We start from the raw sequence: 45,621 nt of genomic DNA on the forward strand, positions 1-45,621 counted from the left end.
CAAAAGCGCAGAATCGATTATGACTTCAGTGGCGCGAGCAAAGTTGAGTGTCATTAATGATAAATAAACGAATTACCCAGACGGGACACTAGGAGATCCACAAAAGCCGATATACCTGGTTACGCCATCGTAAGAGCCTTGAGGGGCAGAAGATTCTGCAAGTCCGGGCCTTGTTGGATGCTCTCAAAGACACCGGCCTGGTGTGGTACTTAAAGGCGCGCGCGGCCTGACAGAAATGGATTCACATGACCCGGCTGACAGAAGTTCGAGGTTTAGCCTCAGGGGCCATTCAGATCGAAACCAAGCTGTTTGGCATTCTCAACGCCATGCGATTTCGGGCCTCCGGTGGACTAGCGGAGGCAATCAACGGTCAGGTTCGAGCTTTAAAGATGCGGTCCTGGGGGTTCCGGCGCAAGGAAAGATTTAAACGGGCAATCCTGTTCCATTATGGCGGGCTGCCTATGGCTCCTGACCCGCACGGATAAGTGAAGATCCTCATCCGTACACTGTTGGTCGGGGCTATGTTGAGAAAGAAGCCAGTAAAGCTCACTCTCTACACCGCATTCACCCTAGACCTTTTTCAGTGTGGGTGACCTGTGGAGACTTTGATTGGGTCGATCCGGCTGCAGACAAGTGACGAATTGTAACCCAGTTGGCGATATGGGGTCATCAACCGGACCCCGGACGTATGAATTCAGCTACAATCCCCTGTGCCTTCTCCGGCGACGTGACCCCTTGGCCGGGGGAGATGACTGAAGTCGATGTAGTCAACAAGGATCCCGATGCCGACACCACCAAAGACAACCCTGGGACTCTGGTCCGGACGGAGCACCTTCTTCTGGGCGGCTGCGGCCGCGACGATCGGGCTGGGTAACCTCTGGCACTTCCCGTGGCTGGCGAGTCAGTTTGGCGGTGGTTACTTCGTCCTGCTTTACCTTTTCTTCCTGTTGGTTATCACCCTGCCGTTGCTGATGGCCGAAGCCGCACTGGGGCGCCGGCACCGGCATAACCTGGTACTGGCCATGCGCAGTGAGACCCGGGATCGCTACCAGTCCCCCCGCTGGCGCTGGCTGGGCCGGGTGAGTGTGCTGTCCGGCTTCCTGGTGTTGTCGATCACACTGGTGATTGGCTCTATCTGCCTTGCCTATGTCTTCTATGGTGCCTTTGGCCGGTTCGGCGATGCCACGCCCCTGTCGATGACGGGAATGCTGGCGGAGCTGGTGGAGAGCCCCTATGACTATCGCGAATTTATGGCGTGGCATGCGTTCTTTATTTTGCTGGTGGGCGCGGTGGCTTTCCGGCAGGAGCTGGTAGAGCGGGCATTCCGGTTGGTGATGCCGGTATTCCTCGCCCTGCTCCTCGGCCTGGTCTGGTGGAGCTGGGAGCAAGGTGTCGGGCCAGGTGCGCTGGAATCTGTAGCCGGGCTCCGGTGGCAGGACGTCAACGGTGGCACGGTCTGGTTTGCCTTGTCCCATGCGTTTTACACCCTGGGTATCGGGCTTGGTATCTGGGCCGTTCTGGGCGCCCTGATGGCCCCGGGGTCTCCGTTCAAGCGTGCTGTATTCGGCGTTGCCCTGCTGGACACGCTGGTGGGTGTGCTGGCCGGGGTGGTGATTTATGGAATTGCCGAATCGTTTGACGGTTACGGTGATGTGCGGGGGTTTGGGTTGGTGTTCGTCGCCCTTCCGGTGGGTCTTGGTGGCCTGGAGTATCATCAATTACTGGCGACGGCGGTGTTTACGCTCATTGTGCTGGTGGCGTGGAGTTCAGCGCTGGTACTGACGGAATCCGTTGTCAGCTGGTTGCGGGAATGGGTGATTGCTCCGCGCCCCGTTTCAGTATTGCTGGTACTGGTGTGCGCCTGGCTGATGGGGCTCGTGACGCTGTATTCCTTCAATATCTGGGCGGATGTCCAGGTGGCAGGGCTGACACCATTCCGCTGGATCGAGCTGTTGACCAGTGGCCTGCTGATACCCGCCGTAGCGGCCGCCCTGGCGGTGTTCCTGGGGTGGTTGGCGCCGGTTGGCTACCTGAATACCCTGCTTGGCAACACGCAGGAGTGGCTGGTCAGGGTATGGCGCTTTGCGCTGCGTTACCTGTTGCCGGTAACCGTCATTGTGGTGGGCGCAGGTTACTCGATGATGTCCCTGAAATTGCTGTGCGACAATGGCGAGCTCATTTGGTGTACACCTTCAGCACATGAACTGTCTGGTGAGCCGCCGGCTGGCGATGGGGAAAGACGCAGAGGGCCGGGGAAGGCGGCAGAATTCTGAGTTTTCTCCCTGGCGTCAGGATGTGCCACGACTGCCGCAACAGGCACGAAATCAGATATCATGGGCGCAGTGTTTACAGAAAGAAGTCATCGCAAGGTTCCGAGGTTTCATGGCCCATCAGATCGATAAAAGTGCGCTGGTAATGCATTCCGCCGAGCGTATGTTTGCCCTGGTTGACGATATTGCCCGCTATCCGGACTTCCTGCCCTGGTGCGCCGGTGCCGAGGTGCACGAACGGACCGGCGCCCAGGTCGTGGCATCCCTGGAAGTTGCCAAGGGGGGCATGCGGCACCGTCTGACGACCCGGAACGAGTTACTGTCTCCGCAACGTATCGATATGAAGCTGGTTGATGGGCCGTTCCGGGACCTCGAGGGTCGATGGCATTTCAATCCGCTTGATGAAAACGCCTGCAAGGTCACTCTGCAATTGAGTTTCGAGTTCTCTGGTACGCTCTCAAGAATGACCTTTGGGCCAGTGTTCAGCCAGGCCGCCAATACCATGGTTGAGGCGTTTTGTCGCCGGGCCAACGAAATCTACACGGATGCACTGGTGAGTCGCTGATGCGGGTAGAAGTGGCATACGCAACACCGGAGCGCCAGGAAATTGTCCCGGTTGAAGTAGAAGAGGGCGCCACCATGCTGAAGGCCGTTCGTCGCTCCGGTATCGCCGAATTGTTCCCGGGGCTGGATCCGGAGCAGGCGGATATGGGGATATTCGGGAAGGTGGTCAAGTCACCGCAAACCCATGTGCTTCGGGCGGGAGACCGGGTAGAGCTGTACCGGCCGTTGAAGATTGATCCAAAGCAGGCCCGTATGAACCGGGCCCGCAAGAAAAAGGATGAAGGTTAGCGGCGGGTCATCAGTACGCCGGGAGTTCGTCCAGCAGGTCTTTTTCCATGTGGGTGAAAGTGTCACCATCGTAGTGCACAACGATCCTTTGCTCGCGAATCTCGCCGCCGGCCTCCTGGAAGGTGTAGATGTAATATTCCACCGAGGTGTCCGCCGGGTTCAGCATGATGGGCGTGCCGAGTACCGAGTGGACCTGGGAACGGCTCATGCCCTCTTCGAGCTGGCTTATTTCTTCCTCGGTGATGATATTGCCCTGCTGCACGTTGATCTTGTAGACGCCGGGAAACACGCAGCCGGCAAGCAGGGACAGCAGGAGTACAGGGGCAAGTCTGGTAAGCAGGTGCATCAGGGACAGATGTCCTTATTGGCTGTAAATGAAACGGTTTATGAGTCGCAATATGGCGCTATAATACCGGAAGCACTGAACACACCAAAGAGCGAACAGCATTATGTCATCTGAAAACGCCGAACTGCGCAAAGTGGGTCTGAAAGTCACGCTGCCCCGGGTGAAGATCTTCAATATCCTGGAAAATGCGGAAGAACACCACCTCAGCGCTGAAGACGTGTACAAGAAGCTGCTGGAGCAGGGTGATGATGTGGGGTTGGCCACCGTCTACCGGGTGCTGACCCAATTTGAAGCGGCCGGACTGGTACTTCGCCACAATTTTGAGGGGGGCCATGCGGTATTCGAGATGGCGGGCGATGACCACCATGACCATATGGTGTGTACCCAGACTGGTGATGTGATCGAGTTCGTCGATGAAGTCATCGAGGAGCGTCAGCAGAAGATCGCAGCAGAGCACGGCTACGAAATCGTGGACCACAGCCTGATTCTTTACGTGAAGCCGCTGCAGAAATCCTGACCGCTTACCCTCACTGCTTTTCCAGGCATGCGGCCGTCTGTTGGCGGTCTCGTGTGCCTGTGTTACCTGCCAATACCAATTCGCTTTAAAAAACGGTCTAAAAAAAGAGCGCCGGGGCGGCGCTCGAAAAGCTCTCAGGTGAGAAGGGAGTCTGTGAGAGCCGAAGGAAGATACTTCGACCGCCCCGCAGGCTTTATTGCGAGGCGCGTAATCCGCTTAAGGGTTCAGTGATGGGTCGCCTGACCCTTGGTGTACATTTCCCGGGCGTGTGCCAACGTTTGCTCGGTCATGTCCACGCCGCCCAGCATCCGGGCCACTTCGCTGATTCGTCCCTGATCGTTAAGGGTTTCGATTTTCGAGAAGGTGGCGTCTGCTTCTGTAAACTTGCTGACAAACAGGTGCTGGTGACTCTGGGCCGCCACCTGGGGCAGGTGGGTGACGCAGATGATCTGACCGCTTTCGCCCAGGGATCGCAGCAGGCGACCGACCACTTCCGCAGTACCCCCGCCAATGCCCACATCCACCTCGTCGAACACCAAAGTGAGGGTCGTTGACGTCTGGGCCACGACCACCTGGATAGCCAGGCTGATCCTCGACAGTTCGCCGCCAGAGGCCACCTTGGCGAGCGGTCGTGCCGGCTGGCCGGGGTTGGCGCTGATCAGGAACTCGATCTCCTCGTTGCCGGTAGCGCTCGGTTCGTTATCGCTGGTGTCCAGTTGGGTAATGAACTGCGTGGTGGGCATGCCCAGTTCGGTCAGCTCAGCGGCGACTCGCTGGTCGAGGGTAACCGCACCTTCGCGGCGGGTGTCGGAAAGCTTGTCCGCAACGGCCTGGTAGGCCTTGCGGTAGTTCTCCACATCGGCTTCCAGCTGTTCCAGGCTGCCCTCGCTGTCATCCAGTTCGGCAAGTTCGTCGCCCAGGCGCTGGTGCAGCTCGGGAAGCTCTTCGGGCTGAACGCGGTGTTTACGGGCCAGCTGATAGATGGCGCTGAGCCGTTCTTCCACTTCCTGCAGGCGCTGCGGATCCGCATCGTAGTCTTCCACGAAGTGCACCAGGTTGCTGCCGGCTTCCGTTAACTGGATCTGCGCCTCGTTCAGCATCTGCAAGGTATCCGCCAGGGCAGGGACTTCCACCGGCAGTTGTTCCAGCTGGGACAGGGCCTGGCGCACCAGGTCTGCGGCGCTGGTTTCGTCCTCGGAGCAGAGCATGGCCGCCTGGTGGCTGGCCTGGCGTACTGTCTCCGCGTGGCTGAGCTGTTCCTGTTCCTGTTCGAGGCGAGCTTGCTCTCCGTCCTCAAGGGCAAGGCGGTCCAGTTCTTCCACCTGGTAACGCAGTAACTGCAGGCGCGCTTCGGTTTCATCGGCATTCTGCTGGCGGCTCAACAGCCGGTCCCGGGCCTGGTGCCATTGTTTCCAGGCCAGGCGAGTCTTGATCGCCAGGTCTTCCGCGCCGGAGAATTCATCCAGCAGCCGGCGATGGGTGTCCTTTTTCAGCAACGACTGGTGCTGGTGCTGGCTGTGGATGTCCATCAGGGTGGCACCCAGCTCCTTGAGCTGGTTCAGGGGGCAGGGCTGGCCGTTGATATAGGCCCGTGAGCGGCCGTCACGGCCGATGACCCGTCTGAGGATGCAATCGTTGCCGTCGTCCAGGTCCTGCTCTTCCAGCCATTCCCGGGCTTCAACGATACGGCTGATATCAAAGGTGGCGGTAATGTCGGCACGCTTGGCGCCATGGCGCACAGCGCTGGCATCGCCACGGCCTCCCATGGCCAGCCCGAGTGCATCCAGCACGATGGACTTGCCAGCACCGGTCTCACCGGTCAGGGCGGTCATACCCTTCTGGAATTGAAGTTCCACCCGTTCCGCGATGGCGTAATTGGAAACCGTGAGTTGAGTCAGCATGCGGTGTCTCCCTGAGTCACGAATACTGTTGGCGTATACAGTATCTGTGAATATATACAGGTTAAAAGCTGTATGCAAACCCAGTGGTGCAATTTCTGTGAAACAGCAATGGTTGAAAGCGTTGGTTTGGGCCCCATATCCGTTGGCAAGTTTTCACCATCATTGGTTATTGGCGCGGCCAGCCGCGCACTCAGACACAAGCGGGAGTAGCAGATGAGCGCTGACGAGAATCGCAACGAGAATGTCGATGAAGAGCTGAAGGCGGAAGAGCGCGCCGGTGAGCCGGTTTCCGAGCAGCAGGAAGGGGAAACCCCGGATCCGGAGAATGACGTGGATTCCATGGAAGCCCGCATGCAGGAGCTTCAGGACCAGATGCTCAGAACCCAGGCGGAGATGCAGAATGTCCGTCGTCGTGCGGAAATTGACGTCGAGAAAGCCCACAAGTTTGCGCTGGAGAAGTTCGTCAAGGAGCTGCTGCCGGTGGCTGACAGCCTCGAAAAGGCCGTGGAGAGTACTGAAAACCAGCAGAGCACTGATGAGCTGGTGGTGTCCATCCGCGAAGGGGTTGAAATGACCCTGGACCTGTTTATGAAGAGCCTGGGCAAGTTCAACGTCAAGCAGCTCAATCCGGTGGGCGAGCCATTTGACCCGCAGGTTCACGAAGCCATGTCCATGGTGCCGGCGCCGGATGCCGAGCCCAACTCGGTAGTGGCAGTGGTGCAGAAGGGTTACACCCTGAATGAGCGCCTGGTTCGCCCGGCCATGGTGGTGGTTGCCAAGGCCGAAGGTGCGCCAAAAATCGACGAGCAGGCTTGAAAAGTCGTCGTCGGAGCCAATATAGGCAGGTAACGGTCAACACGCCGGCAGTCGGGCCGGCAATGAATCAGAACAACCCGGATCTCAAGGCATTCGGACTGAACAGCTAACTGGAGTGATTTCATGAGCAAGATTATCGGTATCGACCTGGGTACGACCAACTCCTGTGTTGCCATCATGGATGGTGACAAGGTCAAGGTGATCGAGAACGCCGAAGGCGATCGCACCACGCCGTCCATTATCGCGTACACCGACGATGGCGAAACCCTGGTCGGTCAGTCCGCGAAGCGTCAGGCGGTCACCAACCCCCACAACACCCTATACGCCATCAAGCGCCTGATTGGCCGTCGTTTCGAAGACGACGTGGTCCAGAAGGACATCAAGATGGTGCCCTACAAGATTGCCAAGGCTGACAATGGTGATGCCTGGGTAGAGGTGAAGGGCGAGAAGATGGCACCGCCGCAGGTTTCCGCGGAAGTGCTCAAGAAGATGAAGAAGACTGCCGAGGACTATCTGGGCGAGAAGGTGACCGAGGCGGTAATCACCGTACCGGCCTACTTCAACGACAGCCAGCGCCAGGCCACCAAGGACGCGGGCAAGATCGCGGGCCTGGAAGTGAAGCGGATTATCAACGAGCCGACCGCTGCCGCCCTGGCCTACGGTATGGACAAGCAGAGCGGTGACCGCACCGTGGCTGTCTATGACCTGGGTGGCGGTACCTTTGACCTGTCCATCATCGAGATTGCCGATGTGGACGGTGAGCATCAGTTCGAAGTGCTGGCAACCAATGGTGACACCTTCCTGGGTGGTGAAGACTTTGACCTGAAGGTTATTGAATACCTGGCAGACCAGTTCAAGAAGGACAGCGGCATTGACCTGCGCGGCGACTCCCTGGCCATGCAGCGCCTGAAGGAAGCGGCGGAGAAAGCCAAGATCGAGCTGTCCAGCAGCCAGCAGACCGACGTCAACCTGCCGTACATCACGGCTGACCAGAGCGGTCCCAAGCATATGAACGTCAAGCTGACCCGGGCCAAGCTCGAGTCGCTCGTAGAAGAACTGGTCGAACGCAGCCTTGAGCCCTGTAAGGTGGCCCTGAAGGATGCTGGCCTGTCTGCTAACGAAGTGGACGAGGTTATCCTGGTGGGCGGGCAGACCCGTATGCCGCTGGTTCAGGAGAAGGTGAAGAACTTCTTTGGTAAGGAAGCCCGCAAGGACGTTAACCCGGACGAGGCAGTTGCTGTCGGTGCAGCTATCCAGGGTGCGGTACTTTCCGGTGATGTGAAAGACGTCCTGCTGCTGGATGTGACTCCGCTGACCCTGGGTATCGAAACCATGGGTGGTGTGGCCACGCCGCTGATCGACAAGAACACCACGATTCCGACCAAGAAGTCGCAGACATTCTCCACAGCGGAGGACAACCAGACTGCGGTAACCATCCACGTGGTTCAGGGCGAGCGCAAGCAGGCGTCCCAGAACAAGTCACTGGGCCGCTTCGACCTGGCGGATATCCCGCCGGCGCCCCGCGGTGTGCCGCAGATTGAGGTGACCTTCGATATCGACGCCAACGGTATCCTCAATGTGTCCGCCAAGGACAAGGCCACCGGCAAGGAGCAGTCCATCGTAATCAAGGCCTCTTCCGGTCTGAACGATGAAGAAATCGAGAAGATGGTGAACGACGCCGAGGCCAACGCCGAGGAAGATCGCAAGTTCGAGGAACTGGTCCAGGCCCGTAACCAGGGTGACGCCATGGTTCACACCGTGCGCAAGACCCTGAACGACGCCGGCGACAAGGTCACCGACAGCGAAAAGGAAAACATCGAAACGGCCATCAAGGAGCTTGAGGAAGCGCTGGAAGGCTCCAACAAGGAAGACATCGAGGCCAAGACCCAGAAGCTGACCGAGGTTTCCGGTGAGCTGGCCCAGAAGATGTATGCCGAGCAGGGCGAACAGGCCCAGCAGGCTGGCGGCGAAGAGCAGGCCAGTGGCAGCGCCGACGACGCGGTGGACGCAGAGTTCGAAGAAGTCAAAGACGACGACAAGCGATAAGCAACACCGCGATAGCAGGAATGACGCGGGGGTGAAGGCCCCCGCGTTTTCTGCGTTTGAGAGCATCGGGCCCTGGTACGACAGGGCCCGTATCCAGTGAGTACAGACAGGTTTTCAACAGGGTTTTTCCAGCATGGCCAAACGTGACTACTACGACGTCCTCGGCGTCACCCGGGAAACGGACGAGAAGGAGATCAAGCGGGCCTATCGCAAGCTCGCGATGAAGTACCATCCGGATCGTAACCCGGACGACGCTGACGCCGAAGCCAAGTTCAAGGAGGCCACGGAAGCCTACGACATCCTTATGGACCCGAACAAACGGGCCGCCTACGACCAGTTCGGCCACGCCGGTGTGGATGGCCAGGCCGGTGGCGGCGGTTTCGGAGGTGGCGGCGCCAGCTTCTCCGACATCTTCGGCGACGTGTTTGGCGACATTTTTGGTGGTGGCGGCCGCGGTCGCTCCAACCGGGGTGCCGACCTGCGCTACACCCTTGAGCTTGACCTGGAAGAAGCCGTTCATGGCACGACGGTGAAAATCCGTGTACCTGGCCATGTGGAGTGTGATGTCTGCGACGGCAGCGGCGCAGAGAAGGGCTCCCGCCCGGAAACCTGTGGCACCTGTAAGGGCATGGGCCAGGTTCGTATGCAGCAGGGCTTCTTTACCGTGCAGCAGGCCTGTCCCACCTGCCGTGGCAGCGGACAGATCATCAAGAACCCGTGCAAGAAGTGCCACGGTGCCGGCCGGCTGCAGGAGGAGAAAACCCTCTCGGTCAAGGTACCACCCGGCGTGGATACCGGTGACCGGATTCGTCTCTCTGGTGAAGGTGAGATGGGCGTCGAGGGTGGCCCGTCCGGTGACCTTTACGTGCAGATCTCCGTGCGCGAACACTCCATCTTTACCCGTGACGGCCGCAACCTCTACTGTGAAGTGCCCATCAGCATTGTCGATGCGGCCCTCGGCGGCGAACTGGAAGTGCCCACCCTGGATGGCCGCGTGAAGTTGAAGATTCCGCCGGAGACCCAGACCGGCAAGCTGTTCCGCCTGCGCAACAAGGGCGTGTCCCCGGTTCGCGGCGGCCCCGCCGGCGATCTGCTGTGTCGGGTGATCGTAGAGACTCCGGTCAACCTGACGAAGAAGCAGAAAGACCTGATGGAGCAGTTCCAGGAGACCCTGGACGGTAACAATGGTAACAACCATGGCCCCCGCAAGACCTCCTGGTTTGAGGGCGTGAAAAACTTCTTCGATGAAATGAAATTCTGAGGTCTGCCATGACACGGATAGCAGTAACCGGCGCCGCCGGACGTATGGGCAAGGTGCTGATCGAGGCCATCGATGAGGCGGACGACCTCACCCTGGGCGCTGCCATTGTCCACCCGGACAGCTCCCTGATCGGAGCCGATGCGGGTGAAATGGCTGGTATCGGCAAGAATGGCGTGGCCCTCGCCGGCAACGTGGCCGATGTGAAGGACGCCTTTGATATCCTGGTTGATTTCACCTTCCCGGACCTGACCCTGGAGAACCTGGAGTTCTGCAGCCAGAACCGCAAGGCGGTTATCATCGGTACCACCGGCATGACCGAGGCAGAGAAAGAGCAGGTGAAGGTGGCCGCCGAGAAAACCCCGGTGGTCTTCGCCCCGAATATGAGCGTTGGTATCAACGTGATGCTCGACCTGCTGCACAAGGCGGCCACGGTGCTGGGTGACGACTACGATGTGGAGATCATCGAAACCCACCACCGCCACAAGAAAGACGCGCCTTCCGGCACAGCGCTGCGCCTGGGTGAGGTAGTGGCCGATGCCCTCGGGCGTGATCTCAGGGAGTGCGCGGTCTACGGCCGCGAGGGCTTTACCGGAGAGCGTTCACAAAAGGAAATCGGCTTCGAGACCATCCGCGCCGGTGATGTGGTGGGCGATCACACCGTGCTGTTCGCAACAATGGGAGAGCGCATCGAGCTGACCCACAAGGCCAGCAGCCGCATGACCTTCGCCAAGGGCGCCGTACGCGCCGCCCGCTGGCTGCAGGGCAAGCCGGCCGGTTTGTACGATATGCAGGATGTTCTGGGTCTTAAAGACTGATTTTTTGCCACGGAATCCACTGCCCTTCGACAAGCTCAGGGCGAGCGGGGATAGAATGGTAGGGTACCTGTCGAAGAACCGGGTTCCACGATTCTGGCTGGATTCTGTATGACTGGTCAGACTACGAGTTTCTCCGTTCGCTCTGCAATTGTGGAAGTGTCAGGCCAGGCCCCTTCGCCCTGAGCTTGTCGAAGTGTCAGGCCAGGCCCGTTCGCCCTGAGCTTGTCGAAGGGCGTTGGACGGTGTGTTATGTAGACGTCTTTAACATGGACACAGATCGCCGAATTTCCTACAATAAGGCGATTTAACTGCACCAAGCGTAGCCAATGACAAAGCCCGCCCGGGGTCCGGACCAGTCCTGACGGCGGAATAAAAAAGCGGGACGGGGCAACACCCCCTCTCGCTTTTTTGCGACCTGAATTTGCGCTTGCGTTCCCGTTCGCCCACACGAACCCGATTGAGGATACAAGCCTTGAGTACACCTGCCATCCTTGCACTCGCAGACGGAAGCCTGTTCCACGGTGTCGCCATTGGCGCCGAGGGAGAAACCAGCGGTGAGGTGGTCTTCAATACCGCCATGACCGGCTACCAGGAAATCCTGACGGATCCGTCCTACGCCCGACAGATTGTCACTCTGACCTATCCTCACATTGGCAATACCGGTATTAACGACGAAGACGTGGAATCCGATCACATCCAGGCGGCCGGCCTGATCATCCGCGACCTGCCGCTGATGGCCAGCAACTGGCGTAGCCAGAAGACGCTCTCCGAGTACCTGAGCGAAAACGGCAAGATCGGTATTGCCGGTATCGACACCCGTCGCCTGACCCGCATCCTCCGGGACAAGGGCTCCCAGAATGGCGCCATCGTTGCGGGTGCCAGCGCCACTGATGACCGTGCACTGGAGCTGGCCAAGGCCTTTCCCGGCCTCAAGGGCATGGACCTGGCGAAGGAAGTCTGCCGCAAGGATACCTGGACCTGGGACGAGACCGAGTGGGCCCTGGGCGAGGGCTACGGCAAGCGTACCGAAAACCGCTTCAAGGTGGTGGCCTGGGATTACGGCGTCAAGAAGAACATCCTGCGCATGCTCGCCAGCCGCGGCTGTGAGCTGACCATCGTACCGGCAGAAACACCGGCCGCCGACGTGCTGGCCATGAATCCGGATGGCATCTTCCTGTCCAACGGCCCCGGCGACCCTGAGCCCTGCGACTACGCTATTACCGCCATCAGCGAAGTGCTGGAAACCGACATTCCGGTCTTCGGCATCTGCCTGGGCCACCAGTTGCTGGCCCTGGCCAGTGGCGCAAAGACCGTCAAGATGGGCCACGGCCACCACGGCGCCAACCACCCGGTGCAGAACCTGAAAGATGGCACGGTGATGATCACCAGCCAGAACCACGGCTTTGCCGTGGACGAAACAACGCTGCCGGACAACGTGGAGGCGACCCACAAGTCCCTGTTCGACGGCACGCTGCAGGGTATCCGACGCACCGACAAGCCGGCGTTCAGCTTCCAGGGCCACCCGGAAGCCAGCCCGGGCCCCCATGACGTGGCCCCGCTGTTTGACGAATTTATCCGGCTGATGGAAGCGCGTACCGCGTAAGCGGCGATACCCGACACAGCGTTGCCGAAAGGCCCGACTATTACGAATTTTTGCTGACAGGTTGACTGAGAAATGCCAAAGCGGACCGACATCAAGAGCATCCTGATCCTGGGCGCTGGCCCCATTGTGATTGGCCAGGCGTGTGAGTTTGACTATTCCGGAGCCCAGGCCTGCAAGGCCCTGCGTGAAGAGGGCTACCGGGTTATCCTGGTGAACTCCAACCCGGCAACCATCATGACCGACCCGGCCATGGCGGATGCCACCTACATCGAACCGATCACCTGGAAAACCGTCGAGAAGATCATCGAGAAGGAGCAGCCGGACGCACTGCTGCCCACCATGGGTGGCCAGACCGCGCTGAACTGTGCCCTTGACCTGGAAAAACACGGTATCCTCGAGAAGCACGGTGTCGAAATGATCGGCGCCAACGCCGACACCATCGACAAGGCCGAGGACCGGGACCGCTTTGACAAGGCCATGAAAAAGATTGGCCTGGAGTGCCCCAAGGCGACCATTGCCCACTCCATGGAAGAAGCCTGGAAAGTCGCTGACGAAATCGGCTTCCCGTGCATTATCCGCCCGTCCTTCACCATGGGTGGCTCCGGCGGCGGTATTGCCTACAACCGGGACGAGTTCGAGGAAATCTGCACCCGGGGGCTGGACCTGTCCCCCACCAACGAGCTGCTGATTGACGAGTCCCTGATCGGCTGGAAGGAATACGAGATGGAGGTCGTTCGGGACAAGAACGACAACTGCATCATTGTCTGCGCCATCGAGAACTTCGACGCCATGGGCGTGCACACCGGTGACTCCATTACCGTGGCGCCGGCCCAGACCCTCACCGACAAGGAATACCAGATCATGCGGAACGCCTCGCTGGCGGTGCTGCGTGAAATCGGTGTGGAAACCGGCGGTTCCAACGTGCAGTTCGGGGTTAACCCGGACAACGGCCGCATGGTGGTGATCGAGATGAACCCGCGGGTATCCCGTTCGTCGGCGCTGGCCTCCAAGGCCACCGGCTTCCCCATTGCCAAGGTGGCGGCCAAGCTGGCGGTGGGCTACACCCTGGACGAACTGCAGAATGACATCACCGGCGGTGTTACCCCGGCGTCCTTCGAGCCCAGTATCGACTATGTGGTCACCAAGATCCCCCGGTTTACCTTCGAGAAGTTTCCCCAGGCCGATGCCCGCCTGACCACCCAGATGAAATCCGTCGGTGAGGTGATGGCCATCGGCCGTACCTTCCAGGAGTCCGTCCAGAAAGCCATGCGCGGCCTGGAAGTGGGCTCTGAAGGCTTTGAGGAACAGGTCGACCTGGACACCACCGAAGGCCGCGAGACCCTGATCAAGGAGCTGAACGTGCCCGGCGCCGATCGTCTGTGGTTTATCGGCGAGGCTTTCCGTGCCGGCATGACCGTAGACGAGGTGTTTCGCCACACCAAGGTGGATCCCTGGTACCTGATCCAGATCGAAGACCTGATCCGCGAGGAAGCCGCGCTGAAAACCGCCGGCAAGTCCGACATTGACCGCGACACCCTGTTCCGGCTCAAGCGCAAGGGTTTCTCCGATGGCCGCCTGGCCAAGCTGCTGGGCATCTCCGAGGTGTCCCTGCGCAAGCTGCGCCATGACCTCGGCGTGCGCCCGGTGTACAAGCGGGTAGACACCTGCGCGGCCGAGTTCGCTTCCGACACGGCGTACATGTACTCAACCTATGAGGAAGAGTGCGAGGCAGAACCGTCCGACCGGGAGAAAATCGTTGTCATCGGTGGCGGTCCCAACCGGATCGGCCAGGGCATCGAGTTTGATTATTGCTGTGTGCACGCCGCCCTTGCCATGCGTGAGGACGGTTATGAAACCATCATGATCAACTGCAACCCGGAGACCGTCTCCACCGACTATGACACCAGTGACCGGCTTTACTTCGAGCCCATCACCCTGGAAGACGTGCTGGAGATCGTCTACAAGGAAAAGCCCAAGGGTGTGATTGTTCAGTACGGCGGCCAGACCCCGCTGAAACTGTCCCGTGGCCTGGAAGCCGCCGGAGTACCCATTATCGGTACCAGCCCGGACGCCATTGACCGTGCTGAAGACCGTGAGCGGTTCCAGCAGATGATTACCCGCCTGGGCCTGAAGCAGCCAGAGAACGCTACCGTGCGCAGTCACGAGGAAGGCATCCTGGCTGCACGGGACATCGGCTACCCGCTGGTGGTACGTCCGTCCTACGTATTGGGCGGCCGTGCCATGGAAATCGTCTATAACGAAGAAGAGCTGGTGCGCTACATGCGCGATGCGGTGCTGGTCTCCAATGACAGCCCGGTACTGCTGGACCACTTCCTGAACGCGGCTATCGAAATTGACATCGATGCCATCAGCGACGGCAAGGAAGTGGTGATCGGCGGCATCATGCAGCACATCGAGCAGGCCGGGGTGCACTCCGGTGACTCTGCCTGTTCACTGCCGCCCTACACCCTGCCCAAAGACGTGCAGGATGAAATGCGCGAAGCGGTCAAGAAAATGGCCCTCGAGCTGGACGTTATCGGCCTGATGAACGTGCAGCTGGCCTGGCAGGACGGTGAGATCTACGTAATCGAGGTGAACCCGCGTGCTTCCCGTACCGTGCCGTTTGTGTCCAAGGCGGTGGGTGTGTCCCTGGCCAAGGTGGCGGCCCGCTGCATGGCTGGCCGGAGTCTGAAGGAGCAGGGCTTTACCCAGGAAATCGTACCGACCCACTTCTCCGTGAAGGAATCGGTGTTCCCGTTCAACAAGTTCCCGGCAGTAGACCCCATCCTGGGGCCGGAAATGAAGTCCACCGGTGAGGTGATGGGCATTGGCGACAGCTTTGACGAAGCCTTCGCCAAGGCTGCCCTGGCAGCGGGTGAGCGCCTGCCGGCCAAGGGCACGGCGTTTATCTCCGTGCGGGAAGTGGACAAGTCCAGTGTGGTGAAGCTGGCCAGGGATCTGATTGAGTCCGGTTTCCGCCTGGTGGCCACGACCGGCACCGCGAAAGTCATCAGCGATGCGGGCCTCGAGGTTGACCGGGTGAACAAGGTGGGCGAAGGCCGTCCGCACATTGTTGATGCCATCAAGAACGGCAAGGTTCAGCTGATCATCAACACTACCGAGGGTCGCAAGGCCATTGCAGACTCTGCGCAGATTCGCCAGTCGGCGCTGCAGCACAAGGTAACCTACACAACCACGCTGGCGGGGGGCGAAGCCTTCTGTCGCGCGATCAAATTCGGACCCGAGCGGACGGTACGCCGTCTGCAGGAACTGCATTCAGGAAAGTAACTATGACGACTCGAGTACCCATGACCATCAATGGTGAAGCACGCCTTCGGGAAGAGCTTCAGCAGCTCAAGTCCGTCGAGCGCCCCAAGGTCATTGCAGCCATTGCCGAAGCCCGTGAACACGGCGATCTCAAGGAGAACGCCGAATACCACGCGGCCCGCGAGCAGCAGGGCTTTATCGAGGGGCGTATCCAGGAAATCGAGAGCAAGCTGTCCGCCGCCCAGGTGATTGATGTCACCACCATCGAGAACACCGGCAAGGTGATCTTCGGCACGACGGTACACCTGCTGAACGTGGAAACCGACGAGCAGGTAGTCTACAAGATCGTTGGTGAAGACGAAGCGGACATCAAGGCTGGCAAGATCTCCATCTCCTCACCCATCGCCCGCGCCCTGGTGGGCAAGAGCGAAGGCGAAGTGGTCGCCATCCGCGTGCCTTCGGGTACCGTGGAGTACGAAATTGAGGAAGTGGAACACATTTAAGGCGAAAAGCCCCTCTCCCTTGGAAGGGAGAGGGGTTGGGGAGAGGGGTTGGGGAGAGGGTGGAGACTTCGAACTCCTGGCCTGGCGCCACTCACCCTCTCCCGGGCCCTCTCCCTTCCAAGGGAGAGGGGATGCAAGACGTTAACTGTCTTTGAGCGTGATCAATTACTCCTGTGACGCCCCGGCGACAGGGGCTTCACATTGCCGGAATCCTGCGGTGGCGGGGTTCCGGTTTTTTCATGCAGCAACATCCCCAGCTTTTCATCGATGCCCTCCAGGGCAGCAGCCATTCGTGACAGGGTGTCACCCAGCTCACCGCTTGCGCTTACCGGCGCGGATTGAGAGGCAGGCGGCTCGAAATCCGCGGAGCTGGTGCTGGTGGGAATTTCCGGTGAATTCCCGATGGCCGGCTCGTCCCCCAGCAGGTCCTTGCGGATTTCCTTCAGGTCCCGGCGATCCAGCACCTGCCGCTCGTCGGAGAAGGCGCACATCATCAGGCCATCGCAGAGCTTGTTGATCACCCGGGGAATGCCGCCGCTCATGGCGAAGATGTCCTTGACCATGGCCTCGTCGAACAGGGGCGCGCCCTTGTGGCCGGCCACCAGCAACCGGTAGTCGATGTATTCGCCGGTTTCCTTCTCGGACAGGCCCTCCAGGTGGAAGAACAGTTTGACCCGCTGGGACAGCTGCTGGATCTTGCGGATATGGTCCTTCAGCTCCGGCTGGCCGAGCAGAATCACCCGCATGGCCGGGCCGCCGAGTCCCTCAAGGCCCGCGAGCATCCGAATGTCCTCAAGGTTTTCCTTGCTCAGGTTCTGGGCTTCATCCACCGCCAGTACAACCGGTGTGCCCCGGTCTGCCATCATCTGCAGGTAGTCCATGATGGCAAACAGCATGGTGACTTTGCTGTCGGTTTCGGCCTTGATGCCCGCCTGGTGAATCAGCAGCCGGAAGAAATCGTCGGATTTCAGGTTGGTATAGGAGACATGGAGCAGCTTGAGATTGCCGTCCAGGCTGCGGATGGTTTTCTTCAGCAGGGTGGTCTTGCCGGACCCGATTTCGCCACTGATTACCACGAAGCCCTCCGGGCTCCAGATGGCCGAATTCATGTACACGAACGCCCGCGAGTGCTGCTGGCTCATATAGACAAAGTCGTCTTCCGGCGTCATGCGGAAAGGATGTCGGCGTAGTCCGAAGTGCTCGAGATACATGGTGCGCGTCCGTGTTGGGTCAGGCCAGGCGAATCATTTCGTTCTGGTGGAGCTTGATACGGTCTGGCTGGTAGGCCTCATAGCTCTCGCTTACCGTGCCAAAGCTGAAATCGTTCAGCAAGCGTTCAAGCCGACCGTAACATTTGTCCAGGTTGGTGTAATGACGGAAGCGTGAGAACCAGCTGGCGTCATTGTAACGGGGCTGGTCCGGGTCAATCTCCCAGGGGTGCAGGTAGAACATCTGGGGCTGGGTGTCGTCTTTGCTGGCCAGGCGGAACAGGTGCCGGAACAACGGGTAGGGGAACTGCCGGAAGTAGCCGCCGCCCGCCGCTGGAATGGTCAGCCGGAACAGCCGGGCAGTAGTGAGCGGAAATTCGCGCAGGGCAACACCGTTACTGGTCTGGATGGTGTAGGGCGTTTTCGGTGAATCCGGAATGCCATAGCGGTCGTGGTGGATCGGGAAAATACTGGAATCCCAGGTGAAGCCCAGCTCCGCCAGTATGTCCAGGGCCCACAGCGACTCCCTGGTGATGGAGTAACTGGCGGCGCGGTAACCGGTCACTGGCCGCTGGATAATATCTTCCAGAATCATCTTGGATTTGCGGGTTTCCTCGGCAAACACCGCCGGGGTCTGGTCGTACACCAGTTGATGGCTGTATCCGTGGGACGCGATCTCGTGGCCATGGTCGGCCAGCTTGCGGATCAGCTGCGGGTAGCGCTCGGCCACCCAGCCCAGTACGAAGAACGTGCACTTCACCTGGTGCCGGTCAAACAGTTCCAGCAGGCGTTCGGTGTTTCGCTCCACGCGGGAGGGGAGGGAGCCCCAGTCATCCGGGGATATCACGCGGGACAGCGCTGCCACATGGAAGTAGTCTTCCACGTCTACACTCAGTGCGTGCAATGTGCCATTCCCGGGACTGCTCCCGTCAGGGCCCGACTGCTGTGATTCCGTCATAGGAGGCTCCGTTCTCCGTCTCCCTGAATGCCAATCATGAAATCTGTCCGGATTTCGTATTCGTTCAAATAGTAGCCTGAGCGTACCGCGATGTCATCGGAATTGCCCGAATCTTTGGAAGCATTCTCGCAGTGTGATGTAAAACGTTGTAAAATTCCGTTACAAATTGATACAGACCGCCTTGAGATTGTCACAGTGCCGGCGCAGAATGAGTGACAGGATATTAAGCTTTCAAGCGTCGTCTGACAGATTCGATTGATGGCAGGTTAACCCGGTTTTCTCCAGATCGGGTGCCACGAGTTTTATAGAGACGACAAGGATGTTCGGTGTGTCCTATATACGCATCAGAAAACACTATCTGCACCTTCCATACCTGGTCCTCGGGGCCTTGGAGTTTGCAGCGCTTTTTGGCACTTTCTACCTGCTGGGCTTTGTTCTGGACCAGCTGGGTGCAGCCGAAGCAAACCTCCATACCAGCGCTGGCGCTGCGTTCCTGTTTGCCCTTGTCATGAGTTGCGGCACCCTGGCCATGGGCGTCTATTTCGCCATGGTGCGTGAGGGGTTCGCCTCCATGTTCTTCCGTACCCTGGTGGCCTTCTGTTTTCTGGGTGGCCTGGCGCTGACTATTCTCTACATGCTGATCCCCAATGTCAGCCCGGGTAGTGACAAGCTGTTCTGGGCGGTTCTGCTCGCCATTTTCCTGGTCACCCTGATCCGGCAAATCTTCCTGAAGGTCGTCGACTCCGACCAGCTTGCCCGCCGGGTGGTCATTTTCGGTGGTGGCGAATTTGCCGAATCCCTGATGACCGACTATGAAAGAAACCTGAGGGCTTCGGGTATCCGCATTATGGGGTGTATTCCTGATTCGGCCACTCCGCGGGTCGACGCCAGGCATCACCTGCCAGCCCCGACAGATTTCTATCAATTCTGTCGCCAGAACCGGATATCCGAAATCGTGATTGCACAGCAGGAGCGCCGCAAGAGTGAGGGAGGGCAACTGCCTGTGGAAGCGTTGATGGAGTGCAAGCTGCGGGGTATCGATGTAACCGATGCGGTGGCTTTCTACGAACGCGAGCTTAAAAAGGCGCGGCTGGAACTGTTGCATCCCTCCTGGATCCTGTTTTCTGACGGCTTCAAGGCGTCCCGTTCCCGGGACCTGGCCAAGCGGGTGATGGACCTGGTGATCAGTCTGACCCTGGCAGTAGTGATGGCGCCGTTCATGCTGCTGACAGCGCTGGCCATCGTGCTGGAATCCGGGTTTCCGGTCCTTTACAGCCAGGACCGGGTCGGCGCCCGGGGGCAGGTGTTCCGCATCTACAAGTTCCGCAGCATGCGCCAGGATGCAGAGAAAGATGGCAAGGCCCGCTGGGCTTCGCAGAATGACAGCCGGGTGACCCGGGTGGGCGCGTTCATCCGCAATACCCGGCTCGATGAGCTGCCCCAGCTCTGGAATGTCATCAAAGGGGAAATGAGCTTCGTCGGTCCGCGTCCGGAGCGGCCCGAGTTTGTTGAACAGCTCAAGGACCAAGTGCCTTTCTACAACACCCGGCATTATGTGAAGCCGGGACTCATGGGGTGGGCTCAGCTGAATTACCCCTACGGGGCGTCCATCGAGGACGCCCGGGGCAAGCTGGAGTACGACCTGTACTACACTAAGAACCACAGCATCGTGATGGACTTCCTGATCATGATCCAGACCGTTGAGGTGGTGTTACTGGGCAAAGGGGTGCGATAAGCGATATGGACAGCAACAAGATAACAGCACTGAAAACTGCCATCCTGGTTCTGCTGGTCAGCGTGCTTGCTGCCTGTGCAGGTATACCGGAAGGCGGTAACAACCCGCCGGCGGTGACGGCTGAACCGGAGGACTACCGCATTGGCGTTGGCGACTCGATTTCCATCCACGTGTGGCGTAACCCGGAAGTCTCCAAGTCTGTGGTGGTTCGGCCCGACGGCAGGATATCCATGCCGCTGATGGGTGACGTGGACGCCGAGGGCATGCGCCCTGAAGAGTTGGCCGATGAAATCGCAGCCGGGCTCAGTGAGGACATTCGCAGCCCGGTAGTCACCGTGGTGGTGGATAGTCCGGTGAGCTCGGAATATCGCAACCGGGTGCGTATCACCGGCCAGGTGGGCCAACCAATCTCGGTCCCCTACCGGCAGGGCATGACGGTGCTGGACCTGGTGCTGGAAGCCGGCGGGTTGACGCCGTTCGCCGCTGGCGACCGGGCGGTGATGCACCGGCAAACTGGCGACGAGTACGAAAGCTTCGACCTGAACCTGGAAGCGATCCTGGAAGATGGCGACATGCGCACCAATTACACCGTGCAGCCGGGTGACGTAGTCAGCGTGCCTCGCAAGTCCCTGCTGCGTGGAGAACTCTGATGGACTGGCGGTACATTCTCGATATGATCAATGCGGTAAAGCTGGAGCTTTACCGCTATCGGGTGCTTGCCGCCATCATCTTCATGTGTGTGACGGCTGGTGTGCTCGGACTGGGGTATGTCACCCCCAAGACTTACACCTCTGAAGCGCTGCTGTACGCGGACTCTTCCAGTATCTTGCAGCCGCTGCTGCGAGGAAGTGCGGAGGTGACGCCCATCGACCGGATCAATGAGGCCCGGGAAATGCTGCAGAGCCGGTCCTATCTGGAGCAGGTCGCGTTTGATGCGGGCATGCTCAACGGTGGTGAAACGGACAGCCAGAAGAGCCAGGTGACCAGCGGATTGAGAAACGCCCTTAATATGCGAGTGTCCAACCGCAACTTTCTCGAGCTGAGTTATAGCAGCGACAGCCCGGACAAGTCATTCCGCGTACTGAGTGCGGCGCTGAATCGCTTCGTGGAGCGGACCTCCAGCAAGAAGCGTTCGGAAAGCCAGGGTGCCTACGAATTTATCGATGCACAGGTCAGTACCTATCGTCGCCAGCTTGAAGCGGCGGAAGAACGGCTGAAGCAATTCCGGCAGGAAAACCAGGATGGCACCACCTCCAATGTCCAGTCACGGATTGAGCGGCTGCGTGGCGACATTGAGAATCTGAAGCTGGCCATCCAGCAAACTGAGTCCGAGGTGGAGCTTACCTCGGAGCAGCTTACAGAAGAACAGCCCTATCGCACAGTCAGTCGTGGCGGGGGCGGTTCAGAAGTGGACCGCAAGATTTCCCAGCTCCAGAGTAACTTGTCTGACCTGCGCCTGAGTTATCACGACAGTCATCCTGATATCGTCTCTGTGCTCGGCCAGCTGGAGGATCTGCGTGAACGCAAGGCCCGTGGTGATGTAGGACAGCGCAGTGCCGGTTCCAGTGAGGTCATTGAGAACCCGGTTTACGAGCAGCTCAGGCTCAAACTGACAGATGCGCAAACCCGCTTGGAGGTTCAGCGCAATCGGCTGGCTTCCCTCGAAAGATTGCTGGATGGGGCCTTTGAACGAGCAGAAAGGGTGGCCGCGAACGAAGCGGAACTGGCGGAACTGACCCGGGACTATAACGTTACCAAGAATGTCTACGAAGACATGCTGGAGCGGCGGGAGAAAGCCCGCCTGTCCATGACCCTGGACGTGGAAGGCCAGGGCGTCAGTTACCGGATCCAGGAGCCGGCATCCTACCCGACTCGCTGGGACGGGTTGCAGTTACACCAGGTGGGCATGGCAGGACCCTTCCTCGGTGGCACCATGGTGCTGGGCCTGTTGGTGGCGCTGGTGATGTTCGACAACCGGGTTCGCTCAAGTCGCACCCTGTTGACTCAGTTGCCGGCTGATATCCCGGTCCTGGCCTCTATTCCTCACTATTCCAGTCGGTGGAAAGAGCGGTTTCTGCGCAAGGACACGCTTTTCATTCTGTTCCTGTTGGCGATCTTTATGGCGGGATACCTGGCCGTACTGGTATTCAGCGTCCTGGGTATTACGCCGCAACAGATCATCAACACACTCACCGGTATTTTTGCCGGTCAGGGCGGTTAGTCTTCATGGACAATAACAAACTCTATAACGCGCTGCTGAAAACCCAGGAACGCCAGAAAGCTGAGCAGGCTGCACACCCTCACTCGGTAGCGGAGGGCGATCATGCCGAGCAGGGCCCGGAGCAGACCGCCAATGGTTCGCGCCTGGAGTCAGCCTTCCTCAAGGAAGCCTGGAAGGAGCAGCAGCGACATTCAAGACAGGTGGAGTCCGAGGCGCAACCGGTTGCTGATGCTCATCCCAACTGGACCATGGTGGAGGAGTCGGCGAAAGAGCATCCGCCGTCAATCTACGATTCGTCCATCTCCCTGGACCTGATCAATAATCCGCGCCCATGGTCCGTTGAGGAGCTTCAGCAGCGAAAGATTATCTATCCCGGAATGTCGAACAAGGCCATCCTGGATGCCTTCCGGGAAGTGCGGATCAAGTTGCGGGACCGGGCCGGCGCAGTGAATTTCTCGGTACTGGTTTCTTCCCTCGGGAACGCCGACAACTCGGCACTGACCGCCTATAACCTGGCAGCCACCTTTGCCATGGACGCCCATAGTTCCGCCTTGCTGGTCGACTGCAACCCCTGGGACAGTGACCTCGACCACCTGGTCTCATCGTCTATGGCCCAGGGCGTCACCGACTATGTGGCAGACAAATCCGTCAAGGTGAAGGATATCATCTACCCCAGTGGTATCGACCGGCTCAGCGTGGTGCCGCCGGGCACCCTGGCCAGTTCGGCCGTGGAGTTGTTCTCGGCGGTGCGCATGCGGGACCTGATGGGTGAGCTGAAAAGCCGCTACCCGGACCGCTTCCTGATCATCAACGCACCGCCGCTCAAGGCCAGCACCGAAGCCCATATACTGGTGCGCTATGCCAATCAGGTGGTGCTGGGCGTACCGTTCGGCGAAGTGACTCCGGAAGAGATTGTCAGCTCGGTTGAAACCCTCGGGTCCGAGAAATTCTCTGGTCTGATTTTCCAGCAATGAGGTGGGCCATGGACGTAGCCTTTCGCAAGCCATCGGCCGGGGGCATCGTAATTCCACTGCTGGTGGCGGTTGTCACTTCTGGTCCGGCCCGGGCTGAGGAAATCAGTTACACCGCCACCACAACTGTATTTACTGATATAACCCACACTGAGCGGGATTCCCAAACGGATACCCGGGGAGGTGCCGGGGTCAGTGGGAACGTGGGTGCCAACTGGCTGTCTGGCCCCCACCGGTTAAATGCGCTCTACGGTGGAACCCTCGAAACGGAACGCAGCAGCCTGGCGACAGGTGACCGAGACAACCTGTCAGTCCGTGGTTCTTCCCGCTACAACTTCTACCAGCCTGGCGGTCGTTTTGACTTCAACGCCGGCCACACCATTCGCTCGGTTCGCAATGACACCGGCTTTACCCTGGATGACTCAGCCTATGACACCCAGAACGCCGTTAATGCAGGCGCCGGTGTCATGTTCTATCCCGGCGAGCTGACCACCCTTCGTCTGGGTGGCCAGGCCGCGAAAACCTGGGCCGAAGACGATGTTCAGGACGGTGAATCCCAGAGCGTTCAAGCCAACCTTTCGCGGCAAGTCTCTGAACGCAGCACCGTGTCCCTTACGGGCCGCAGGGCCTGGGAGCATGAGGAGGATCTGGACATCACCCTGGACTCCGCTTCGGTGGGCCTGGATACCCTTCTTGAGAACGGCAGCTTCTCTGCGAGCGTCGGAGTCTCCCGTGCCGAAAGTGACGACTTTGAAAACGATGCCGTCATTGGCTCCATTGCTCGCCAGTGGCAGACCTCCCTCACCAGCACGCGCGTCAGCTATGACCGCACCCAGAGCAGTACCCTGCTGGACCTGGCACTGGCGCCGATTCCGGAGCTGGGCATTGAAGACGAGTTTTCAGTCCGGGTCCAGGGGGTGACGCTGAATGACACCGTCACCCTGGCCCACAGTACCCAGCGCTTGTGCGACCTGTGTACCCTGAATTTTATCGTTCGGGGCAGTGAAGAAGAAAACGTGCAGACGGGCGAAGAGACCTGGGAATACCTGGCCGGCGCCGGCCTGAGGCTGGCGGTCACAGAAGACAAAAATGTTAGCTTTAATTACCGCTGGCAGGGCGATGCGCTCGAAGAGCGCAGCTCCATCGACGATGAAAGGCACCAGTTTACGGTGACCTACCGTCATCAACTGACGGACCTGGCCTCCTGGGGCGCGGCCTTCGACTCCGCCTTTACCCGGGGTCTGACCGACCAGGACCGCTACCAGGCCCGGGTGTTCTTCACCCTGGGCTGGGACGGCATGGAAAGGGCCTGGTAGCACCGCCACGCCACCGATAAGAACAGGGAAGACGCTGTGTTCGAAAACAGACAAACCATCCAGTTGCCGGCGGATACGCCGGCGCAGCTGATTGTGGTGATCGACACCGAAGAGGAGTTCGACTGGAATGCCGAGCCGGATCCCCAAGCTACTTCTGTCACCGCCATGGACCATATCAACCGTGCCCAGGATATTTTCAATGAGTACGGTATCGCGCCCTGCTATGTGGTGGACTATTCCATTGCCAGCCAGGCCCGCAGTGTTACGCCCCTGAAAGCATATCTTGATGCGGGGCAGTGTGAGATCGGTGCACACCTTCACCCTTGGGTGAACCCGCCTGTGGAAGAGACCCTGTCCCGTTCCAATATGTATCCCGGCAACCTGCCGGAACCCCTGGAGCGAGAGAAGCTCACGCGGCTTCGTGACACCATCGCCGAGAATTTCGGCGCAGCACCACGCATCTACAAGGCAGGCCGGTACGGTTACGGACCCAACACCACGGCCATCCTCAATGACCTGGGGTTCGACATTGACCTGTCGGTATGCCCACCGCTCGATGCCCGTGGTGACGGCGGGCCGGACTACCGCTACTACGACGCCGGGCCGTTCTGGTATGGCCCGTCGGACAAGCGCATCCTGGAGTTGCCGGTGACCGGTGGATTCGTGGGCTGGGCTGGCAAGCTGGCACCGCCGGTATTCGACCTGGCCATGGCCTTCCGCAAGCTGAAGGCACCGGGGGTGCTTTCACGGCTGGGCATGGTGGATCGGTTGATGCTCTCCCCGGAAGGATTCCCAACTGCAGAGCACATCAAGCTGACCCGGGACCTGTACCGCCGTGGCGTGCGCACCTTTACCTGGAGCTTCCACAGCCCCAGCGTCGTGCCCGGCCACACCAGTTATGTGCAGAACGAACAGCAGCTGTCGGACTTTCTCGATTCGTTCCGCCGGTTCTTTGATTTCTTTTTTAACGAACTGGGTGGGCAGGCTTCGACCCCCACCCGGCTCAAGTCGCATATGGAGAAGTTTGCATGAGAGTGCTTGGTATTTCGCCACTGGACAAGGACTCAACAGTCTCGATCGTGGAAGACGGTGAGATCCTGTTCGCCGCCGGCGAGGAGCGGTTTTCCCGGGTCAAACAGCAGGACGGCTTTCCGCAACTGGCGCTGGAAAAGGCGCTGGAATATACCGGCAGCAAGATGAGCGACTTTGACCAGGTCTGCTACCCGTTCCTGACCTGGGAGAACGAGGCCAAGCTCTTCAATCAGAACCTGGAGGACGAACGCCAGTTTATCCGCAACTTTGAGCCGGCGGACCTGAACCGGCAGATCAAGGAAGCCCTGACCAGGGTGCCGGATCGTAATGAGCCGATCCATGGCCTGGAACACCCCAACGCCATCATGGAGAAGGGCTTTCTGCACAGCTCTTACTATTCCATGGCAGGGGCCCAGCGACTGGCTTCCAATAATGCCGCAATTAAAGGCTCTCGCCATTGGGGCGAAGGCGCGACTGAATCCTTTCAGAGGTGGGAACAGTCACTGACTCAGGGCCTTCGCGCGATGGGCTGGGAAAAACCGGTGAAGCGCATGGACCACCACCTGTCCCATGCGGCGAACAGTTACCTGGCCAGCGGATTTGAGCGAGCCCTGTGTATCACCTTGGACGGCTATGGCTCAGGCCTTGCCGGCTCTGCCAGTGAAGCCCGGGATGGCAAGATCCACCGGTTACACGGCATCAGCTACCCCAACTCCCTGGGTACCCTGTATGAGCACGTCACCTCCAGCCTTGGTTTCAAACCGAGCCGGCATGAAGGCAAGATTGTCGGCCTGGCGTCCTACGGCGATCCATCGATCCTGGGCGACATCCTACTCAGCCGTATCCAGCAGGAACCGGGCGATTACCGGATCTATGAAGCCAACAACGTCTTCTTTTCCCGTTACCTGGCGTCCAAGTTCCCGAAGATCGACGTGGCTGCTGCCTATCAGCATGCCCTGGAGGTGGTGGCCACCAATTACGTACGTTACTGGGTCGAGAAAACCGGTATCGACACGGTTGTGCTTTCCGGTGGCGTCACGGCCAACGTCAAGCTGAACCAGCGTATCTTCGAGATTGAAGGCGTTAACCATATCTTCGTCTACCCAAACATGGGTGACGGCGGCTGCGGTACCGGCGCGGCCCTTTACCATTGTTGGCCCGGTGGCGTTAAGGACTCCATATCCAGCGCCTATTTTGGCCCGGACTACAGCGAAGCTGAGATCGCCGCTGAACTGGAAGCCGAGGGTCTTGAATACACCCGTCCCAACAACCTGGCGGCAGAAGTCGCGTCGCTGATCCATAGCGGAGAAGTGGTCGCCCGCTTTGACGGTCGTATGGAATACGGCCCCCGGGCCCTGGGCAACCGCTCGATCCTTTACCACGCCCGGGAGCCGGAGGTTAACCAGTGGCTGAACAAGCGCCTGGGTCGCACCGAGTTCATGCCGTTCGCACCGGTAACGCTCTATGAAGCCAGGGAGAAGTGCTACCACAATATCCGGGGTGCCGAGCACAGCGCCGAGTTCATGACCATTACCTTCGACTGCACCGAGTTCATGCGGGAGAACTGCCCGGCAGCGGTGCACGTGGACGGCACCGCACGGCCCCAGCTGGTCCAGCGTGAGGTCAACCCGGGTTATTACGACATCCTCAAGGAATACGAGAAGATCAGCGGTATTCCGAGCCTGATCAATACCAGCTTCAATATGCACGAGGAGCCCATCGTTAACACGCCGCACGATGCGGTGCGGGCATTCGTACAGGGGGCGTTGGATTACCTTGCCATTGGGCCCTTCCTGGTCAAGCAGCCGAACCCGGCCCACTGATCTTACACGGCGGGCGGAGCAGGACGCTGATGACGACAGGCAAGCTGGAAGTAAGCCAGCAGGCGGTAACCAAACCGGAGCAACTGCGGGCCGAGTGGGAGGACCTGGAAAGCCGGTCCGCGCCCACGGTATTCCTGTCCTGGCAGTGGCTAGGACACTGGCTGGAAGTGTACGAGCCGGATGTGCGGGTGCTGAGAGTGACCGAAAACGGCCGGTTGATTGGCCTTGGCATGGTGGTGGCGTCTGACGAGCGGCGCCACGGTTTACTTCGCTCCCGGTGTTTGCGTCTGCACCAGACCGGCAGCAGGGTGCTGGACCAGATCTGGATCGAGTACAACGGTTTTCTGGCGGAGCATGGCCGTGACCGGGACGTGTCCTCGGCCTGTCTGAAGTTCCTGGAGGCCCAGCGGGATAGCTGGGATGAGTTTGTGGTGGGCGCCATTGATGCAGACGAGGCGGACTTTTACGCCCGTACCATGGGCCTGTTCAAACACGTTCGCTGGGAGGCTCCCTGCTATGGCGTAGACCTGGACCAGTTACGGCGCAGTGGCCGGCATTACCTGGACACCCTGTCCCGCAATACCCGGTACCAGATCAACCGGGCTCATCGCCTCTACGAAGAGCGGGGGCCGGTGGAACTGATCCGGCCCGACAATGTGGACGAGGCGTTGGCGGTCTTTGACAGCATCGGGCCTCGTCACCTGGAGCGCTGGGGCAGTGGGCCCGACCAGAGTGGCTTTGCCAACCCGGACTTTGTCCGCTTTCACCGCAGCCTGATCCGCAGCCAGTGGCCGGAAGGTGGGGTAGACCTGGTATCAGTAAGGGCAGGGGACGATGTAATTGCCTCTTTTTACAACCTGCTGCACAACCAGGTGGTGTACTTCTATCTGGGTGGCATGATGACGGAAGCCGACAATAAGCTGAAACCGGGTTTGCTGGGGCACAGCCTGTGTATCGAAGACTACCGGCAGCATGGCTTTCACTATTATGACTTCATGGGCGGTGACGAACGTTACAAGTCCAACCTGGGTGAGTGTCACCGGCAACTGGTACAGGTTGCCCTGCAGCGGCCCCGTTTCAAACTGAAACTTGAGAACGCCCTGCGGGAAGCCAAGCACCACTGGCTGGGGGAGCCCGGAGCTGGTTATGGGCGCTGAGGAGAAGTTTGTGTCGAGTACAGACGATGTTGAAGTTGTCTCGACAGGCATTGAGGAAGCCCGGGCAGCGGGATGGGATGACTACGTTAGCCGGCACCCGGACGGCACCGGTTATCACTACCTGGCCTGGCTGCAGAGTATTTCCGAGGCCTATGGCCACCGGCCCTGGTGCCTGGTGGCCCTGTCGCCGGGTGGAGACCTGGCGGGAGTGCTGCCTTTGTGTGAATTTCGCATCCCGTTGCTGGGCGCCCACTGGGTATCCCTGCCTTTTTGCGATTTGGGCGGCCCCCTCGCCAGCAGCCATAAAGCGGCTGCCGCCCTGCGGGAAAAGGCCGTGGAACTGACCCGGCAACGGGGCGGAAAAGGAATCAATCTGCGCCTGCCCGGAGAACCAGTGGATGATCAGGAAGAAAAGACCCTGGCGAAGGTCAGCATGATCTGTGCACTGCCAGAGAGCAGCGACGCGCTCTTTAAAAGCTACAAACCCAAATTACGCAGCCAGATCCGCAAGGCAGAGAAAAACGGTTTGCGGGGGGAGGTCACTAGCCGGATAGATGCCATTGATGCTTTCTACCGGGTGTTTTCCGTCAACATGCACCGCCTGGGGTCGCCGGTGCACAGCCTGGGCTGGTTCCAGTCACTGCAGCGCAGTTATGGTGAGCGGATGCAAACAGGCCTGGTTTGGCATGGGGAAACGGTGGTGGGTGCCGGCATCGTTTTGATCAATGGCACCCGCGCAAGCATCCCATGGGCGTCCACCCTGGCGGAATTTAATCGACTGGCACCCAACATGCTGCTCTACTGGACCCTGCTGGCCCATGTCACCGATGGCGGATGCCACACCTTCGACTTCGGCCGGTCCACACCCGGTGAGGGGACCTACCGGTTCAAGAAGCAGTGGGGCGCCGAACCCCACGCACTGAACTGGCTGGACCTCAAACCCGATGGCGAACCCGAACCGGCCCGGAAGTCGCAACAAACCGGTGGCCTGCGTAACCTGCTGGAAGCCACCTGGCGACGGCTGCCCCTGCCTGTCGCCAACCTGATCGGCCCCGGGGTAAGGAAGTACGTCAGTCTATGAACACCTTGCTGTTGCTGATTACCCTGTTATGCCTGTTTATCCCGGTGTATGTCTACGCCGGTTACCCGCTAGCGTTGTGGCTGCTCACCCTGGGCCGGGACAAGGTGACCCACCGCGTCGCAGAAACACGTCCCTCCGTTGCGCTGATCATCTCCTGCTACAATGAGGCAGCGGTCATCCGGGACAAGCTGGAAAATGCCCTGGCCCTGGACTATCCCCGCGACAGACTAAGCATACTGGTGGTGTCTGACGGCTCCGATGACGGCACCGACGACATCGTCAAGCAATACACGGAGTCTGGCGTCGAACTGATCAGGCAGGAGGGCCGCTTGGGCAAAACCATGGGCCTGAACCTGGCCATGGAACAGGTGGACGCCGACGTTACCGTTTTCAGCGATGCTAACGCCATGTACGCCCCGGACGCCATCCATAAGCTGGTCCGCAACTTTGCCGACGAACGTGTGGGTTATGTGGTGGGCGCAGCGCTTTATACCGACGGCGACTCCGGTGCCAGCGCGAAAAACGAGAACCTTTACTGGCGCTATGAGCTGGCCATCAAGTCCATGGAATCCCGCCTGCACTCGGTAGTTGGCGGCGACGGCGCCATCTACGCCATCCGCAGCCACTTGTGGCAGCCACTGGAGCAGAAAGACATCAACGATTTCGTTAATCCCCTTCAGATCATCGCCCGGGGTTACCGAGGTATCTTTGAGCCGGAGGCAAAATGTTACGAAGAGACCGCGGGAGAATTTAATAAGGAGCTTGCGCGCAAGGAGCGTATTGTCAACCGCAGCATCCGGGGGTTGATGCGGGTCCGGGAGGTAATGAACCCGTTTCGCACCGGCATCTTCTCCTGGCAGGTGATTTCCCACAAGTTGTTACGCTGGCTTATTCCGTTCTTTCTGTTGGCGGGACTCTGTGGGAGCATGCTTCTGTCACTGCAGGGGCCGTCCCTGTACACCGGGATCGTGGCCGGCGCGCTCCTGGTCGTGGCGCTCGGGTTCGTAGGTGCGCTCATGCAGGGCGCGGGCAGGCAGCCAATGCTATTCGCCGTACCTTACTACTTCCTGTTGGTGAACCTTAATGCAATGACAGGAATTGTTATGGCGCTCTCCGGAAAGACCCAGATCACGTGGAGTAGTGCAAGGGCTCAAGGTGATAGCAGAGGCCCGGGACTGCGGTGGCAAACCGTTGGCCTGTTTGTGGCGACAATCGTGTTAGCGGCTGCGCTGCTTGGCAGCCTGGGAGTCTGAATAATGACGTATTCGCCCCTTTTCCTGGTCGGCACGCAACGTTCTGGAACCACGCTCCTTTGCCGGATGCTCACGGCTCACCGGGATATCTTTATCAAGAATGAGCTGCCGGTTCGCAGTGTATTCAAGCCCGGATTTTCGAAGGATGACATTCGCGCGAATATCAGCCGACATATCGAAAAACGTTATGGCCAGAATCTTGATGAACTGATGAGGGCGGAAGGCAAATCGGTCTGGGGGCTGAAGGACCCGGAATTGACCTACTACCTCGGGGAGCTCAGGGTATTCCTGCCACAGGCCCGGTTCATCGTGATTACCAGGGACCCGCGGGCTGTCGTTAATTCCTATATGGAGAACAAATGGGGTCTGGGTACCAATGCCTATACAGGCGCGCTTCGATGGCGAGATGAAGTACTGGCCCAGCTGGCTTTCGAGCGAGAGCTACCCGACAAGGTCTTGCGCATCCGCTATGAGGACCTCGTTATCGATCAGCAGGCAACGCTGGAGGCAGTTTGTCAGTTTATCGATGCTCCTTTTGACGACACCATGCTCTCCTTCGACCAGCAAAAGTCCTTTATCCGCGAGGGGCGGGAAAATGCCAACACCTCTCGCGCCCTGGATGAGAGTCTGACCCGTAAGTGGAAAGACAAACTCAGTGCACACGAGATTGCGGTTGTCGATTCCCTGTGTCGAGACGTCATGGCTATGACCGGCTATGAGCCAGAGGCAGCCCCCTACCAGGTTCCAGGCTGGCTGGCTGCGTTCTATCGGGTCCACCAGGCTGTGCTGGGTGAATTTCAGATCCAATACAGGTGGCGGGTCGGTAACTGGAAGAAGCGGCTGCAGCGCTCGGGGTCGGAGAGAGTCACATGAGTGGTTGTAGCTCCAAGGAGTGGTTGTAATGTCGAAGTTCGCCCTCCTGTTTCTGATGATCTTTTTTGGTGGCACTATCGCCACCTTCATGATCAGCGGCTCGGTTTCGTTCTTTCTTTATCAGGTCATTTATTTCCTCAACCCCGACAACCGCTGGTGGTCGGCTGACATTCCCGGCATCAGCTATTCCTTTATCGCTGCCTTCCTGATGATTTTGTCGCTGGCTGTGGGGTACCGAAAGTATACCGAGCAGGCTCCCTGGAGCGAGCAGCCCCTATTCAAGTGGCTACTGGCACTGCTGGCGGTTTATTACATTGTGGGATTCTGGGCAATCAATCCGGCTGTCCACGACCGCTTTGTTTACGACCTGACCAAACTGGTTGTGGTTGTTCTCGTTGCCTACAAGCTTGTGTATACGCCCCGCTTGCTGGACGGAGCGCTTTGGGCATACCTTGCTGGTGCCACTTACATTGGTTACCTAGCAACGATTACCGGCCGCAACTCCGGCAACCGGGTAGAAGGGATCGGATTGGTCGACGCGCCAGATGCCAATGGTGTCGCATCGGCCCTGGTGCCCAGTGGTGTTTTGCTTATGTATTACGCATGGATGGGCAGTTACAAGGTCAAAATGCTGTGTGCGCTTTGTGGTGGTTTGATTGCCAATGGACTGGTACTGATAAACAGTCGTGGATCCTTTGTGGGCGTCGTGGCGAGCGCCGGTCTGTTTCTGATGTATATGCTCTTTTCCCGCTATCAGAAAAAAGGGCAGCGGGGCATGGCGGTACTGATCATTATCTTTGGCATCAGCGGGGGGCTCTATGTCGCTGACGAGGGTTTCTGGGAGCGTATGCGCACGCTTCAGAATCCCAAAAGCGAAGCTAGTGGATCGGGTCGAATTGACTACTGGCTTGCTTCGATTGAAGTGGCTCGAGACAACCCGGTTGGGTTGGGGGTTCAGGGTTTCAACGCTGTCGCAACTGCTTATCTACCGCCGGAAGATCTTGGAGGGAACGAATACAAAAGCGTTCACTCGATGTGGTTCCAAGGACTGACGGAGGTGGGCTGGCTTGGACTCTGCCTGATGTTAATGGCATTGCTGTCACTCTATAGGATGTCGAGGAAGGCCAAACGGTGGGTCTTATCCATGGATGAGAATGTCTCCTACTTCAAGTTGCTGGCGCTGGAATGTTCCTTACTCGGCTATCTTGGAGCGGCGAGCTTTATTAACCAGTTCCGCGCTGAAATCCTCTACTGGATGATGTTGCTGCTGGCAGCCGGGATCAACGTGTATTACCTGCAGCGAGTGAAATCACAGGAGAAAGGTAAAAAACGTGTACCGGTCAAGTCGGGCACTCTAAAGCCACCACAGTACGCCAGGGAGAAGTCGGCCTGATGCATCAATTGAAAGTTCTCCAGTTCATAACACCCTCGGGCTTCTATGGTGCCGAGCGATGGGTCCTGGCGCTGGCCAATAATATTGATCGTCGCCGTGTGACATGCGACCTGGCCGTTACCCGGGAGAGCGATCAACAGGACCTGACCGTGGCTGAGGTATATCCCCAGGAGGCTGGAGCAGTTCACTATCTGGACATGTCGGGCCGGTTTGATTTTCGGGTGGTGCGCCAGCTTTGCCGGGTCATACGCGAGCGCCGGATCGACGTTATCCACACCCATGGTTATAAGTCCGATATTCTCGGCCTTCTGGCGGCAAAGAAAACGGGAATCGCCTGCGTAAGTACGCCTCATGGGTTTCCGGGCAAAGTAAAGCTGAAGCTTTCCGCGTTTATCAAAATCGGCACCCATATGCTCCGCTATTTTGATGCCGTTGCACCACTCTCGGAGGAGCTGGTGAGTGACGTGGCAAAAGCGGGTGTGGCCCGACATAAAACCCGTTTTATCCGAAATGGGGTGGACCTCACCGAGGTCGATGCCGTTCTGGCCAGCCTTCCCCGGCAAGGCCAGTCAGGGCAGGCGCAGAAAATCGGATACATCGGGCAAATGATTCCCCGCAAGGGATTAGCTGACCTGATATCGGCATTCGACACGTTATATCAGGAAAATCAGGCACTGACGCTGGAGCTGGTGGGCGACGGTAGCCAGCGAGGGGAGTTGGAAGCCCAGGCCCGGATGCTATCAAGTTCCGATGCCATACAGTTTCCCGGATTCCGTAATGATCGCCTGGAGCTGCTTCGCAGCTTCAGCCTGTTCGTGATGACCTCGTCACTGGAAGGGATTCCCCGTTGTCTGATGGAAGCCATGGCTGCGGGAGTGCCCGTGGTTGCCTACGACATTCCCGGTGTTGACCAGCTGGTCCAGCACGAGAAAACGGGTATGCTCGCCCCCCATGGCGACAAGCAGGCTCTGGCCGAGTGTTGCCGCCGAGTCCTGTACGACCCTGAGCTTGCTGCAACGCTCGCCACTGCTGCACGAAAGCATGTGGAGGAGACCTACTCGGGCGCACGAATGGCCCGCGAGTACGAGAGCCTGTTTTTCGAGCTTTCCGGCCTGGAACATGCCGACCAGGTCGCCTCCGGTAAGGCAGGTTAGGTATGTGTGGATTTGCCGGATTTCTGCGCACCTTATCCACACCCGATCGGGATGCCCATGAAGGTTGGCTCGCCGAGATGGGCCACGCAATACGGCATCGCGGGCCTGACGCCGGGTCCCGATGGTTTGATGACCACGTTGCGATGGTTCACCGGCGCCTGAGCATTCTCGATCTGACCAATGCGGGTATCCAGCCGATGACGTCGGCGTCTGGCCGCTATATCATTGCCTTTAACGGTGAGATTTATAACTACCGTGAGCTAAGGCAAGCGCTCATCGCCGATGGCGTTACGTTTCGTACCCGGACGGATACCGAAGTTCTGTTGGCATTGTTCGAGCAGCGGGGCGTTGATTGCCTGGACGCCCTGAATGGCATGTTTGCCATTGCCATCTGGGATACCTCGGCCAGGCAGCTGTTTCTGGCGAGGGACCGGCTGGGCAAAAAGCCACTCTACTACTATCGGGAAAATGGGCGCTTCGCCTTCGCCTCCGAGATCAAGGCGTTGCTCCCGGCACCGTTTGTCCGGACAGAGCTGCGCCCGGACGCAGTGAAGGACTTCTTTGCGTACCAATACGTGCCTGATCCGAAAAGCATCTATCGAAACATACACAAACTACGCCCCGGGCACTGGCTGATCACCAATGGTGACGAACTGCGCCAGCATCAGTACTGGAACGTCTCGTTTGCTTCCCCGAGTACCAGCAGCGAGGACGAGCTTAAGGCAGGCCTGTATGACCTGATTAATGATGCGGTTCGATTAAGGATGGTCAGCGAAGTACCGCTGGGTGCCTTCCTCAGTGGAGGAGTGGATTCGAGCGCCGTTGTAGGATTGATGGCGGGGCAGGGCACCCGACCGGTCACCACATGCTCGATAGGTTTCGACTCGAAGCGTTTTGACGAAGTGGAGTGGGCGCGTAAAGTCGCTGGCCAGTTCGGAACAGACCATCACGAGTTCACCGTGCGGGAAAATGTGGCGGCCAATATTGACGGTATTGCACGCTACTTTGACGAGCCGTTTGCCGACCCTTCCTTTGTGCCAACCTATTTCGTATCCCAGTTGGCCAGGCAGAAAGTTACGGTGGCTCTGGCGGGTGATGGAGGCGATGAGAACTTTGCCGGTTACAGCAAATACCGGATTGACCAGACCGAGAATCGCCTCAGAAGGCTGTTTCCCGGGCCTCTGCGCCGTGCGCTGTTTCCCGGCCTGGGGCGAATGGCTGGTCGAATTGGTAGTCCGGCAACGCGCAAGGCTGAGTCCTTGCTTGGCACTTTGGCCATGGATCCGGACCGTGCATTCTTTACAACCAATTGTTTCTTCCGGCAGAGCTTGTGGGACGAGTTGGTCAGGGATGATCTCAGGCGGGAGACGGCAGAATACGACCCTGCTGAGATTACCCGGGCTCATTACGCTGACGCGGATACCGACGACCATCTGGGCAAAATTCTCTATACCGACCTCAAAACCTATCTACCCGGCGACATCCTGGTGAAGGTAGACCGGATGAGCATGGCGCATTCCCTGGAAACACGCGCCCCGCTTTTGGATTACCGAGTGGTGGAATATGCCGCCAGCCTGCCATCGGCGCTCAAGCTGCACCGTGGTGAGAAGAAATACCTGCTCAAGAAATCCTTTGAAGGCATGCTGCCGGACGATGTGCTGTACCGTCAGAAAATGGGGTTTTCGGTACCGCTTGCTCACTGGTTGCGCCATGAAATCCGGGGGCTGGCCGATGGTGTTTTCAGTGACGACGGTGGCGGGCTTGCAGAATGTTTCGACATGAACAAGGTCCGTCAACTATGGCAGAGGCACTTGCAGGGCCAGGACCACCACACCCAGGAGCTCTGGAGCATGGTGGCATTTGAGCTTTGGTGGCGGGCTTATCAGAAGGGGGAGCGTCATGGAAAGGCGACATAGACCGTGGTGGACAAGCCGGTTTTTCCTGGTACTGGCCGCTATCAGCCTGATCATTGGCCTCGTGTTAATGGGGCTGAACTTGTATGGCCTTACCCAGCCCATTCGTAAGCCGGGCCTGGGTGTTACCGATGTTGATCAGCTGCGGTTTGTTCCGGACGAGGTCTGGAGTTACGAAAAAAGTATGGAGGCCATCGCCCGGCTTGATGGAGCAAGTCCAAACAGCGACTTAGCCAAGCAAGCGAACCGGGTCGTCAATCAAAGTCTGGTGCACGTGTCCTGGAAAGAAGTCGACCCGGTTGAATACCGGCAGTTGATACCGCCGTGGGAGAACTATTTCCTTTGGGGCATTGGAAAGTTCTCCGGTTTGCCACAGTTCGAACGCTATCACTACGCTAACTACCAACGAAACATAAAGCGGGGTATTGGTATCTGTGGTGATGCGTCGACCATTCTTTCCAGTATCATGGACAAGCATGAAATTCCGAATCGCATTATCTCGTTTCGGGGACATGTGATCGTCGAATACCAACGCGAGGACGGGCGTGCCGAACTGATCGATCCCGACTTTGGCGTCGAGCTGGAAATGACACTTGATCAATTACGGGCTGATCCCGAACAGGCCAAAGCAAAGTATCTAGCTGCCGGGTACAGTGAGAAGGAGTCGGAGACGTTGCGGAAGGCTTACCAGACAAGTTATGCGGTTTACGATAATACCTTTCACTTCATGAGTAATCGGTACCTTTTTGAAGAACTGAGTTATTGGCTGAAGTGGCTGCTACCAACCCTCCTGATCCTGCTTTCCGCTCTTTACTTTAGGCTTTGGGCAAAAGCGAACAAGCGTGACATCTATGGCATTTGAGCGTTCTGCAGAAATGTCCTGTTCCATCCGTGGCTGGCTGGAAGCTTCATGAAGAAGACCCGGATTATGCACCTGACCTTCAATATGGGTATTGGAGGTACAGAACAGGTTATTCGCCAACTGGTTACGAATCTGCCCATCGAGCAGTTCGACAACCAGGTGGTATGTATCGATGGCTTCGTGGGTGAGGTTGGTCGGCTGGTAGAGAAGTCCGGCATATCGGTATCCGCTCTCAAGCGTCGACCGGGGTTTGATTGGTCTCTGGTTCGCAGCATCCGAAAAAGAATAGTGTCCGGTCAGATAGACGTGGTTCATTGCCATCAGTACACGCCGTGGATTTATGGCGTCCTTGGCAGCCTGGGCACTGGCGCCAGGGTAATGCTGACGGAGCACGGCCGGTTCTACCCCGACCGGTATCGCTACAAAGCCGCCCTGGTCAACCCGCTGATTGCCTTGTTAACCCACCGTATCGTTGCGATATCAGCCGCCACCAGGAATGCCCTTGCCCGTTACGAATTCGTCCCGAAACCGATGATAAGCCTTGTTTACAACGGCATCACAGGGCTGGCGGTCAAGCCGGAGGAGGTTCAGCAACTCAAACAGAACCTAGGTATCCCCCAAGACCATTTTGTTATGGGGACCGTTGCACGACTGGATCCGGTAAAGAACCAGGTGATGATGCTGGAGGCGTTTGCTCAGGTGCGGAAGCGACATGCCAATAGCTGGTTACTGATGGTCGGCGACGGGCCGGATCGGGCAAAGCTTGAGGCGACGGCCAAGGATCTTGGTATCGATGACCGGGTGATTTTCGTGGGCTTCATTGATCACCCGGCGACCCACCATGCTGCCATGGATCTGTTTTTACTCACTTCAAATACTGAAGGTACCTCCATGACCCTGCTGGAAGCGATGAGTTTGGGAGTTCCCGCCATAGTGACCAATGTGGGCGGCAACCCTGAGATCGTTGAACACGCGAGAACTGGAATGTTAACCCCAATTGGTGATGTGGCCGCGTTTTCGTCAGCAATTTCAATTTTGTTGGAACAGCCGGAGATACGGTTGGAACTAGGAAGGTGCGCCCGAAAAGCTTTCTTCGAGCAATTCTCTGTGACCACTATGATTGAAAAGTATGCAGACCTTTATTATAAGGCCGCGTTGAAAAGGCCCACCGATGATTAATTCCCGACTTACCGTAAAAGGCGCAGCAGTTCATGTCTAAAGTGCGAAGAGCCGTTATCTTTTCATCGCTGGGGCAATACACGATGCGGCTGATTGGCCTAGCATCTACCATGATTGTTGCTAGGCTGCTGACCCCGGCTGAGATCGGGACTTTTGCCATTGCCAGCGCGATTATCATGATGCTCAGCGAGTTCAGGGTATTGGGGGCAGGTGCCTACCTTGTTCGTGAGAACGAGCTTACAGATGAGAAAATTCGTCGTGCACTAGGGCTGACTATTATCATTGCCTGGGGTATCGGCCTGATAGTGTTATTGTTGGGTCCAGTTGCAGCTTACTACTATGATATTCCCCCCCTAACTCTGATTTTCGCAATTTTGGCGGGCTCCTTCTTTTTGGCCCCTTTCCTCAGTATTACCATGGCGCTCCTGGCCCGAACGTTCAGTTTCAAGACTGTCCTTAAAGCGCAGCTTGTGGGTTCCTTCGTGAATCTGGTGGTTACGGTTTTTCTTATACAGGCGGGTTTCAGTTATTACTCCCTAGCTATCGGTCAGTTAACCCAAAGTGTTGCGCAGTTTGCAATGATTGCATTGCGAAGCGAGTTCCCAAATTTTTGGCGACCGGCTTTTTCCCGGCTCGGGGAAATCGCCAGTTTCGGCATATATAACTCGCTTACCAACTTTTTCAGAAAAACTGTCACTGTGGTGCCAGACTTGGTCATCGGCAAATTAGGTACCACCACACAGGTCGCCATGTTTTCTCGCGGGCTGGGGTTTGTTGGGTTCCTTGCAGGTACCCTGCAGATGGGCGTCTCGCCGGTCGTACTGCCCTATCTTTCTGAGACCCGCCGGGCGGACCAGGATATTACAAGGGCATATACCCGTGCGGTGGTACTGATCTGTGCCCTCGTGTGGCCTGTACTTGCCGTGGCTGCAATAGCAAGTCTTCCAGTAATCCGCCTTTTTTTTGGTGGTCAGTGGGATGCGGCCGCACCGCTGACATCTGTACTCGCGATCTGGCTGATACTCCGCGCCACCCATCGCTTCGCCAATAATCTGCTTGTGGCTACAGGAAACGAGCGTGTAATGACTGCGAAAGAAGCGTTTCTGTTCGTTGCCATATGTCTGCTTGTAGTGGTTGCCTTTCCACACGGATTGCAGGCGGTGGCAAATGGGTTCGTAGTCCTGGGTATTCTGGAAATCACATTGGTGACCTGGTTGCTGGCAAAGCGGGTCGGCCTTCAGGTTGGGGTTTTCTACAGAGCGTTGCTGCCAAATCTTCTGATCACCGTTATCTGTACGCTGACGACATTATTAATCTCCCGCTATGTGGACTTCGAATCCAGAGATCCGTGGAAGCCGGTTGCTGTGATTGCTGTTTGCTTGCCGCCAGTATGGCTATTATCACTTGCGCTTTTCCGGCACCCTCTGATGGCGGAGATCCTCAGGATGATCGGGGTCGGTCAGAAAGTGGTAAAAAAAATGTCGTGACGGCTCCATTGGGTCGCTGAAATACGTAGCCGTGAGACGCACGATAAATGGGCAAAGTTCAGAACAGGAAACCTTTTTGGTGCCAGCGAAGTGATAGCAAATAAAAAGTCCACACGAAGGATGAATATGTCATTAAAAGGACAGCTAAAGCGTCAGTTAATGGGATTTGTACAGCGCCTTCAGCAGTCGGAGGAACTTCGCCTGTATGCCAACAGGAAGGCCCACGACTATGACGTCATCCGAAAGGCTGGTCTCTATCAGCCATCGCCGTATGGTGAGGTTGAAACGCCGAGACGCGAAGGTGGCGGACAGGCTTCGCCGATATTTATTACCGGTCGGTTCCGTAGCGGGTCGACATTGCTCTGGAATCTGTTTCGAAACCTGCCAGGGCATAAGGCGTTCTACGAGCCTTTCAATGAGCGCCGCTGGTTCGATCCGATGAGGAGGGGGGAGCACACGGATACAACCCATCGTGGAGTGACGGACTACTGGGCGGAGTACCAGAATCTGGAATCATTAACTGCCCTCTACAATGAAGACTGGATCCGGTACCGGCTTTACATGTCTGAGACTTGCTTCGACTACAGGATGAAGCGCTTCGTCGATACGCTGGTTTCAAGCAGCGAGGAACGAGCTGTGCTGCAGTTCAATCGGGTAGACTTCCGGTTGCCCTGGTTACGAGCAAACTATCCTTACGCCCGGATTGTCCACGTCTATCGTAACCCTCGCGACCAGTGGTGCTCCTCGTTACGTAACGAGGGTGACTACCCCGCCTCCGCGATGTCGGGCAGTGGTTTCGTCGATCATTTCTACCTGGGTGTCTGGGCCCGGGACCTGGTGCGACAATTTCCGTTTCTTGCCGATTACGATAGCCACCATCGCTACTACCTATTCTATATGGTCTGGAAGCTTTCATACTGCTTTGGCGTCCATTACTCAGATATTAGCGTGGCTATGGAGTCCCTGACGGAGAACCCCTCGACCTGTATGGCTGACGTACTGGTTGCAATCGGGGCAGACCCTGCAATCCTCGGTGAAGCGGATCTGACGTTCGTGAAACCTGTGACGTCCCGCTGGCAGGATTATGCAGATGACGCCTGGTTTTCAAGGATTGAGCAGGAAGGTGAAGCTGTCATTCGGGAATTTTTTCAGGGAGTGGTCAGGTAATGAGGAAGATACTGCTGGTCAGTGAAATTTTTCCACCCCGCCATGGCGGAAGTGGGCGGTGGTTCTGGGAGATATATAGCCGCTTCCCAGAGCAATCGGTGGCGTGCCTGGTTGGCAATCACCCGGAAGCGGCCGTGGCCGACGCAGATTTCCCCCATCCGGTATACCGGGACGAGCTAGCAAGCTCGCAATGGGGTATCCGCTCACTGACCGGTATGAAGTATTACCTCAGAACCTGGCGGCGGTTAGCCCGGCTGGCCAAGCAAGAACAGATGAGGCAGGTGCACTGTGGTCGGGTACTGCCTGAGGGCTTGGCTGCACTGATGCTAAAGGCAACGCACCGAATCCCCTATTCCTGTTATGTGCATGGTGAAGATGTGGAAACGGCGCTAACCAGCAGAGAGTTGAGCTTTCTGACGCGTCGCGTGCTTAAGGGTGCGGAGCGAATTATCGCAAACAGCCAGAACAGCAAAAGAATTCTGCTGGAAAAGTGGGGGATGTCGGAACAACAGGTCGTCGTTATGACCCCCGGTGTCGATATCGAGAAATTTCACCCGGGTGACCACAGCTCCAGGCCTGCCCCATGGGTTGGTAGAACGGTGGTTCTGACTGTGGGACGATTGCAGAAGAGAAAGGGTCAGGACATGATGATTAGCGCACTCCCTGAGTTGAGACGGTCCTTTCCGGATATTCTGTACTCCATTGTCGGCGATGGTGAAGAGAAGGAACGCCTACAGGCGTTAGTGGAGGAACTTGGTGTCGCCGAGTACGTAGAGTTTGCCGGTGAAATCAACGATCAGGAACTGAGTGTTCGGTATCGGCATTGTGAGCTCTTTGCTCTGCCGAATCGGCGTGTAGGAAACGATGACGAAGGGTTCGGTATGGTGCTGCTAGAGGCTCAGGCTTGTGGCAAGCCTATTTTGGCTGGAAAGTCAGGTGGTACCCGGGAAGCGATGGAAGAGGGGCGCACAGGGTATTTGGCAGACTGTACCAGTCCAGACTCGCTGAAAGAAGCCGTCGCCAAGATTTTGAGCAACGACGATGAACGACAGTTAATGGGCGAGGCCGGACGGGAGCTGGTGGAGGAACATTTTTCATGGAAGGTACTTGCTGGGAAGGCAGCTGTTGAGTTCGAACTGGGAGAAGGTGTCAACTAGAATAATGATCATGCATGGTTGAAATTTTGGATTATCGGATTATTTTCTATCTAACTACTAATAATAAAAATTTCGGGGGGTGGTTTGTTGTGGAAAGCTTTTCAAGAGAGCGTGGGCCTAAAGTTTCTATAATCGTTCCTATATATAACAGGTGTGAGTTTGTTGCCCAGTTGATGAGTTCGATAAAATCTCAGACGTTTACAGATTATGAGTTGATAATTGTCGATGACGGAAGTACCGATGGTGTGAAAGAGAAGTTGGACGCTGCTGCTGGTTCGATCGACTATACTTATATATATCAAAAGAATAGGGGGCACTACGCTGCTAGAAATCTGGCGCTTTCAAGAACCAGAGGTAGGTACATAGCTTTCCACGATAGTGACGATGAGTGGCCCGATTATCATTTGGAAGAATTTGTGGAGATTCTCGATGAGCATAGTGACATCGACTGGGTTTTCGGGTCAATCAAGAGAATCGACCACAAGACAGGGGGCACTCTCGCCGAGAGCAATTATTACGAGAAAGGGGGGTTGCACCCCTTTTTTCAGCTCAAGACGGTCGACAGAGGTAGCGCTAAACTGGTCAAGGATGGCAATATTACCTGCATCTCGATTATGCACAACGTTCCAGGCAGCACCCAATGTGCCCTGATTAGGGCAAAGGTGTTCAAGGACAATTATTTTGATGAGTCCTTCAGAACAGCATACGATCGATTTTTCGCCATAAAATGCACTAAGTTAGGCTTTGGGTTTGCCTTCGTAGATAAAGTCCATCAAATATACCACGTTCACGATGGGCATATATCTCTCGTATCGGGTTATACACCAGAAAAACTGGAAGCCAGTGCGAAAACGATGCTGCGCGGGTATGATCAGATCGGCGAACTGAATTTGACGGATGATGAGCGTAAGAACCTCTCACATAAAATCGCTTCTATCTATGCGTGGCAGTTATCTATCTCCTATAGGAAAAGAACCATGTACCGGGAGGAGTTGTTGGCGATGATAGAGGCATTCAAGATAAGGCCGGCTAAATACCTAAAGCCTGTTTTGTCGTCGTTTATACGATATTCCGTGAGCATAGGTTCGGGGCGAAAAGGGTTAGACTCCAGGTAAAAAAGGAAAGCGCTCGCTCAGTCAAAGCGAAAGAGCTATTTGGTGGTCTCGGCCCCGGTCCGACGCAATGTGTTAAGGAGGGTGTCCTGATGAGCCGTGCTGACCAATAATTAGACGCTTATGACCTCACCTAAGCCGGTATAATGGCAGGCCACCCAGTCTGACAGGCGTCTCGACGACTGTTAGTTCCCAGAACTGGCATTCGCTCTGTCAAGCATGATGAACATACTGTGGCGGGGGCTGAGCATCACGCTCTCCATTAGTTTTATGCCGAAGATGCGGCTAATCTGGGTCGTTAATTCGGCGTGGATACTGCTGAGTGACTAACCCTACATTGAGCCAGCTCGCTGCCTGATCCAGTATTCGAACCATCCGCACACATTTGCGAACTGCCCCGCGAGTGCTATCTTAACTAGCAGCAATACAGCGTAACCAAATAAACAGTTCGTAACGCAACAGTGTGTCTCACCTCACTTCTTAGGGCGGGGTTCTTTGTAAAATAGTATCAAATGGCTCCAGAATGGGGCCTTTAACACACGAATCCTGTCGAGGGGGTCAGATGAGTGTAATTTCTCTTCTTTCAAAAGGCATAGCACTGACGGCTCTAACTCTGCCAGTCGCTACGGCAAACGAGACTTTGATCTTCGACGCTGAATTTGACAAGCAGGAGAACTGGGCACCTAAAGTTCGGTCCCAACGGTATCGCTTCGAAGGTGATACAGGCTGGGTGCCAGACATCCCTGAAAACAAGCCGGGGAAATTTGACTTTTATTATCTATCTGAATCTTGGCATCCGTCTGACTATCCCGAAAAAAAGCCTGTTGTACAGATAACCGACGATTTTCCAGGATATTCGGGCAGACGGGCTTTCGTAATGTGGGACGAGTCCTATGGTGGACCAGGGAGCTGGGGGGCTGATTCCGTGATGACGAAAGACTTAGGCCAAGAGTATGACGAGCTCTATTTGGAGTTGCGTATCAAATTTAGTCCAGACTGGATCTGGGAAGATATACAGCAAGGTTCGGGTCAGAGTGTAATGAAACTGCTGAGGTGTCGACGTTACAGTGGAATTACAACACAGAACCGGTTTTCCTTTTTTGGCGAGGATGCTCGATCGGGATCACCCGTAGCTATCTTTGACCTGAAGTCCTGGACTACTTCCACTGGCAACTGGCTGAGACCACTAATGCATATATACGGGTATTCTCATCCGGACTATTATAAGACAGAGCAAGATTATTTTGGGTTTGGTAGTGACTACAAAACGAAAATAGAAAATGGCGTTAAAGTTAATGGCCGCTCGCTTTCTTGGGCCGATGTTTTTTTAGATGGTAATTGGCATACCATCGGCATGTACTTGAAAATGGACTCGCAGGCTGGGGCTGGGGATGGCCAGGTTAAAGTGTTTATTGATGGTGACCCTGTTATAGACGCGAATGATGTTCCTTGGCGCCGGGTCGGAGATGAGTCAATCAAAGGCTGGAATGAATGCTCTCTTGGCGGAAACATAAATAATGTCCCTTTCGACTCCAGTGAACGTTACGAGCAGTGGTATGCGGTGGACACCTTTAAAATTCATAGGACGCTACCGAATAAGCCGAACCCGCCTTCAGACATAAAGATTCAAGAATAAAGTGATCACGGCAAGTTGTACCCACTTTGACGGCAATACTTGGTGTTCTGTCAGGTGGGTGTCTTTCTAACGCAAGGCAAGTTGATGCTTGTGTGGTATAAATATCGTAAGCGTCCGGTAATCCCATCTTGAGCCAGGCGCTGCCGCCGTCAGGATAGTGTCCACTTATTTTCTAGTGGACACTTAACATGAACGAATTAAGCGTAACCAAGCCCTACCAACGCCGTCGCCGTTTTTCCCGCGAATTCAAAGCGCAGATTGTCGCCAAATGCCTGGAACCCGGTGCTTCCGTTTCCCGGATCGCCCTGGATAACGGCCTCAACGCCAACATGGTCCGGCGCTGGATGAGTGAAGCGCAGCGAGCGGATAAAACACCGGGATTTGTACCGGTCAAACTGCCAGCGGCAACCTCAGCACCGAGCAACCCGTCGGTCTCGGACAAGCGTAGCACCATCCGCATCGAGATTCCCCGCCCCCGGCGGTGCGGTTGTAGTGGAGTGGCCTGCGGAGCAGGCCCATCAATGTGCTGCTTTGCTCCGGGACCTGTTGGGATGATCCGCATCGACGAGATCTGGCTGGCCACCGAACCTCTGGATATGCGGGCCGGGCCCGACAAAGCCCTGGCTCGGGTTATTCAGGTCTTTGGTTCGGCCAGGCCCCATTGCGCCTACCTTTTCGCCAACAAACGGGGCAACCGGATGAAGGTCTTGATCCATGATGGCTTGGGCATCTGGTT

Annotated in this window: 38 protein-coding genes; 34 read left to right on the forward strand and 4 right to left on the reverse strand. The window is 57.3% G+C overall.

What is annotated here, in order from left to right; translation table 11 throughout:
- Nucleotides 1-245 precede the first annotated feature (245 nt).
- The 4 genes from BM036_RS20555 (at nt 246) to BM036_RS15880 (ending at nt 3,122) form a co-directional block, all read left to right on the forward strand.
- Nucleotides 246-485, forward strand: a complete 240-nt coding sequence (locus tag BM036_RS20555) for a transposase (protein ID WP_091854178.1) — start codon at nt 246-248, stop codon at nt 483-485.
- A 297-nt stretch (nt 486-782) separates the two neighbouring features.
- Nucleotides 783-2,273 (forward strand): sodium-dependent transporter, encoded by a 1,491-nt coding sequence (locus BM036_RS15870; protein ID WP_091854180.1) that lies wholly within the window; start codon nt 783-785, stop codon nt 2,271-2,273.
- Nucleotides 2,274-2,382: 109 nt separating this feature from the next.
- On the forward strand, nt 2,383-2,835 hold the full coding sequence (locus tag BM036_RS15875) for a type II toxin-antitoxin system RatA family toxin (protein WP_091854182.1): 453 nt from the start codon (nt 2,383-2,385) through the stop codon (nt 2,833-2,835).
- Nucleotides 2,835-3,122: an RnfH family protein gene (locus BM036_RS15880; RefSeq protein WP_091854184.1), complete on the forward strand. Its 288-nt coding sequence runs from the start codon at nt 2,835-2,837 to the stop codon at nt 3,120-3,122. Before BM036_RS15875 ends, BM036_RS15880 begins: the two co-directional genes overlap by 1 nt.
- A 10-nt stretch (nt 3,123-3,132) precedes the next feature.
- On the opposite strand, the gene BM036_RS15885 is transcribed toward BM036_RS15880, so the two are convergent.
- Entirely contained in the window at nt 3,133-3,468 is a 336-nt protein-coding gene (locus BM036_RS15885; protein WP_091854186.1) for an outer membrane protein assembly factor BamE, read from the reverse strand.
- 103 nt (nt 3,469-3,571) lie between these two features.
- On the opposite strand from BM036_RS15885, the gene fur reads away from it, so the two are divergent.
- Nucleotides 3,572-3,985 carry a ferric iron uptake transcriptional regulator gene (fur, locus tag BM036_RS15890; protein ID WP_091854188.1) on the forward strand — a complete coding sequence of 138 codons (414 nt, stop codon included), beginning with the start codon at nt 3,572-3,574 and terminating at the stop codon, nt 3,983-3,985.
- Between the two features lie 224 nt (nt 3,986-4,209).
- Here the strand turns inward: fur and recN are convergent, their stop codons facing one another.
- Nucleotides 4,210-5,886: a DNA repair protein RecN gene (gene recN / locus BM036_RS15895; RefSeq protein ID WP_091854190.1), complete on the reverse strand. Its 1,677-nt coding sequence runs from the start codon at nt 5,884-5,886 to the stop codon at nt 4,210-4,212.
- A gap of 213 nt (nt 5,887-6,099) precedes the next feature.
- Here recN and grpE point away from each other — a divergent pair, with 213 nt between their 5' ends.
- From grpE to greA, 7 genes are all read left to right on the forward strand, one after another.
- Nucleotides 6,100-6,702: a nucleotide exchange factor GrpE gene (grpE, locus tag BM036_RS15900; RefSeq protein WP_091854192.1), complete on the forward strand. Its 603-nt coding sequence runs from the start codon at nt 6,100-6,102 to the stop codon at nt 6,700-6,702.
- A 123-nt stretch (nt 6,703-6,825) separates the two neighbouring features.
- The gene (gene dnaK, locus BM036_RS15905; RefSeq protein WP_091854193.1) at nt 6,826-8,748 is read left to right on the forward strand and encodes a molecular chaperone DnaK; all 1,923 of its coding nucleotides are present in this window, start codon (nt 6,826-6,828) and stop codon (nt 8,746-8,748) included.
- Nucleotides 8,749-8,881: 133 nt separating this feature from the next.
- The gene (gene dnaJ / locus BM036_RS15910) at nt 8,882-10,009 is read left to right on the forward strand and encodes a molecular chaperone DnaJ (protein ID WP_091854195.1); all 1,128 of its coding nucleotides are present in this window, start codon (nt 8,882-8,884) and stop codon (nt 10,007-10,009) included.
- Between the two features lie 8 nt (nt 10,010-10,017).
- Entirely contained in the window at nt 10,018-10,824 is an 807-nt protein-coding gene (dapB, locus tag BM036_RS15915) for a 4-hydroxy-tetrahydrodipicolinate reductase (RefSeq protein ID WP_091854197.1), read from the forward strand.
- Nucleotides 10,825-11,296: 472 nt separating this feature from the next.
- Nucleotides 11,297-12,427: a glutamine-hydrolyzing carbamoyl-phosphate synthase small subunit gene (carA, locus tag BM036_RS15920; RefSeq protein WP_091854198.1), complete on the forward strand. Its 1,131-nt coding sequence runs from the start codon at nt 11,297-11,299 to the stop codon at nt 12,425-12,427.
- A 72-nt stretch (nt 12,428-12,499) separates the two neighbouring features.
- Entirely contained in the window at nt 12,500-15,715 is a 3,216-nt protein-coding gene (gene carB / locus BM036_RS15925; protein WP_091854199.1) for a carbamoyl-phosphate synthase large subunit, read from the forward strand.
- A gap of 2 nt (nt 15,716-15,717) precedes the next feature.
- On the forward strand, nt 15,718-16,197 hold the full coding sequence (gene greA / locus BM036_RS15930; protein ID WP_091854200.1) for a transcription elongation factor GreA: 480 nt from the start codon (nt 15,718-15,720) through the stop codon (nt 16,195-16,197).
- A gap of 161 nt (nt 16,198-16,358) precedes the next feature.
- Here greA and BM036_RS15935 read toward each other — a convergent pair whose 3' ends face one another.
- Nucleotides 16,359-17,408: an ExeA family protein gene (locus tag BM036_RS15935; protein ID WP_091854201.1), complete on the reverse strand. Its 1,050-nt coding sequence runs from the start codon at nt 17,406-17,408 to the stop codon at nt 16,359-16,361.
- A gap of 19 nt (nt 17,409-17,427) precedes the next feature.
- A complete protein-coding gene (locus BM036_RS15940; protein WP_091854203.1) occupies nt 17,428-18,363 on the reverse strand; it encodes an XrtA system polysaccharide deacetylase in 936 nt (311 codons plus the stop codon).
- A 319-nt stretch (nt 18,364-18,682) separates the two neighbouring features.
- Here BM036_RS15940 and BM036_RS15945 point away from each other — a divergent pair, with 319 nt between their 5' ends.
- From BM036_RS15945 to tnpA, 22 genes are all read left to right on the forward strand, one after another.
- Nucleotides 18,683-20,098 (forward strand): TIGR03013 family XrtA/PEP-CTERM system glycosyltransferase, encoded by a 1,416-nt coding sequence (locus BM036_RS15945; RefSeq protein ID WP_091854205.1) that lies wholly within the window; start codon nt 18,683-18,685, stop codon nt 20,096-20,098.
- Between the two features lie 5 nt (nt 20,099-20,103).
- On the forward strand, nt 20,104-20,748 hold the full coding sequence (locus BM036_RS15950) for an XrtA/PEP-CTERM system exopolysaccharide export protein (protein ID WP_091854206.1): 645 nt from the start codon (nt 20,104-20,106) through the stop codon (nt 20,746-20,748).
- A complete protein-coding gene (locus tag BM036_RS15955) occupies nt 20,748-22,319 on the forward strand; it encodes an XrtA system polysaccharide chain length determinant (RefSeq protein WP_091854207.1) in 1,572 nt (523 codons plus the stop codon). Before BM036_RS15950 ends, BM036_RS15955 begins: the two co-directional genes overlap by 1 nt.
- Nucleotides 22,320-22,324: 5 nt before the next feature.
- Nucleotides 22,325-23,293: a P-loop NTPase family protein gene (locus BM036_RS15960; protein ID WP_091854209.1), complete on the forward strand. Its 969-nt coding sequence runs from the start codon at nt 22,325-22,327 to the stop codon at nt 23,291-23,293.
- A gap of 8 nt (nt 23,294-23,301) precedes the next feature.
- Nucleotides 23,302-24,606, forward strand: a complete 1,305-nt coding sequence (locus BM036_RS15965) for a hypothetical protein (RefSeq protein WP_091854210.1) — start codon at nt 23,302-23,304, stop codon at nt 24,604-24,606.
- 36 nt (nt 24,607-24,642) lie between these two features.
- Nucleotides 24,643-25,638, forward strand: coding sequence for a polysaccharide deacetylase family protein (locus BM036_RS15970; protein WP_091854212.1), 996 nt, complete (start codon nt 24,643-24,645; stop codon nt 25,636-25,638).
- Entirely contained in the window at nt 25,635-27,461 is a 1,827-nt protein-coding gene (locus BM036_RS15975) for a carbamoyltransferase family protein (RefSeq protein ID WP_091854213.1), read from the forward strand. The genes BM036_RS15970 and BM036_RS15975 overlap by 4 nt, the downstream gene beginning before the upstream one ends.
- Nucleotides 27,462-27,490: 29 nt before the next feature.
- Entirely contained in the window at nt 27,491-28,618 is a 1,128-nt protein-coding gene (locus BM036_RS15980) for a GNAT family N-acetyltransferase (protein WP_177186083.1), read from the forward strand.
- Nucleotides 28,619-28,628: 10 nt separating this feature from the next.
- Nucleotides 28,629-29,699, forward strand: a complete 1,071-nt coding sequence (locus BM036_RS15985) for a FemAB family XrtA/PEP-CTERM system-associated protein (protein WP_245742681.1) — start codon at nt 28,629-28,631, stop codon at nt 29,697-29,699.
- The gene (locus tag BM036_RS15990; protein WP_091854216.1) at nt 29,696-30,952 is read left to right on the forward strand and encodes a glycosyltransferase family 2 protein; all 1,257 of its coding nucleotides are present in this window, start codon (nt 29,696-29,698) and stop codon (nt 30,950-30,952) included. The genes BM036_RS15985 and BM036_RS15990 overlap by 4 nt, the downstream gene beginning before the upstream one ends.
- A 3-nt stretch (nt 30,953-30,955) precedes the next feature.
- The gene (locus BM036_RS15995; protein ID WP_091854217.1) at nt 30,956-31,825 is read left to right on the forward strand and encodes a sulfotransferase family protein; all 870 of its coding nucleotides are present in this window, start codon (nt 30,956-30,958) and stop codon (nt 31,823-31,825) included.
- A gap of 28 nt (nt 31,826-31,853) precedes the next feature.
- Nucleotides 31,854-33,218, forward strand: a complete 1,365-nt coding sequence (locus BM036_RS16000) for an O-antigen ligase family protein (protein WP_091854219.1) — start codon at nt 31,854-31,856, stop codon at nt 33,216-33,218.
- Entirely contained in the window at nt 33,218-34,372 is a 1,155-nt protein-coding gene (locus BM036_RS16005) for a glycosyltransferase (RefSeq protein WP_091854221.1), read from the forward strand. Before BM036_RS16000 ends, BM036_RS16005 begins: the two co-directional genes overlap by 1 nt.
- Nucleotides 34,373-34,374: 2 nt before the next feature.
- On the forward strand, nt 34,375-36,288 hold the full coding sequence (gene asnB / locus BM036_RS16010) for an asparagine synthase (glutamine-hydrolyzing) (protein ID WP_091854222.1): 1,914 nt from the start codon (nt 34,375-34,377) through the stop codon (nt 36,286-36,288).
- Nucleotides 36,272-37,147 carry a hypothetical protein gene (locus BM036_RS16015; protein ID WP_091854224.1) on the forward strand — a complete coding sequence of 292 codons (876 nt, stop codon included), beginning with the start codon at nt 36,272-36,274 and terminating at the stop codon, nt 37,145-37,147. Before asnB ends, BM036_RS16015 begins: the two co-directional genes overlap by 17 nt.
- Nucleotides 37,148-37,195: 48 nt before the next feature.
- Entirely contained in the window at nt 37,196-38,326 is a 1,131-nt protein-coding gene (locus BM036_RS16020; protein ID WP_091854225.1) for a glycosyltransferase family 4 protein, read from the forward strand.
- 32 nt (nt 38,327-38,358) lie between these two features.
- Nucleotides 38,359-39,813: an oligosaccharide flippase family protein gene (locus BM036_RS16025; protein ID WP_091854226.1), complete on the forward strand. Its 1,455-nt coding sequence runs from the start codon at nt 38,359-38,361 to the stop codon at nt 39,811-39,813.
- Nucleotides 39,814-39,939: 126 nt separating this feature from the next.
- Entirely contained in the window at nt 39,940-40,980 is a 1,041-nt protein-coding gene (locus BM036_RS16030) for a sulfotransferase (protein WP_218144827.1), read from the forward strand.
- Nucleotides 40,980-42,137, forward strand: coding sequence for a glycosyltransferase family 4 protein (locus tag BM036_RS16035; RefSeq protein ID WP_091854229.1), 1,158 nt, complete (start codon nt 40,980-40,982; stop codon nt 42,135-42,137). The genes BM036_RS16030 and BM036_RS16035 overlap by 1 nt, the downstream gene beginning before the upstream one ends.
- A gap of 14 nt (nt 42,138-42,151) precedes the next feature.
- Nucleotides 42,152-43,252, forward strand: a complete 1,101-nt coding sequence (locus BM036_RS16040) for a glycosyltransferase family 2 protein (protein WP_091854230.1) — start codon at nt 42,152-42,154, stop codon at nt 43,250-43,252.
- A 559-nt stretch (nt 43,253-43,811) separates the two neighbouring features.
- Nucleotides 43,812-44,885 (forward strand): hypothetical protein, encoded by a 1,074-nt coding sequence (locus tag BM036_RS16045; RefSeq protein WP_091854231.1) that lies wholly within the window; start codon nt 43,812-43,814, stop codon nt 44,883-44,885.
- Between the two features lie 188 nt (nt 44,886-45,073).
- A partial coding sequence (gene tnpA, locus BM036_RS20210; RefSeq protein ID WP_218144821.1) for an IS66-like element accessory protein TnpA occupies nt 45,074-45,621 on the forward strand: 548 nt, incomplete at its 3' end.

Origin of the sequence: Marinobacter segnicrescens (assembly GCF_900111555.1) — a bacterium.
Classification (GTDB): Bacteria; Pseudomonadota; Gammaproteobacteria; order Pseudomonadales; family Oleiphilaceae; genus Marinobacter; species Marinobacter segnicrescens.

Excerpts from the sequence above, each read along its gene's own strand:
- BM036_RS20555 (WP_091854178.1), top strand. The coding sequence starts at position 246 with ATGACCCGGCTGACAGAAGTTCGAGGTTTAGCCTCAGGGGCCATTCAG.
- BM036_RS15870 (WP_091854180.1), top strand. The coding sequence starts at position 783 with ATGCCGACACCACCAAAGACAACCCTGGGACTCTGGTCCGGACGGAGC.
- BM036_RS15875 (WP_091854182.1), top strand. The coding sequence starts at position 2,383 with ATGGCCCATCAGATCGATAAAAGTGCGCTGGTAATGCATTCCGCCGAG.
- BM036_RS15880 (WP_091854184.1), top strand. The coding sequence starts at position 2,835 with ATGCGGGTAGAAGTGGCATACGCAACACCGGAGCGCCAGGAAATTGTC.
- BM036_RS15885 (WP_091854186.1), bottom strand. The coding sequence starts at position 3,468 with ATGCACCTGCTTACCAGACTTGCCCCTGTACTCCTGCTGTCCCTGCTT.
- fur (WP_091854188.1), top strand. The coding sequence starts at position 3,572 with ATGTCATCTGAAAACGCCGAACTGCGCAAAGTGGGTCTGAAAGTCACG.
- recN (WP_091854190.1), bottom strand. The coding sequence starts at position 5,886 with ATGCTGACTCAACTCACGGTTTCCAATTACGCCATCGCGGAACGGGTG.
- grpE (WP_091854192.1), top strand. The coding sequence starts at position 6,100 with ATGAGCGCTGACGAGAATCGCAACGAGAATGTCGATGAAGAGCTGAAG.
- dnaK (WP_091854193.1), top strand. The coding sequence starts at position 6,826 with ATGAGCAAGATTATCGGTATCGACCTGGGTACGACCAACTCCTGTGTT.
- dnaJ (WP_091854195.1), top strand. The coding sequence starts at position 8,882 with ATGGCCAAACGTGACTACTACGACGTCCTCGGCGTCACCCGGGAAACG.
- dapB (WP_091854197.1), top strand. The coding sequence starts at position 10,018 with ATGACACGGATAGCAGTAACCGGCGCCGCCGGACGTATGGGCAAGGTG.
- carB (WP_091854199.1), top strand. The coding sequence starts at position 12,500 with ATGCCAAAGCGGACCGACATCAAGAGCATCCTGATCCTGGGCGCTGGC.
- greA (WP_091854200.1), top strand. The coding sequence starts at position 15,718 with ATGACGACTCGAGTACCCATGACCATCAATGGTGAAGCACGCCTTCGG.
- BM036_RS15935 (WP_091854201.1), bottom strand. The coding sequence starts at position 17,408 with ATGTATCTCGAGCACTTCGGACTACGCCGACATCCTTTCCGCATGACG.
- BM036_RS15940 (WP_091854203.1), bottom strand. The coding sequence starts at position 18,363 with ATGACGGAATCACAGCAGTCGGGCCCTGACGGGAGCAGTCCCGGGAAT.
- BM036_RS15945 (WP_091854205.1), top strand. The coding sequence starts at position 18,683 with ATGTTCGGTGTGTCCTATATACGCATCAGAAAACACTATCTGCACCTT.
- BM036_RS15950 (WP_091854206.1), top strand. The coding sequence starts at position 20,104 with ATGGACAGCAACAAGATAACAGCACTGAAAACTGCCATCCTGGTTCTG.
- BM036_RS15955 (WP_091854207.1), top strand. The coding sequence starts at position 20,748 with ATGGACTGGCGGTACATTCTCGATATGATCAATGCGGTAAAGCTGGAG.
- BM036_RS15960 (WP_091854209.1), top strand. The coding sequence starts at position 22,325 with ATGGACAATAACAAACTCTATAACGCGCTGCTGAAAACCCAGGAACGC.
- BM036_RS15965 (WP_091854210.1), top strand. The coding sequence starts at position 23,302 with ATGGACGTAGCCTTTCGCAAGCCATCGGCCGGGGGCATCGTAATTCCA.
- BM036_RS15975 (WP_091854213.1), top strand. The coding sequence starts at position 25,635 with ATGAGAGTGCTTGGTATTTCGCCACTGGACAAGGACTCAACAGTCTCG.
- BM036_RS15980 (WP_177186083.1), top strand. The coding sequence starts at position 27,491 with ATGACGACAGGCAAGCTGGAAGTAAGCCAGCAGGCGGTAACCAAACCG.
- BM036_RS15990 (WP_091854216.1), top strand. The coding sequence starts at position 29,696 with ATGAACACCTTGCTGTTGCTGATTACCCTGTTATGCCTGTTTATCCCG.
- BM036_RS15995 (WP_091854217.1), top strand. The coding sequence starts at position 30,956 with ATGACGTATTCGCCCCTTTTCCTGGTCGGCACGCAACGTTCTGGAACC.
- BM036_RS16000 (WP_091854219.1), top strand. The coding sequence starts at position 31,854 with ATGTCGAAGTTCGCCCTCCTGTTTCTGATGATCTTTTTTGGTGGCACT.
- BM036_RS16005 (WP_091854221.1), top strand. The coding sequence starts at position 33,218 with ATGCATCAATTGAAAGTTCTCCAGTTCATAACACCCTCGGGCTTCTAT.
- asnB (WP_091854222.1), top strand. The coding sequence starts at position 34,375 with ATGTGTGGATTTGCCGGATTTCTGCGCACCTTATCCACACCCGATCGG.
- BM036_RS16015 (WP_091854224.1), top strand. The coding sequence starts at position 36,272 with ATGGAAAGGCGACATAGACCGTGGTGGACAAGCCGGTTTTTCCTGGTA.
- BM036_RS16020 (WP_091854225.1), top strand. The coding sequence starts at position 37,196 with ATGAAGAAGACCCGGATTATGCACCTGACCTTCAATATGGGTATTGGA.
- BM036_RS16025 (WP_091854226.1), top strand. The coding sequence starts at position 38,359 with ATGTCTAAAGTGCGAAGAGCCGTTATCTTTTCATCGCTGGGGCAATAC.
- BM036_RS16030 (WP_218144827.1), top strand. The coding sequence starts at position 39,940 with ATGTCATTAAAAGGACAGCTAAAGCGTCAGTTAATGGGATTTGTACAG.
- BM036_RS16035 (WP_091854229.1), top strand. The coding sequence starts at position 40,980 with ATGAGGAAGATACTGCTGGTCAGTGAAATTTTTCCACCCCGCCATGGC.
- BM036_RS16040 (WP_091854230.1), top strand. The coding sequence starts at position 42,152 with ATGGTTGAAATTTTGGATTATCGGATTATTTTCTATCTAACTACTAAT.
- BM036_RS16045 (WP_091854231.1), top strand. The coding sequence starts at position 43,812 with ATGAGTGTAATTTCTCTTCTTTCAAAAGGCATAGCACTGACGGCTCTA.